The organism is Stenotrophomonas sp. YJH_SMC_17, assembly GCF_059371655.1.
Genome location: NZ_JCAFUU010000009.1, coordinates 1 through 56231, shown reverse-complemented (window position 1 = coordinate 56231; position 56231 = coordinate 1). Strand labels below are relative to the sequence as shown.

The window sequence follows — 56231 nt, the reverse complement described above, 5'->3', positions numbered from 1 at the left end:
TGTGGCAGGCTGCCGCGCCGGCCTCGTCACTGGGCTTCACCCTTGTTGGCCTGGTCGTTCTGCTGCCGGTCATCCTCGGCTATACCGCGTGGTCGTACCGCGTATTCCGCGGGAAAGTGCACGCTGACGCGGGATACCACTGAGCCTCCCACGCGGGAACTGCGGCTGGCCGTTCCCGCGTTGTTGTTTGTGAAAACTGCATTCACTGCATTGGACGTGATAGCGTGCGCTCCTTTCCGGCAGCCAAGGGGGTAGCCGGCAACGTCCTGGACGGACGCACGGCTGCAGGAAGGGGGAGCCGCGCGTCGCCTTGAATGGCCCGTGCCTATCGTTCCCGTAGTGAAACACCTCCGCTAGATGATTGAATTTTCCGTCGTCGACTGGGCCGCCTGGGCGCCCGGCCTGACCGAGCGCAGCCAATGGCTTCGCTGGGCCGATGCGCCGTTCCTGCCCGTGGGCGAGGGCGCGCCAGCGCTCAGCGAAGTCCCGGCGATGCAGCGTCGCCGCATCGAACGGCTGGGCCGGATGGCGATCCAGGCCGCATGCTGGTGCGAGGACGCGCAGGGTGCCGACAGCCAGGTGCCGCTGGTTTTCGCCAGCCGCCATGGCGATGTGCCCCGCTCGATGGAGCTGCTGGCATCGCTGGCAGCCGGAGAACCCCTGTCGCCCACGACCTTCGGGTTGTCGGTGCACAACGCCATTGCCGCCCTGTACTCGATTGCCCGCGGTCATCGCGGCAATTACCTGGCGCTGGCCGCGGGCCAGGCCACGGCGGAAGCCGCCTGCCTGGAAGCGGCCGGCCTGCTGGCCGATGGCGCCCGTGAGGTGCGCGTGGTGGTGTACGAGTCGCCCCTGCCGGGCATATACGCGCCGTTCGCCGACGAACCCGACGTGTTCTTCGCATGGTGCTGGCGTCTCACCCAGCCCCGTGAGGACTGCCAGACCCTGTCATTGCGCTGGGGACCGGCGGGTGCCGCCCGAGGCGTGCCGGGCGATCTGCCGCACGCACTGGACCTGCATCGTTTCCTGTTGTCGGGGATGCCGGCGCTTGAGCATGTAACGCAGGGACAACGCTGGTCCTGGGGCCGCCGTGGCTGAGGGGCTGCAACGCCTCGATCACGCCTGGCGGGTACTCGCTACGGCCCTGTGTTTCCTCGCCTTTGGCGCGGGCGGACTGATGCTGGGAACGGTGGTGATGCCGTTGCTGCTGCTGATGCGCGATCCGCTGGCGCGCCGCCGCCGTGCCCGGCGTCTGGTCCAGCTCGCCTTTGCCGGGCAGCTGCGGTTGATGCGCAGCCTGGGCGTGATGACCTGCGAGATCGAAGGGCGCGAACGCCTGCAGCGCGACGGCCTGCTGGTGCTGGCCAACCATCCGACGCTCATCGATGTGGTCTGCCTCGTGTCACTGCTGCCCAACGCGGAGTGCGTGGTCAAGCGCGCGGTGGCCAGCAACCCGTTCATGCGTGGTGTGGTGCGGGCCGCCGGCTACATTGCCAACGACGATGGGCCCGGCCTGGTCGATGACTGCGTGAAGGCGGTCCGTGCGGGGGGCAGTCTGGTCATTTTTCCGGAGGGCACCCGCAGCGTGCCCGGGCAGCCACTGCGGCTGCAGCGCGGCGCCGCCAACATTGCCGTCCGCGGTCGTCTGGACATCACACCGGTGCGGATCACCTGTACGCCGCCGACCCTGGCAAAAGGGCAGAAGTGGTATCGTATTCCCTCGCGTTGCTTTCACGTTCGGCTGCAGATCGGCGAAGATATCCCGATCTCGTCATTTCTGGTCGAAGACGACTCGCCAGGAGGGAATGCCCTGGCGGCACGTCGCGTCACCGAGCACCTTTCCCGTTACTTCGACCTGTCTGGAGACCCCACCCGTGCAAGCACTTGAGCACGAGATCAAGGTATTGATCATTTCCTCGCTTTCATTGGAGGACATCACGCCGGAGGATATCGACCCGGTTGCGCCGCTGTTCGTCGAGGGCCTTGGCCTGGATTCGATCGATGCGCTGGAACTGGGCCTGGCCCTGCAGAAGAAGTACGGTGTGAGCCTGTCATCCGACTCGGAAGAGACCCGCCGCCATTTCTCCAGCGTGCGCGCGCTTGGCGAGTTCGTCGCCGCCCATCGGTCGTAACCGGTGCCAGGAACTGCCATGACCAAGAATGAACTGTTCGATCGCATCGTTTCCATCCTCACCGACAGCTTCGAGATCGAACCGGCCCGGATCACGCCGCAGGCTCGCCTGTACGACGATCTGGACATCGACAGCATCGATGCGGTCGATCTGATCGTCCAGCTCAAGCCGCTGCTGGGGCGCAACCTGCAGCCGGAAGCATTCAAGGCCGTGCGTACGGTGCAGGACATCGTCGATGTGACGCATGGCCTGCTGCCGGACCAGGCGGCCGCCTGACCGCAGCGCGGGCGTCGCTCCCATGGCACGCGCACGCACGGTGGCGGTGGCTGCGATCTCGTTGGCCTATCCGCTGCTGGTCTATCTGGCGATGGGCCGTTTCGAGCCGCGCTGGTCGTCGCTGCTGCTGTTCGCGCTGGCCCTGCTGCGGGCGCTCGGCACGCGCCAACCGGTGTGGTGGGGCGCGGCAGCGGGTGCCGGCCTGCTCGCGGTGCTGGCCACGGTGCTCAACCAGGCGCTGCCATTGAAGCTGTATCCGGCGCTTGTCAATGCCGTAATGCTGGTCGTGTTCGCCGGCAGCCTTCGATTCGGCCCACCGGTGGTCGAGCGCCTGGCCCGCTTGCAGGAGCCGGACCTGCCGGCGTCGGCGGTGCCTTATACCCGTCGCGTCACCCAAGTGTGGTGCGGCTTCTTCGTGTTCAACGGCAGCCTGGCCCTGCTGACCGCGCTGTATGCGTCGGACCGGGTCTGGATGCTCTACAACGGTTTGCTGGCGTACGTGTTGATGGGAATCCTGTTTGCGGGTGAATGGCTGGTGCGGCAACGGGTCAGGGCGGTGCACACGCATGGCTGAGTGGATTGCCCTGGATCGGCTGCTGCTGGATGCGCGGCCGCAACGCCCGGTCGGCGTCTGCGACGGTGTGCTGCTCGACCACGCCGGGTTCCACCGGCGCGTGTTGGCGTGGCGCGCGGCCTTTGCTGCTGCCGAGGGGCGCGACTGGGCCCTGTACTTCGACGATGCCGTTGCCTTCGCCGCGGCGCTGTACGGTGCCTGGCATGCCGGCAAGCGGGTGTTCCTGGCGGCCGACAACCTGCCGGCCACGCTGCAGGCCCTGCAGCCACGGGTGAGTGGCTTTGCGGGCGATGTCTCCGCCGACTACCGCCCGCTTGCGGCGGCGGATGCAATGGCGGACGGTGCGTTGCGGATGCTGGACGAGCGCACCTGCGAACTGTGTGTGTTCACCTCCGGCAGCACCGGCCAACCCAGCGCCATCAGCAAGCGCCTGGACCAGCTGGCGCGCGAGGTTGAAGCGCTGCAGGCTGCGTTCGGCGAACGGCTGGAAGGTGCGGAGGTGCATGGCACGGTTTCGCACCAGCACATCTACGGCCTGTTGTTCCGGGTGCTGTGGCCGCTGGCCGCTGGTCGCCTGATTCATCCGCGCCGCTTCTTCCATGAGGATCTGGTGGCGGCGCTGTCCGGTACCGATACGGTGCTGGTGGCAACCCCGGCCCATCTCAAGCGCCTGCCGGAACAGTTGGATTGGGCCAGCCTGCATGGCCGCTTGCGCGCGGTGTTTTCCTCCGGCGGTCCGCTGCCTGAAGACGCGGCGCGGCAGGTGCGGCAGTGGTTGGGCGTGGCTCCCACCGAGGTGTACGGCAGCAGCGAGACCGGTGGCATCGCTTGGCGTCGCTGGGAAACCGACCTGCCGCCGTGGCAGCCGCTGCCCGGCGTGCAGTGGCGGGTCGATGAGGGATGCCTGGCGGTGGCGTCGCCGCACCTGGAGAGCGCCGGCTGGTGGCGCACCCAGGACCGCGTCGAAGCGCTGGCCGACGGTTGTTTCCGCCTGCTGGGCCGAACCGATCGCATCGTCAAGGTCGAAGAGCGGCGCGTTTCGCTGGATGCGCTGGAACGCGCGCTGCGCGACGATGCCGAAGTGGAGGATGCACGCGTGCTGGTGCTGCCGGGCCAGCGCGAGCAGCTTGCAGCGGTGGTGGTGCCGGCAGATTCCGCGCTGCTGGACGGCGGTGAGGCGGCGCGGCGTGCACTCGGCCAGCGCCTGGGCGCGCGGCTGGCCCACAGCCATGACGCAGTGACCCGTCCACGTCGCTGGCGACTGGTCCAGTCGCTGCCGCTCAATGCGCAGGGCAAGGTCACCCAGGCGGCGCTGGTGGCATTGTTCCAGCCGCTGATGCCGGTACCGCTGTGGGATCACCGCGATACGTCCAGCGCGACATTGCGCATGACCCTCGACCCGTCGCTGCGGCCGTTCCAGGGCCACTTCCCGCAGGCCGCGATCCTGCCCGGTGTGGCCCAGCTGGACTGGGCGGTGCGTTTCGGCCGCCAGGCCTTCGCGATGCCCGCAGGTTTCCTGCGGATGGACGCGCTGAAGTTCCAGCATGTGGCGCGGCCGGGTGACGTGCTGACGCTGCAGCTGGACTGGGATGCCGCGCGCGGCGTGCTGGGTTTCCGCTATACCTCCAGCCATGGGATGCACTCCAGTGGAAAAGTGGTGTTCGCCGATGCGGATTGATCCCTCCATTGCCGGTGCCGCGTTCGCGCCATTGGTGGTGATTCCTGTCTACGACCACGAACATGCGATCGCAGCGGTGGTCGACGGCGTGCTGGGCTGTGGCCTTCCGTGCCTGCTGGTGGACGACGGTTCACATCACGCGTGTGCGGCCGTGCTGCGTTCGCTGGCACAGCGCCCGGGTGTCGACCTGCTGCGCCTGGACGTCAACCAGGGCAAGGGCGGGGCGATGCTGGCCGGGTTTGCCGAGGCCCACGCGCGTGGCTACAGCCACGTGCTGCAGATCGATGCCGACGGCCAGCACGATACCGGCGACCTGCCGCGCTTCATCGAGGCATCGCGTGCCCATCCGGATGCGGTGATCTGTGGTATCCCGGCCTACGATGCCAGCGTACCGAAGGCACGCCTGTATGGGCGCTACGCCACCCACATCTGGGTCTGGATCAATACGCTGTCGCTGCACCTGCGCGACACCATGTGCGGCTTCCGCGTGTACCCGCTGCCACCGGTTCTGCGCCTGATCGGCGAAGAGACCATCGGCCGGCGCATGGATTTCGATACCGAGGTGATCGTGCGCCTGTACTGGCGACAGGTTCCGGTCGAGCACCTGGCCACACGCGTGACCTATCCATCCGATGGCGTGTCGCACTTTGACATGTGGCGCGACAACGTGCGCATCACCCGCATGCACGCACGCCTGTTCTTCGGCATGCTCCGGCGCGCACCGCGCCTGCTGTGCCGCCGCCTGCAGGGGCAGCGCTGAAATGGCGACCGCGCAGGGTGCCCCGCACTGGGCCGATATCGGTGAATCCACCTCGGTGGCCGGCGTGCTGGTCCTGTACTGGGTGCACCGCTGGTTCGGGCGCTGGCCATTCCGCATGTGCGTGTGGCCGGTGGTGGCCTGCCATTGGCTGGGCAACCGCGTTGGCCGCGAGGCCTCGATGCAGTATCTGCAGCGGCTGCAGGCCCACAGCGGCGTGCTGGGCCGCGCGCCAACCCGCCGCGACAGCCTGCGCCACTTCTTTTCGTTTGCCGACACGATGCTGGACAAGATCCTCGGCATCGGCGGGCGCTATCCGCCCGAACGCATCCACCTGCATCGCACCCCGGTGCTGGAGAAGATCGCGCAGCGCGAAGGCGGGCTGATCCTCACCGCGCACATCGGTTGCCTGGAACTGTGCCAGGTGCTGGCCGAGCGGGTCCCCGGCCTGCGCATCACCGTGCTGGTGCATACCGCGCATGCGCAGCGCTTCAACCGCCTGCTGCGCCGGCTGGATCCGCTGGCGGCGGTGGAGCTTGTGCAGGTCACCGAGATGGGGCCTGCCACGGCGATGATGCTGGCCGACAAGGTGGCCGCAGGCGGTTTCGTGGCCATTGTCGGCGACCGTACGCCGGTCGGCGGCGGGCGCAGCATCAGTGCCGAATTCCTCGGGCAGCGTGCACCATTCCCGATTGGGGGCTATGTGCTGGCCGCTGCACTGGGCTGCTCGGTCTACACCATGTCCTGCCTGCATGAGGGCGAAGGTTACCGGATCGTGTTCGAGCCGTTCGCCGATCGCATCGTGCTGCCACGCGGTTCGCGTGATGCCGCGCTGTCCGGGCAGGTGCAGCGCTATGCGGGTTGGCTGGAACGCCAGGTCATCCAGTCGCCGCTGGACTGGTTCAATTTCTTTCCCTTCTGGGATCAGGCTTCGCATGACGACTGACGCCGTATCCGTGTGCCGCTTTGGCGATGCACCGTTGACCATCGAAGATGTGGTTGCCCTGGGCCAGCGGCGGCGCCAAGCCGCACTGAGCGAGGCTCCCGCGTTCCGCGCGCACATCCAGCGCGGTGCCGATTTCCTCGACCGCCTGCTGCGCGACGAGGGTGTGATCTATGGCGTGACCACCGGCTATGGCGACTCGTGCACGGTGAACATTCCGCCGGCGCTGGTGGCCGAGCTTCCGCACCATCTGTACACCTACCATGGCTGCGGCCTGGGCCGTTACCTGGACCCGGTCGAGACCCGCGCGGTGCTGGCCGCTCGCCTGGCGTCGCTGGTGCGTGGCATGTCCGGTGTCAGCGTGCCGTTGCTGGAGGGGCTGGCCATGCTGCTGCAGCACGACGTGCTGCCGATGATTCCGGCCGAAGGCTCGGTCGGTGCCAGTGGCGACCTGACCCCGCTGTCCTACGTGGCCGCGGTGCTGTGCGGCGAACGCGAGGTGCTGCACGAGGACCGCGTGCAACCAGCGGCCGAAGTGCTGGCGAAGATCGGCATGGCGCCGTTGAAGCTGCGGCCAAAGGAGGGCCTGGCGATCATGAACGGCACCGCGGTGATGACCGGCCTGGCCTGTCTGGCCTGGCAGCGCGCCGACTACCTGGCACGCATGGCCACGCGCCTGACCGCGTTCAACGTGCTGGCCAGTGACGGCAATGCGCACCACTTCGATGAAGACCTGTTCGCGGCCAAGCCGCACCCGGGCCAGATGCGCATTGCCGCACGCCTGCGCGGCGACCTGCACAGCGAGCGTCCACCGCGCAATGAACAGCGCCTGCAGGACCGCTATTCGCTGCGTTGCGCGCCGCATGTGATCGGCGTGCTGGAAGACAGCCTGCCGTTCCTGCGCCAACTGATCGAAACCGAATTGAACAGCGCCAACGACAATCCGCTGATCGATGGCGATGGCGAGCGCATCCTGCACGGTGGCCACTTCTACGGAGGCCACATCGCGCTGGCGATGGACACCCTGAAGAACACGGTGGCCAACGTTGCCGATCTGCTCGATCGGCAGCTGGCGCTGGTGGTGGATGCCCGCTACAGCCATGGCCTGCCGGCCAATCTGTCGGCCGCTACCGGCCCGCGTGCGGCCATCAACCATGGCCTGAAGGCGCTGCAGATCAGCGTGTCGGCATGGACCGCCGAAGCGCTGAAGCAGACCCTGCCGGCGTCGGTCTTCTCGCGCTCCACCGAATGCCACAACCAGGACAAGGTCAGCATGGGCACCATCGCCGCACGCGACTGCCTGCGCGTGATCGAGCTGACGGAACAGGTGGTGGCGGCCATGCTGATCGCCGCCCGCCAGGGCTTGGCGCTGCGCGAGCGGGTTGGCCTGAACGCGCAGCTGCATGGCTGTCTGGCCGACATGTACGCCGACCTGGGGCAGCGCATCGCCCTGGTCGAAGAGGACCGCGCGCTGGATCGCGAACTGCGGGAACTGCTGGTGGAGATCCGCACGCAACGCTGGGAGCTGTATGCCGGTGAATGAATCAATCGAACGGGTGGCCGAAGTTGCACTGGCCCCGGCCTTCCATGACTGCGACCCGATGAACGTGGTCTGGCATGGCCATTACTTCAAGTACTTCGAGATCGCGCGTTGTGCGCTGCTGGGTCGCTACAACTACGACTACCCGCAGATGCTGGAATCGGGTTATCTGTGGCCGGTGGTCGATGCACGGGTGAAGTACGTGCGCCCGCTGCTGTTCAACCAGGCCCTGCGCGTGCGCGCGAAGATCGTCGAGTGGGAGAACCGGTTGAAGATCGAGTACGAAATCCTCGACGCGCACAGTGGCCAGGTGCTGACCCGTGCGATGACCATCCAGGTCGCGGTGGACGCGATCAGCAGGGAAATGCAGTACCAGTGCCCGCCGGTGCTGTGGGAACGCCTGGGAGTGCCTGCGCCATGAACGCCCTGATCACGGTTTCGCGCGCGCTGCTGTGCGCGCTGCTGCTGGCCGCCGCACCGCTGGTGCAGGCGGCCGACCCCGCCACCGATGCGATCACCCAGGCGGTGGCGCGGCCGGACGTGCTGCGTGGCCAGTTCACCCAGGAAAAGCAGGTCAGCGGCTTCAAGAACCCGCTGCGCTCGCAGGGTCGCTTCGTGGTCGCGCGCCAGCACGGCGTGATCTGGACCACGCTCAAGCCGTTCCCCTCCGAAGTGGTGGTCACCGCCGACCGCATCCTCAGCCGTCAGCGCGATGGCAGCACCCGCGTCGAACTCGACGCACGGCAACAGCCGGCGATGCGTTCGGTGAACGCGATCATGTTCGCGCTGATGAGGGGTGACGTGCAGGCGCTGTCCAGCCAGTTCAGCGTTGCCGCCAGTCGCGAAGGGCAGGGCTGGCGGCTGCGGCTGACGCCGAAGTCGGCGATGCTGGCCAAGGCGTTCGAGTCGCTGACGCTTCAGGGGGACCGTTACGTGCGCCAGGTCGAGATCGTCGAAGCCAACAAGGACCGCACGCAGATCCGGTTCAGTGAACTGAGCGAGGCGCCGGCGACGCTCAACGCTGACGAGGCACGCCGCTTTGACTGAGGCCATGGCGTCGAACCTGCCGGAGCGCTTGCGGCGCTGGTGGCATTGGCTGGGCATCGCCTGGCTGGTGCTGCTGCTGGCGCTGGGCGTTCAGCAGTGGCACCTGTGGAGCCAGCAATCGCGGATCGATACCGACATCCTGGCGCTGCTGCCGCAGGACGCGCACGACCGCCTGTTGAGCGATGTCACCCGTCGCATCGCCGATGGCAGCTCGCGGCAGGTGGTGGTGCTGCTCGGCAGCAGCGACGGCGCTGCCGCCAAGCGCGCCCAGGCGGCTTTCGCCGGTGCCATGGCCCAGGACGCAGACCACGCGTTGCTGGTGCCCAGTGGTTCCATCGAGGGCTGGTTCGACGAGGCGCGCGCGTTCTACGCACCGTACCGCGACCGCCTGCTGACGCCGGCCCAGCGCGACCAGCTGCAGAACGCTGAACCCGGTGTGCTGGCCGAGCAGGCGTTGGCTGCGCTGTACGGCCCGATGGGGGCCCCACGCCTGACCGAGTGGCGGCAGGACCCGCTGTCGCTGTGGCCGCAGTGGTGGCAGCAGCAGGCACAGGGTTCCGGGCTGCGCCTGGGCGACGATGGCCTGCTTGACGCCGAAGGCAAGCATTGGGCGGTCCTGCAGTTCGATACTCCGGGTTCTGCGTTCAGGCTCGATGGCGAGCGCCACCTGGATGGCCTGCTGGAGCGTGCCGGGCAGGCGGCGAGGGGGGCCGCCCCCGATCTGGAGATCCTGCATGCGGGCGTACCGCTGCATGCCGAAGCGGCCGCGGTGCAGGCCAACCGGGAGATCAACACCATCGGCTGGGGCTCGCTGGCGGCCGTGCTGCTGCTGGTGTGGCTCGCGTTCCGTTCGCTGCGGCCGATCCTGCTGGTGGCCACGTCGCTGCTGATCGGCTGTGGCGTGGCGCTGGCGGTGACCGTGCTGGTGTTCGGCAACGTGCACGTGTTGACCCTGGTGTTCGGTGCATCGCTGGTGGGCGTGGCCGAGGACTATGGCATCCACTGGTTCGCATCGCGCCAGGCCGAACCTGCTGACCGCCGCTGGAAACTGCTGAGGCACCTGCTGCCCGGCCTGTGGCTGGCCCTGCTGACCAGCGCACTGGCGTACCTGGCGCTTGGCCTGGCGCCGTTCCCGGGACTGCGCCAGATGGCGCTGTTCTCGGTGGTCGGCCTGGCCGCCGCCTTCCTCACGGTGATCTTCTGGTTCCCGTGGCTCGATGGCGGCGAGATCCGCCGGACCCGCTTCTCGCAGTGGCTGGGCAACACGCTGGAGCGCTTCCCGCGCCTGCATGGACGTGGCCCGGTGACGATCTTCGTGGTGGCCGCGCTGGCGCTGTCCGCGGTCGGCATCGCACGCCTTCAGAGCGACGACGACCTGCGCAGCCTGCAGTCCTCGCCGCCGGCGCTGATGGCCCAGCAGATCCGCCTGAGCCAGTTGCTGGGCATGCCCAGCCCGGCACAGTTCTACCTGGTGCAGGGCCGTGATGCAGCCCAGGTGTTGCAGCGCGAAGAGGCATTGACGTCGCGCCTGCGCGCACTGGCCAATGACAAGCGCATCGGCGGATACCGTGCGATCAGTGACTGGTTGCCGTCGCCGGCGCGCCAGCAGGCGGATGCCGCACTGACCGCGAAGGTGGAACCGGGCGTGCTGTCGGCGGTGTCGGAGGCGGTCGGTGAACCGCTGCCGCGCCCGGCATTTGCCGCATCGCCGCTGACCGCCGAGGCGTTCCTGGCGTCGCCGGCATCGCAGCCGTTCCGTCACCTGTGGGTGGGCGAGGTGGGTGGGCAGATGATCAGCGTGGTGATGGTCGATGATCTGTCGCGCGCCGACGCGCTGGCGACCCTGCGTGGGGCCGCCGAAGGCCTGCCCGGCGTGCGCTGGGTCGACCGCACCGCCGACTTCTCACACCTGCTCGGCCACTACCGCAAGCTGATGGGTGGGCTGCTGCTGGTCGGCATCGCGCTGGTGTTCGGCGCGCTGTGGCTGCGCTACCGCCGCCAGGCCTGGCGCGTGTTCGCGCCGACCCTGATCGCCGGTGCGCTGACCCTGGGCCTGCTGGGCCTGTTCGGCCAGCCGCTGCAGCTGTTCAACGTGCTGGCGCTGATGCTGCTGCTGGGCATGGGCATCGACTACGGCATCTTCCTGATCGAGCACCGCGGCGACGCCAGTGCCTGGTTGGCGGTGTGCGTGGGCGCGGCCAGTACCTGGCTGTCGTTCGGCCTGCTGGGGCTGTCGCAGACCCCGGCGCTGCGGGCCTTCGGCCTGACCCTGCTGTTCGGCATCGGTCTGGTCTGGCTGATCTCGCCGTTGTTCAGGCCACCACCCCATGCATTACCGCCGTCCTGAATCGCAGCGCGCGCAGGCATCCACGCCGCTGGCGTGGCAACCGGTTCCAGAACATCATCTACCCCCTCACCCCGTAGCCGGCAGGGCGTTACATGAACCATTCCATCCACAGCGGTTGCCCCGTACGTGTGCCGGAGGCCACGTGCCAGCGCTGATCGTGCGCCGCACTGCGGCTCTGCTGCTGTGCGTGCTGCTGTCCGCCTGCGCTGGGCGCATGTCGAGACCGCAGGTGGAGCTGCCGCCGCTGCGCCTGGCCCCTTCCAGCCTGCCGGCGCCCGTGGCGCTGCAGCAGCAGCTGCATTTTCGCTTCGGGCGCCACGAACGTGATCTCGACGCCCTGCTGGAAGCCGATGCGCAGCAGGTGCAACTGGCGGTGCAGGCCATGGGCCAGACCGGCGTACGCCTGCGCTGGGATGGTCAACAGCTGACCCAGCAGCGTGCGTCGTGGCTGCCGCCCCAGGTCCGGGCGGAGCGGGTGCTGGATGACCTGCAGTTCGCGTTGTGGCCGACGGCCGCGATCGCTGCCGTGCTGCCGGCCGATTGGCAGGTGGCTGACGACGGGCACCTGCGCACCTTGTCGCGTGCGGGCGTGGCGTGGCTGCAGCTGCAGCGCCTGGAGGATGGCAGCCTGCAGCTGGACAATCGTGCGGAAGGCTACGCGCTGCGCATCGAATCGATCGATATGGCGGGACAGGAATGATGGACACGGCCGTCTTCCTCAATGATCTGGGCATCGTCTGCGCGCTGGGTGATGGCCGCGCGGCGGTTGCGGAGACGATGTTCGCCGAGGTGCCAGGCGGGCTCCGCAACAACGACAGCCTGTTGCCGGGGCGCACCCTGGCGCTGGGCGAAGTGTGCACGCCGTTGCCGTCGCTGGAGGAACTGCCGCTGGGCCTGCGCGGCCGCAACAACGCGCTGCTGGCGGTCGCACTGGCGCAGATCGCGCCTGCAGTGGGCGCGGCGATCGCCCGTTATGGCGCCGAGCGCGTGGCCGTGGTGCTGGGAACCAGTACATCGGGTATTGGCGAAGGCGAACGGGCCATGTGCACCCATGCCACGGAGGGGCGTTGGCCGGCGGATTACGATTACGCGCAGCAGGAAATGGGCACCGCCGCGCAGTTCGTGCGTCTGCGCAGCGGTGCGCAGGGCCCGGCATGGACCTTGTCCACGGCGTGTTCATCCAGTGCCAAGGCACTGATGTCGGCGGCGCGCCTGCTGCGCGCCGGGGTGGTCGACGCAGTGATCGCCGGCGGCGCGGATTCGCTTTGCCGCTTCACCGTGGCCGGTTTCAGTGCGCTCGAGTCGGTGTCCGACCTGCGCTGCAATCCGTTCTCGCAGCATCGGTCCGGCATCAATATCGGGGAAGGCGCGGCGTTGTTCCTGCTCACCCGCGACACCGGCCCGGTGGCGCTGGCGGGATGGGGGGAATCCTCCGACGCCCACCACATGTCCGCACCCGACCCGCACGCCCAGGGCGCCATCGACGCCCTGCAGCAGGCGCTGCAGAGGGCGGGCTGGTCGGCCGCGGATGTCGACTACGTGAATCTGCATGGCACCGCGACCAGCCACAACGATGCCATGGAAAGCCTGGCGGTTTCGGCGGTGCTCGGCACCGGTGTTCCGGCCAGTTCGACCAAGCCGATCACCGGGCACGCGCTTGGCGCCTCGGGCGCGATCGAGGCGGCATTGTGCTGGATCCTGCTGGCCGAGAATCCACTGCAGCAGCTCCCACCGCACTGGTGGGACGGCGCGCTGGACGAGGCACTGCCGGAACTGGCACTGGTGGCGCCGGGTACACGGCTGGAGCAGCCGCTGCAGCGGATCCTGAGCAGCTCGTTTGCCTTTGGCGGCAGCAATGCCGTGCTGGCACTGGAGCGTCGATGAACCCTCTCTACGCAATTGAAGACGTGGTGCCGCATCGCCAGGAGATGTGCCTGTTGCAACGGGTGCTGCACTGGGACCAGGACAGCATCGAGGCCGAACTGGTGGTGCCCGGGGCAGGTCTGTTCATCGAGAACGGTGAAATGCCGGCCTGGATCGGCATCGAGTATATGGCGCAGGCCATTGCGGCCTGGTCGGGGTGTCGCGCGCGCGCGGCTGGCGCGGGGCCGCAGCTGGGCTTCCTGCTTGGCAGTCGGCGCTACAGCAGCCTGCGCAGTGGTTTCCCGAGCGGAACCCGCCTGCGCGTGCAGGCGCGTCGCGAGCTGCTGGGCGACAATGGGCTGGGGATGTTCGCCTGCCGCATCCTGGCGGGCGAAGAAGAGTGGGCGATTGCCAACGTGTCGGTGTACGAACCGACCGACGCGAAGGCTTATCTGGAGAGTGGACAGGCATGACTGGGAATCGATGCGTGCTGGTGACGGGTGCCAGCCGGGGGATCGGCCGCGCCATCGCGCTGCGCGTTGCGCGGGATGGATTCGACGTGGTGGTGCATTGCCGCAGCCGCGTGGAGGAAGCCCAGGCGGTGGTTGCCGAGATCCAGGCGCTGGGCAGGCAGGCACGCGTGCTCACCTTCGACGTATCTGACCGTGAGGCCGCGCGGGCCGCGCTGGAAGCCGACGTGGATGCGCACGGGGCCTGCTACGGCGTGGTCTGCAACGCGGGTATCGCCCGCGACGGTGCGTTCCCGGCGTTGTCGCCGGAGGATTGGGACCAGGTCATCCACACCAATCTGGATGGCTTCTACAACGTGCTGCATCCGTTGATCATGCCGATGGTGCGGCGGCGCAAGCCTGGCCGCATCGTCACCCTGTCATCGGTGTCCGGTATCGCCGGCAACCGTGGCCAGGTGAACTACAGCGCAGCCAAGGCCGGCATCATCGGGGCGACCAAGGCCCTGGCACTGGAACTGGCCAGCCGCCAGATCACGGTCAACTGCGTGGCACCGGGGCTGATCGAGACGGAGATGCTCAACGATGAAGTGGTGGAGCACGCGCTGAAACTGATTCCTGCCGGCCGCGTCGGTCGTCCGGAAGAAGTAGCGGCGACGGTGTCCTTCCTGCTGTCCGAGCCTGCCGGCTACATCACCCGCCAGGTGATTTCGGTGAACGGAGGCATGCTCTGATGACCGCCGATCACCGCGTGGTGGTGACCGGTGCAGCGGCCATCAGTCCCCTTGGCCACGATTGGCCGACCATCCATTCGCACCTGCGCAGCGGCCGCAACGCCGTGCGCGTGATGCCCGAGTGGGATGTCTACGCCGGGCTGAACACCAAGCTGGCCGCACCGGCGCAGCCGTTCGAGCTGCCGCCGACCTACAACCGCAAAAGCACCCGTTCGATGGGCAAGGTGGCGATCATGTCGGTGCGTGCCACCGAGATCGCCCTGCACGAAGCGGGGCTGCATGACCATCCGGTGCTGCGCAGCGGCCGCACCGGGGTGGCCTATGGCTCGTCCTCCGGCAGCCATGAGGCCATCGGCGAACTTGGCCGCATGCTCAACGAGTTCACCACCGAAGGCATCAGCGCCACCACCTACCTGAAGATGATGAGCCACACTGCGCCGGTCAACATCGGCGTGTTCTTCGGTCTGTCCGGGCGCATCTACACCACATCCAGTGCCTGTACGTCCGGCAGCCAGGGTATTGGCGCGGCGTACGAGGCGATCCGCAGTGGCAAGCAGACGGTGATGGTGGCCGGTGGCGCCGAGCAGCTGGACGCCGCCGCCGCCGCCGTGTTCGACACCCTGTTCGCGACCAGCGTGCGGAATGACGCACCGCAGTCGACGCCACGTCCCTTCGATGCTGGCCGTGATGGACTGGTGCTGGGTGAGGGGGCCTGCACCCTGATCCTGGAGGAAATGGGCCACGCACAGGCCCGTGGCGCAACGATCCTTGCCGAGGTGGTGGGTTACGGCACCAACAGTGACGGCCAGCATGTCACCCAGCCCAGTGCCGGCACCATGGCCCAGGCCATGCGTTTGGCGCTGGAAGACGCCGGACTGGACGCGGCGCAGATCGACTACGTCAACGCGCATGGGACCGCGACCGATCACGGCGACATCGCCGAAACCCAGGCCACGGCGCAGGTGTTCGGCCCGCGGATGCCGATCAGCTCGCTGAAGAGCTACGTCGGCCATATGCTGGGCGCCTGCGGAGCATTCGAAGCCTGGGTGAGCATCGAGATGATGCGTGCCGGCTGGTTTGCCCCGACCCTGAACCTGGTGGAGGTGGATCCGCGCTGCGGGCAGCTGGACTTCATCACCGGCCAGGGCCGCGAACTCCAGGCCGAGTACGTGATGAGCAACAACTTCGCGTTCGGTGGCATCAACACGTCCCTGCTGTTCCGCCGCTGGCGCAGTTGACCTTGCCGCCGGCAGAGCGTGCGCGAGGCTGAACGCCGCCGCCACATTGCTGAACCTCGCCGCGGAAACGCCGCCGATCACGCCGTCATCGTCGGCCGACGGCTTTCCCCGGTGTCGGCTTTCCGACACAATCATGGCTCTTCCCGGGTTATCGTCCCGCGGACATGCACGCCTACGTCTATAAAAGCCAACTCAAGCCGGACACTTACGTCTACGTTCCCCGACGCGAAGATTTCAGCGCGCTGCCTGCGCCGCTGCTCAAATCGCTGGGGACGCTCACTTTCGTCCTGGACGTGGCCCTGGATGCCCAGCGCCGCCTGGCCCAGGCCGACCCGGACAAAGTTCGCAGTGAAATGAACGAGCGCGGGTTCTACCTGCAGGTGCCGCCGTCGGTGGCCAGCCTGATGCCGCGCCACTATGACTGACGCCTCCCGTCCGCGGGCCCTGTCGATCGCCTTTGCCGTGGGCGCTGTACTGGCGCTGGGCGCCGCCGTGGGCGGTGTTCCGGGCGCCATCCTTGCTGCCCTGGCGCAGCCAGCGTTCGCGCTGGGGGTGTCGTGGTGGCGCCGCAGCCGCGCGCTGCTGCCGCTGAAGGTGGTCGCCCGCCAGGACCTGCCGGCACTGCTGGCACTGTGGGCCGCCGCGCCGCTGCTGTTGGCGCTGCTGCTGGCCTGGCCGCTGGCCGCGCTGCGTGACAGTGGCAGCCTGGCGGCGGTGCTGGGCCTGAGCGTGCTGGTCAGTGCCGGCCTGCTCGCCGCTTGGCGCACCTGGCCGTTGTGGAACGACGTTGAACGCCTCGATGGCAGCCTGGCCCAGCATTGGCACGCGCTGGCCGGGCGTGACCTGACCGCCTGGCGTGGCCTCGCTGTGGCCGCGCTGGTGGTCGCGCTGGCGGCGCTGGTGGTGCTGCCGGCCTGGCCGGGCCTGCTGCCGGAAAGTGCGCGCTGGCCGGCCGTGCTTGCGGTGCTGGTGCTGTCGCCGGTACTGCACCTGCTGTTGCAGCGGGTCGCGCCTGCGCCGCTGGTCTCGCTTCGTAGCGGCCCGCTGGCCACGACCAGCAACGACCACGAACCGCTGTTTGCCGCGGCGGCCGAAACCGCGCCGTTGGAGGCGATGGCGCCACAGGAACTGACTCCGGCACTGTATGAAGCCGCCCGTCAGGGTCGCATCGACCGCGGTCTGCAGCTGCTGCAGGCCGGTGCCGATCCGTATGCGTTGCCCGACCCGAACTGGCGTGACCAGCGCAGCCTGGCGGTGCTGGCCGCGGTGCTGCCGGACCTGCGCCTGCTGCGCGAACTGATCGCCCGCGGCGTTGACGTGAACGCGCCGCACCGCGGCATGACGCCGTTGCTGGCCGCCACGCGTGACAGCTGGCATGGCCGCCCGGAAGCGGTGATGACCCTGCTCGCCAACGGTGCCGATTCGCGTGCTACCGACAGCGATGGCAATACGCCGCTGCACCATGCCGCGCGCAGTTCCGACCCGGGTGTGGCCGCGCTGCTGCGTGATGCCGCCGCCGAAGTCGACGCGCTGAACCGCGATGGCTGGTCGCCGCTGGCGGTAGCCTGCCAGGTGGGCAACTGGCGCCTGGCCCGCTTCCTGCTGGAACGCGGTGCGCGCAGCGAACCGGCCGAGGGTACCCCGGTGCTGCTGGCCGCCGCCGCCACCGAAGATGACGATCCGGCGGGCGTGCAGCTGCTGCTCAAGCACAAGGCGCGCGCCGACGCGCGTGATCGCCAGCGCCGCAGCGCGCTGCATGAGGCGGCGCTGGCCGGACATGTGGAAATCATCGGCGTGCTGCTCGCCGCCGGCGCCAATCTGGAAGCGCGCGATGCGCTCGGTCGCACGCCTTGGCTGGAAGCCGCGCGTGCCGGTCGCGCAGCGGTGGTCGAACACCTGCTGCCGCACAAGCCGGACCTGGTTGCCGTGGACGGCGAGGGTCGCAACGCGGTGCAGTTGGCGGCGATGGCCGACGATGTCTCACCGTTGCTGATCAAGCGCCTGGTGGAACTGGGCATCGCTGCCGATGCCACCGATCCGGCCGGCCGTCGCGCGGTGGACTATGCCGCCGAAGCAGGTCGCTGGGCGATCGTTGCGCTGCTGGACCCTTCCTACCCGTTGCCGGCGGCGGTCAGTGACGGCCTGGCCGAGCGTGGCGAAACCGCCAGTGCCAGCGGCCTGCTGCCGGACCGCCCGCCGCTGACCCTGCTGCGCGAAGCGCTGGGCTTCGGCAATACCGAAGGCATGGCCGCGCTGGCCAAGCTGTGCCAGCCGGAAGAACTGGGCGGCCTGCTGCTCGACCCGGAGCTGGCGCTGGAGCCGCGCGCGGTTGATTGGCTGCTGGCCCACGGCGCCGATCCCTACGTGCGTGACGCCTGCTCGGACACGCCGATGTTCGCCCTGCTGTCGCGCGGCGTTGATGCGGTGCCGGCGCTGCAGGTGATGTTGCAGCGTGGCTTGTCGCCGGCGGGTCGGGGTGGCCTTGCGCGCTTCCTCGCTGCCTGCGCGCAACATGATCAGGCCGCCCGTGGCCTGGAACAGCTGGCGCTGGAACTGCTGGAACGTGGCGCTGATCCGTTCGCAGCTTCGCCGGCCGGCGATCCGCCGCTGTCGCTGGCGGTGCGCCTGGGCTGGCTGCGCCTGCAGCAGGCCCTGCTGAAGGCCGGTGTTGATCGCGAAGCGCGTGACAGCCACGGCATGACCGCATTGCACCTGGCCACCGCATTGGCCCGCGAAGCCGCGCTGAAGCTGCTGGTGCAGCACGGTGCCTCGCCGGAAGCCCGTGCCGCCGATGGCCAGACGCCGCTGGGCGTGGCGCTGTCGATTGGCCGCCGCGACCTGGCCGACTGGCTGGACTGGCGGGTGTGGCCGTTGCCGCGCCGCACCCTGCGCGAGGCCGATCTGCCGGCCGCTGCAATGGCCGGTGACGTCGATGCAGTGCGCCGCCTGATCGATCTGGGCTTCGCCGTTGATGCGGTCGATGCGCAGGGCTGCACCGCGCTGCTGCGCGCCGCCGGTGGTGGCCATCTGGCGGTGACCGACCTGCTGCTGGCGCGCGGCGCTGATCCGCAGCACGCGGCGGCCAGTGGTGCTACGCCGCTGTCGGCGGCGGTCAGCATGCGCCAGGTGGATATCGTCTCGGCCCTGCTCGACGCCGGCGCCAAGCTGGAACACCGCCTGCCAGGCGGCGTGACCGTGCTGATGCTGGCCTCGGCGCTGGGCCTGCCGGATATCGTCGCGCGCCTGCTCACCGCCGGTGCCGACGTGCACGCCGGTGACGCGCAGCAGCTGGGCCCACTGCACTGTGCCGCGCTGTATGGCTTCAGTGCCCGCGACCGTTCGCGCCTGCTGGCCCTGCTCGACACCCTGCTGCTGGCCGGTGCCGAACCGGACCAGGCCGCCGCTGGTTCGGTCACGCCGCTGCTGCTGCTGCTGGGCGCACGCGCCGAGCCGGGCACCGCCTGCGACGAGCAGGTGGTGATGGCCGCGGTGGAACGCCTGCTGGACGAAGACGTCAGCCTGGACGTGCGAGATCCGCGCGGCTTCGGCCCGCTGCACCTGGCCGCGTTGCATGGCTTGCCCCTGCTGGTGCAGCGACTGCTGCGGGCCGGTGCCGATCCGGAAGTACGCGACAGCCTCAACCGCAGCCCACGCGAGATCGCGGTGATGCGCGGCTTCATCGACGTGGCCGGCGAGTTCGAACCGCGCGTGCCGGGTGTCTCGTCGATGGCGCGGTTCCTGCGCGACAACGGCTGATTTCTGGAAGAGGGTAGTGCCGGCCGCCATCGATCGGGTGGGGCCGATCCTGCCCACGGTGGGTGCCGACCGTGGGTCGGCACGCCTACGTGTCGTCGCTTTCCGCGTCGGCCTCGAACAGGTGCATCAGGTCGTTGCGTGCATCACGCGAGGTCTGGATCACCGCCGCCTCGTCGTCGTACACCAGGTACTGGTCGCGCAGCAGCTGCTCATCATGCTCGCGGAAACGCTGCACGTGGCGTTCGGCCACGCTCGGCGCCACGCCCAGTGCAGTCAGCACGCGCCCGCTCATCTCCAGGCTGGTGCCGAACACTTCGCGGAACGGCTCGGCCGACATGTCCATCAATCGCCACGCATGCTGGCGGTTGCGCGCACGCGCCAGCACCGTCGCGTCCGGGTACAGCCGGCGCACCATGCGCACCGCGCGCAGGTTGGTTTCCGGGTCGTCCACGGTGATCACGAACACATCGATGTGCTCGCCGCCGGCCGCGCGCAGCATCTCCGGCCGGGTCGGGTCGCCGTAGTAGAGCTGGTTGCCGAAGCGGCGCAGGTCGGCCACGGTATCCGGGTTCGCCTCCAGCGCCACGAACGGCACCTTCTGCGCGGTCAGCAGGCGCGCAATCACCTGGCCGAAGCGGCCCATGCCGGCGATCAGTACCTTCGGCCGGTTGTCCGGTGCCACCTTGTCGGCGTTGGCCGGCTCGCGTGGAGCGGCTTTCTCCTGACCGAGCAGTTTCAGCAGCGCGATCATCAGCAGCGGCGTGATCGCCATCGACAGGCCGACGATCGCCACCAGCCGGTCGTGGTTGGCGTTACCCAGCAGGTGCGCGCGCTGTGCTTCGTTGAACACCACGAAGGCGAATTCGCCGCCCAGCCACAGCACGCTGCCCAGCAGAAGCGACTGCCGCGAACTGAGCCGGGCAATGCGACCGATCACGTACAGCAGGCCGAACTTGACCACCAGCAGGATCGCCACGCCGGCCGCGATCAGCCACGGTTCGGCGGCAATGCGATCCAGGTCGATGCCCATGCCCACCGCGATGAAGAACAGGCCCAGCAGCAGGCCCTTGAACGGCTCGATCTGCGCTTCCAGTTCGTGCCGGAACTCCGAATCCGACAGCAGCACACCGGCCAGGAACGCACCCAGGCTGGGGCTGAGGCCGGCCTCCTGCATGAACCAGGCGGTGCCGAGTACCACCAGCAGTGCTGTGGCGGTGAACACTTCCGGGCTGCGGGTGCGCGCGATGATGCTGAACACCTTGCGCAGCACCGGTCGCCCGCACAGGATGACCAGCGCCAGAGCGCCCAGCGCCACCATTGCATCCTCGAGGCGCAGGGTCTCGTTCTTCACCCCGCCCAGCAGCGGAATGGCCGCCAGCAGTGGAATCGCGATCAGGTCCTGGAACAGCAGGATGGCAAAGCCCAACCGGCCGTGGTCACTGTTGATCGCCTTGTGCTCGGACAGCAGCTGCAGGCCGACCGCCGTGGACGACAGTGCCAGCGCCACGCCCACCACCAGCGCGCTCTTCCACTGGAAGTGGTCGAGCAGCAGCAGGCCGCCCAGCACCAGCCCGGACAGCGCCACCTGCGCCGCACCGGCGCCGAACACCGAGCGCCGCATCACCTTCAGGCGTGCCGGCGACAGCTCCAGGCCAATCACGAACAGCAGCATCACCACGCCGATCTCGGCGGCGCCGAGGATGCGGTCGGCGTCCTGCACGAATCCCAGCCCGTCCGGGCCCAGCACCACGCCGGCCGCCAGATAGCCCAGTACCGCGCCGAAGCCGAACTTCTTGAACACCGGCACGGCGATGACCGCCGCCAGCAGCAGCACCAGGGCCAGTTCCAGACCACCGCTATGCATGGGAATACCTGGTCATCGGGGGAGCCCGCTGTGCGTCCGTTCGGGTGGAGAAAGCGTGGCGAACACCACCGCGCCATTATGCGCGCCGGTCTGTGTACGCACGAGAACAACCTGCGCGGCAGGGCGCTGCCGCGGCGGGACCGGGTTGACCTGCATGGTCCACGGGTCCAGACTGCCCGCCGCTGGCGGCGCGTCCGCCAGCACACGCATCCCGGAGTCCCCAACCCATGTCCAGCGACAGTAGAAGTCGACCTCGTTCGACGCCAGCGATGGCCACCGCCTGACATCGGGACGGTTTGCCTGCGTTGGCGTTGCGCGAGGTCGCACCCCCACAAGGCAAACCCGATGAACCAGAAGCAATTGCTGCGCCCGGTGGCCGATGCCGCCGCCCTGGCCGCGCCGCTGGCGAACTACAACACCGCCGATGCGGTGGAATTCCTCAACACGCTGGAACTGGGCCGCGCCGCGGAAACGCTGGCTGCGCTGCCGTTGCCGCGTGCGGTGAAGATGCTGGAAGCGCCGGAGCTGCACCGCAGCGGCGAGCTGGTGGCCGCATTGCCGCCGGCCCGCGCCGCCGCACTGCTCGGGCTGATGGCCGATGACCGGGCCACCGACATCGTCCACGAACTGGACGAAGAAGAACGCGCACGGCTGATCCCGCTGCTCGGTACCGATGCCCGCCAGGCCATCCAGAAGCTGCTCAGCTACCCGCCGAACACCGCCGGTGCGCTGATGACCACCGAGTACGTGGCCGTGCCCGCCAGCTGGACCGTTGCGCAGACCCTGCAGCACATCCGCCAGGTCGAGCGAACCCGCGAGACGGTGTACGCGATCTATGTGCTGGACCCGACCAGCCAGCAGCTGCAGCAGGTGGTGACCATGCGCCGGCTGATCACCGGCCTGCCGGAGGAGTCGATCCTGGACGTGGCCCAGGTCAACCCACCGGTGACGGTGGACGCGCTGATGGACCAGGAAGAAGTGGCCCGGCTGATCCGTCGCCACGACCTGCTGGCGATCCCGGTGGTCGATGCGCAGCAGCAGATGCTTGGCATCGTCACCGTCGATGACGTACTGGATGCGCTGATCGAGGAATCCACCGAGGACGCGCACAAGTTCGGCGGCATGGAAGCGCTGGACAAGCCGTACATGCAGATCGGCTTCTTCGAGATGCTGCGCAAGCGCGCCGGCTGGCTGAGCGTGCTGTTCCTGGGTGAGATGCTGACCGCCAGCGCGATGCAGCACTACGAGGACGAACTGGCACGCGCGGTGGTGCTGACCCTGTTCATTCCGCTGATCATGAGTTCAGGCGGCAACTCCGGTTCACAGGCCACCTCGCTGCTGATCCGCAGCCTGGCGCTGCGCGAACTGCGCCTGCGCGACTGGTGGAAGGTGGCCATCCGCGAGATTCCGACCGGCATGGTGCTGGGTGCCATCCTCGGCTGCCTGGCGATCGTGCGCATCGTGATCTGGCAGCTGGGCGGCCTGCATGACTACGGCGAGCACTGGATCCTGCTGGCGATCACCATTGGCGCGGCACTGGTCGGCATCGTCACCTTCGGCTCGCTGTCCGGCTCGATGCTGCCGTTCATCCTCAAGCGCCTCGGCTTCGACCCCGCCAGCGCCTCGGCCCCGTTCGTCGCTACGCTGGTGGACGTGACCGGGCTGGTGATCTACTTCAGCATCGCCGCGATGATCCTGCACGGCACTCTGCTGTAACTGCTCTGGTAGGTGCCCACCTTGGCGGGCACGCGCCACGGTCACTCGGGGGTCAGATCCCTTTCCCGAGGAAAGGGATCTGACCCCATCGCCCTGGAATTTGGTTACCGTAGGCGCATGAGCACCTACCACCTGCAGTCTGTGTTCCGTCCGCAGTCGGTCGCGGTGATCGGCGGAAGCCCGCGTGAGCGTTCGGCCGGCCGCGCGGTGATGCGCAACCTGCGCGGCACCGGCTTCCCGGGCAAGGTGGCGTGGATCAACCCGCGGCATGCCGAGATCGATGGCATCCGCACGATCAAGCGGTTGAAGGATCTGGACTGGGTACCGGACCTGGTGGTCATCACCGCACCGGCGGCGATCGTGCCGCAGGTGGTGCGCACCGCCGCCGAACGCGGCGTGCAGGCCGCGATCATCCTTACCGCGCACCTGGGCGAAGGCCCGGGCTCGTTGTCTGCACAGGTCGAGGCGGTGGCGCGCAAGCATGGCCTGCGCATCCTCGGCCCGCACTGCCTGGGCGTGATCGCACCGCATGCACGGCTCAACGCGAGCATCGCCGCGCACTTCCCGCAGGCTGGCGACCTCGCGCTGATCTCCGAATCCTCGGCCATTGCCGCCGCGCTGGTGGAGTGGGGTGTAGCGCGCTCGGTCGGCTTCTCCGCCGTGGTGTCGCTGGGCGACACGATGGACGTCGACTTTGGCGACCTGCTCGACTACTTCGCCACCGACTACCGCACCCGCGCCATCCTGCTGTATGTCGAGCAGATCAAGGACGCGCGCAAGTTCATGTCGGCCGCCCGTGCCGCCGCGCGCGCCAAACCGGTGGTGGTGGTGAAGTCCGGCCGCGCCGAGCGCGTGCAGCCGGGCAGCCGCGATACCCATGTGCAGGCACTGGCCCGCGCCGACGACGTGTACGGCGCCGCGTTCAACCGTGCCGGACTGCTGCGCGTGGGTGCGCTGGATGAACTGTTCACCGCTGCCGAATCGCTGGGGCGGTTGGGCACCTTCCCGGGCCGCCGCCTGGCGATTCTCAGCAACGGCGGCGGCGTCGGTCGCCTTGCCGTGGACCAGCTGATCGCATTGCGTGGCACGCTGGCCAACCTGTCCGACAGCACGGTCGAAAAGCTCGACGCCGTACTGCCGCAGGGCTGGTCGCGCAGCAATCCGGTCGACATCGTGGTCGACGCCGATGGTGAGCGCTATGCCGCCGCCATCGAAGCGCTGCTGGCCGACAACGAGAACGACGCGGTGATGGTGGTCAACGTGCCCACCGCCTTCACCTCGTCCGCAGACGCTGCGCAGGCGCTGACCCGCACGCTCGGCCTGCGCCCGCGCCATCACCGCGACAAGCCGGTGTTCGCAGTCTGGCTGGGCAACGATGACCAGGCCACCGCCACGCTCAACGCAGCACGGGTGCCGACCTATCCGACCGAGGCTGAAGCGGTGCGCGGCTTCCAGCATCTGGTGCGCTACCGCGAGGCGCAGAACGCGCTGATGGAGACGCCTCCCAGCCTGCCGCAGGACTTCAGTGTCGACGCGGCGGCCGCACGCACGCTGGTCGATGCCGCGCTGGCCAACGGCCAGCAGTGGCTGGACCCGCTGGCCACGCATGAGCTGCTGAAGGCCTACGGCATTCCGTCGGCGCCGGTGATGCACGCGCGCGATGCGCACGAGGCGATGGACCTGGCGCAGCCGCTGTTGGAGCGTGGCGCCAGCGTGGCGCTGAAGATCCTGTCACCGGACATTCCGCACAAGTCGGAAGTCGATGGCGTGCGCCTGAACCTGACGACGCTGCCGGCAGTGCAGAGCGCCGCCAACGCAATCCTCTCGCGTGCGCGCCAGCTACGGCCGGACGCGCGCATCGATGGCCTGCTGGTGCAGCCGACCATCATCCGACCGAAGGCACGTGAGCTGATCGTCGGCATTGCCGATGACGCGACCTTCGGCCCGGTCATTGTGGTCGGTCGCGGCGGCACGGCCGTGGAAGTGATCAACGACAAGGCACTGGCATTGCCACCGCTGGATCTGCGCCTGGCCCATGAGCTGATCGGGCAGACCCGTGCCTCGCGCATCCTCAAGGCCTACGGCGATGTGCCTGCAGCCGACGAACGCGCACTGGCCCTGGCGCTGGTGAAGCTGGCACAACTGGCCGCAGACATTCCCGAAGTGCGCACGCTGGACATCAACCCGCTGTTGGTCGACAGCAAGGGCATTCTTGCCCTCGACGCACGCGTGGCGGTGGCGCCGTCGCGCATCCTGCACAAGGGCCGTGGCCATCCGCGCTTCTCGGTGTTCCCGTATCCCAAGGAGTGGGAGCGGACCATCGAACTGTCCGATGGCGGACGCGCGTTCGTGCGCCCCGTGCGTCCGGAAGACGATGCACTGTTCCGTGCGTTCTTCGCCCGTGTCAGCGACGAGGACCTGCGGCTGCGCTTCTTCCAGTCGGTGAAGCACTTCAGCCACGAATTCATCGCGCGTCTGACCCAGCTGGACTATGCGCGCTCGATCGCACTGGTGGCGATCGAACCGCGCAGTGGCGAGATGCTCGGTGCGGTACGCCTGCACGCCGATGCCGATTACCACCGCGGCGAGTACGGCATCCTGATCCGCTCGGACCTGAAGGGCCACGGCATCGGCTGGCGGTTGATGGCGATCATGATCGAGTACGCCAAGTGGCTGGGCCTGGACGTGGTCGAAGGCCAGGTGCTGCGCGAGAACAGCACCATGCTGGCGATGTGCCAGAGCCTGGGGTTCAGGATGAAACTCGACCCGGACGACCCGACGGTGATGATGGTGACCCTGCCGGTGCAGCAGGTTGAGGTGCCCCAAACGCCTTTGTAGAGCCGAGCCCACGCTCGGCTGCCCCTGCGCCTGAGCCGAGCATGGGCTCGGCTCTACAGCATCAGCGCACCGGCTCCACCACCACTGCGGTGCCATAGCACAGCACCTCGGTCAGCCCGGTCATTACATCGGTGGCGTCGTAGCGCATGCCGATGATCGCGTTGGCGCCCAACTGTCGCGCGTGCTTGACCATGTCGCGGCAGGTTTCCTCGCGCGCCTGTTCGCACAGTTCGGTGTAGATGGTGATGTTGCCGCCGAACAGGGTCTGGATGCCGCCGAGGAAATTGCCGACGATCGAGCGCGAGCGCACGGTGATGCCGCGTACCACGCCGAGGTTGCGCACCACGCGATGGCCGGGCAGCTCGAAGGCGGTGGTGACCAGCGCATCGTCGAAACGCAGCGCGGGCGGGGACGTGGGGCTGCTGTTGTAGGGGTCTGCCATGGTCGCGCCCGTGTCGTAGAGTCGAGCTTGCTCGACTCTACAGTGCAATCACCCGTTGCGGCATGGTGCCGTCACCCCGCCGGCGCGACAATAGCCCCATGACCGACCGTATCCCCCTGTTGCTGCTGCCTGGCCTGCTCAACGATGCCGAGCTGTGGCGCGCGCAGTTGGCAGACCTGGCCGACATTGCCGATTGCACCGTGGGTGACCAGACCCGTGGCGAGACCCTGCAGGCAGTGGCCGAGGATGTGCTGGCACAGGCACCGGAGCGCTTTGCGCTGGCCGGCTTCTCGCTGGGTGGCTTCGTCGCCCAGCAGATCCTGCGCATCGCTCCGGAGCGCGTAGTGCAGTTGGCGCTGGTTGACACCTCGATCCACGCCGACTCACCGGAGCGCGCCGAGCAGCGCCGCAGCCAACGCGCCAGCGTGCGCCTGCCGGGCAGGTTCCACGGCTTCGGCGATGCGCTGATGCGCAGCTACATCGACGCCTCGCGGCTGGACGACTACGTGCTGGTGCAGCGCGTGCGCGACATGACCGCCCGCCTGGGGGCGGAGGTATTCCTGCGCCAGAGTGCGCTGGAGCGGCGCGACGGCCATGACGTGCTGGCGGGCTACCGCGATCCGCTGCTGATCGTGTGCGGTGCCAACGACCGCATCACGCCGCTGGCGGTGAGCGAGGAAATGCATGCGTTGGTGCCGCATTCGCAGCTGGTGGTGGTGCCCGATTGCGGGCACCTGGCGCCGATGGAGAAGCCTGAAGAAGTCAGTGCAGCGATGCGTGGGTGGTTGCTGCAGGGCACGGAGTGAACGGTAGGTGCCGACCTGGGTCGGCACGCTGTTTCAACGATCAATCACAGGTCAGTGCCGACGCAGGTCGGCACCTACCGATTCGGTTCCGCAACCGCGGTCGCCATCAATCCCAGGCCGGCGCAATGCCTTCCGGATTGGCCAGGCGGTGCCCCCGATCCAGCTTGGCGATCTGCGCCATGTCCTCGTCGGTCAGCCGGATCGCGGCCGCGTCCAGGTTGCTGGCCAGGTTCTCGCGCTTGGTCGAAGACGGAATGACCGAGTAACCCTGCTGCAGGGCCCAGGCCAGTGCGATCTGCGCGGGCGTCGCCTGGTGGCGGCCGGCAATGGCCTGGATCACCGGGTCCTTGATCACCTCGCCATACGCCAGGCTCATGTAGGCGGTGATGTGGATGCCGTTGTCCTGCAGGAACTTCACCAGCAGGCGGTTCTGCAGGTACGGATGGATCTCGATCTGGTTGGTGGCGATCGCATCGGCGCCGAGGATGTCGATCGCCTTGCGGGTCTGGGCGATGGTGAAGTTGGAGATACCGATCGCCCTGGTCAGCCCCTGCGCCTTGGCTTCGGCCAGCGCCGGCAGGTACTCCTCCATCGGCACGTCGACCTTGTCGTTCGGCGAGGGCCAATGGATCAGTGCCAGGTCGACGCGGTCGGTGCGCAGCTTTTCGAGGCTGGTACGCAGGCTGGCCAGCAGCGCATCGTGCTTGAACTCGGAGATCCACACCTTGGTGGTGAGGTACAGATCATCACGCGGCACGCCGGACTCGGCGATGGCCTGGCCGACTTCGGCTTCGTTGCCGTAGATCTGCGCGGTATCGACGGCGCGGTAGCCGACATCCAGTGCATTGCGCACCGAGTCGATCACGGTCTGGTCTTTCAGGCGGAAGGTACCAAGGCCAAAGGCGGGAACAGTCATGGAAAGCTCCAAGGGGGGAGGGAGTTGCAAGGGAAAGAGGGTAGGACAGGTGCCGTATGCATGCCGGCAACGCTGCATTGCATGGATCAGTGCGCGGCCACGGCGATGCCGTCGGCACGATCCTCGATGCCATCACGACGGTCCAGGCGGCCGCTGAGCACGGTCAGCGCATAGGCGCCCAGTACCACCAGCGCGCCGAGCCACGGCGTGTGCATCAGGCCGACGTGCTCCACCACCAGGCCGCCCAGCGAGGCGCCCAGCGCGATGCCGATGTTGAAGGCGGCAATGTTCAGGCCCGAGGCCACGTCGGTGGCCTGCGGTGCATAGCGCTGCGCCTGCTTGACCACATAGACCTGCAGGCCGGGCACGTTGCCGAATGCCACGGCGCCCAGCGCCAGCACGGTCAGCAGCATCAGCCAGGCGTTCCAGGCGGTGAAGGTGAGCGCGAACAGCACGATGGCCAGCAGCGCGAAGATACGCTTGAGCGCGGGCACCGGGCCCATGCGGTCGGCCAGGCGCCCGCCCCACAGGTTGCCGATCGCCACCGATACGCCGTACACCAGCAGCACCAGGCTGACCGCGTTGGCCGAGAAACCGGTGACGTCCTGCAGGATGGGCGCCAGGTAGGTGAACGCCAGGAAGGTGCCGCCATAACCCAGCGTGGTCATCGCATAGACCAGCAACAGGCGCGGCTGGGCGAGCACCGCCATCTGCTGGCGGAAGCTGGACGGGGCGCTCTGCGGCACGCTGCGCGGCACGAACAGCAGCGCGCCCAGCAGTGCGATCACACCGAGCCCGGCCACGGCCAGGAAGGTGGCGCGCCAGCCCAGGTGCTGGCCGATGAAGGTGCCCAGCGGCACGCCAGTCACCAGCGCTACGGTCAGGCCGGTGAACATGATGGCGATGGCACTGGCTGCCTTCTCCTTCGGCACCACCGCGGTGGCGATGATCGAGCCGATCGAGAAGAACACGCCATGTGCCAGGCCGGTGAGGATGCGCGCGGCGATCAGCGACGTGTAGCCCGGCGCCAGGAAGGCGATGACGTTGCCGACGGTGAACAGCACCATCAGCGCCACCAGCAGGGTCTTGCGCGGCACGCGGCCGGTCAGCGCGGTCAGCACCGGCGCGCCGATCGCTACACCCAGCGCGTACAGCGACACCAGCAGCCCGGCCGAGGGCAGGCTGACCTGCAGGTCGGCGGCGATGGTCGGAATCAGGCCGACGATGACGAACTCGGTGGTGCCGATGGCGAAGGCACCGAGGGTCAGGGCCAGCAGGGCAAGGGGAATGCCACGGATCATGGCAGGCTCCAGAGGGAAGGAAGGCGCGCAGTGTGCGCGGTCCACCTTTGCCTAAAAACCCATCTTCACGCCAATCACTCTTGCCGCGTGGTCAATAATGGCGGCATGAAAACCACCCTCGATGAAATGCAGGCGTTCCTGACGGTGATCGACAGCGGTTCGATCAGCGCCGCGGCCGAGCAGCTGGGGCAGACGCCCTCCGGCGTCAGCCGTGCGCTGGGGCGGCTGGAGGACAAGCTGGGCACCACCCTGCTGACCCGCACCACGCGCCGCCTGCACCTGACCGCCGAGGGCGAAGCTTACCTGCGCCATGCCCGGGCGATCATCGACGCGGTGGAATCGGCCGAGGAACAGATGGCCGCCCGCCGCGAGCGCCCGGCCGGACGCCTGCGCGTGGATGCGGCGATGCCGTTCGTGCTGCATGTGATCGCGCCGCTGGTCGCCGGCTATCGTGCGCGCTATCCGGAAGTGCAGCTGGAGTTGAACAGCTCCGAGCGCTACATCGACCTGCTGGAACGGCGCACCGACCTGGCGATCCGGATCGGGCCGCTGGCCGATTCCACCCTGCATGCGCGGCCGTTGGGCCGCTGCCGGCTGCGTCTGGTGGCCAGCCCGGCCTATCTGGCCGCACATGGCGAACCGGCCAGCGTGGCGGCGCTGGGCCAGCACACGCTGCTCAGCTTCAACGAACCGGAATCATTGAATCACTGGCCACTGCCGGGCGATGCCGATGGCCTGCTGCGGGTGCACCCGGACATCGCGGTGTCCAGCGGCGAGACGCTGCGCCGGCTGGCAGTGGAAGGCGTGGGCATCACCTGCCTGTCCGACTTTGTGACCGACCGCGACCGCGCCGCCGGCACGCTGGTGCCGGTGCTGTCTGCGCAGACGCTGGACGTGTACCAGCCGATCCATGCGGTGTACTACCGCAACACCGCCGTTTCGGCGCGGATCAGTTCGTTCCTGGACTACCTGGGTGAAGCAATGGCGCAGAGCGATTACCTGCGTTGATGTGCGCCCAGCGCAGGCTCGGCTCTACAGAGCCCGGAACGATTGACGGCCCGGTGTAGAGCCGAGCCCGCGCTCGGCTGCCTGCAAAGGATCAGGCTGCGCGCGCCAGCGCATCCTTCGCTGCGGCGGCGGTCGACAGATCGAACACATCCACCGCATCGATCAGCCGGTTCGCCTGCTGTTCCAGGCTGCGCGCGGCGGCACTGGCCTCCTCCACCAACGCGGCATTCTGCTGGGTGGTGCCATCCATCTGGATCACCGTCTGGCTGACCTGCTCGATGCCAGCGCTCTGTTCCTGCGAGGCCGCGGAAATCTCGGCCATGATGTCGGTCACGCGCTGCACCGACGCCACGATCTCGGCCATGGTGTCGCCCGCCTCGCGCACGCGCTGCGCGCCATGGCCGACCTGTTCCACCGAGGCCTCGATCAGTGCCTTGATCTCCTTGGCGGCGGCGGCCGAGCGCTGCGCCAGCGTGCGCACTTCGCTGGCCACCACCGCAAAGCCGCGACCCTGCTCGCCCGCGCGTGCGGCTTCCACTGCGGCGTTCAACGCCAGGATGTTGGTCTGGAAGGCGATGCCGTCGATCACGCTGATGATCTCGGCGATCTGCCGCGACGAGGTCTCGATCGCACCCATCGTCGCCACCACCTGGCCGACCACGCTGCCGCCGTGCGAGGCGACCGTATGCGCGCCGATCGCGAGCTGGTTGGCCTGGCGTGCGTGTTCGGCGTTCTGGCGCACGGTGGAGGTCAGTTCCTCCATCGAGGCAGCGGTTTCTTCCAGGTTGGCGGCCTGCTGTTCGGTGCGGCGCGACAGGTCATTGTTGCCGGCGGCGATCTCTGCGGCGGCGGTGTGGATGTTGCCGGAGGCGTGCTTGATGTCGGTGACGATGGTCGCCAGCTGCGCGGCGGTGGTGTTGGCGTCACCGGCGATGCGCGCGAACACGCCCTGGAAATCACCGTGCATGCGCGCGCCCAGACGGCCGTCGGCAATCGCGCGCAGCATGCTGGAAACCTCGCCCAGGTTCAGCTCGGTGGCCTGCATCAGGCGGTTCAGGCCGTCGACCATCGCGCGGAAGTCATGCTCGAAGCGCGCGCTGTCGCCACGCTGGCTGAAGTCGCCGGCGGCGGCGGCTTCGGCCAGGCGGCGGATCTCGCCGTTGATCATGCCGAGATTGGCCTTGGCGGTATCCAACGCATTGGTGATCACGGCCTTTTCGCCGGGCAGGCGTTCCATGTCCTGGCTGAGGTCACCGACGGCGTAACGCCCCATGATCGCGATCGCGCGCATCTTCACCTGGATGTGCGCATCCACCAGCGTGTTGCTGTCGGCCACCATGGTGCCGAAGGCGCCGGGGAAGGCGCTGGCGTCCATGCGGTGGCTGATGGTGCCGGCCTCATGCGCCTGCGCCATCGCGGCCTGTGCATCCAGCACGCCGCGCAGTGTCGACTGCACCGCCTGCATGGCCTGCGCGAGGCGACCGATCTCGTCGCGGCTGCGCACCTGCACCACATGCTGCAGATCACCGGCGGCCACCGCACGGGCGGCGGCTTCCACTGCCAGCACCGGCTGCACCACGGCACGCCGCAACCACCAGGCCAGGCCCATCAGCAGCAGCACCGCGGCCAGCACGGTCAGCGCCGCGCACAGCAACAACGTCTGCCGTGCCTGCTGAGAACGCGCGGCCACCGCCGCTTCGGCCACCTGCGTGGCGTGCGTGCTCAGCGCATCCAGTGCCGTCGCCACCGGGCGATCCTTGCCGCGCACGAGGTTGTCGCCGGCGGCGGGGTCGTAGCCGGCCTCTGCAAATGCCTGCAGGGCAGCGTGATAGTCCTTCTGCAACTGCGCGTGCAGGCCGATGAAGGCCTTTGCGAGTTCACGCGTGCGCGCGTCCGGGCTGGTCACCAGGCCCTTGGCCAGCTGCTCGACCAGACGGCCCTCGCTGTCGAAGGCATCCAGATGGCGCTGGCGCAGGGCATCGTCGTGGCCGCGCAGCAGCACGTTCTTCCATTCCTGCACCTGGCCGCGGAACTCGCGCTGCAGGCGTTCTGCATCGCGGCTGTGCGCAACTTCGGGCGGAACCTCGGTGGACAGTTTCAACCAGGCGGTGGCCAGGCCGGCGAGGGCGCACAACAGGACCACGGCCAAGCCAACGGAGACCGCACCAAGCAGCTTGGACTGCAGGCGCGGTGCACGGACAGACGCATTCATGTGGAAGGACTCTCGGGAAGGGGCGATTCGGTATCGACCCGCGCCACTCTGCTCTGAAGTGCGACGTGAATCACATTCCCGTTTCATTTAGCGATGTGAAGGAAACATTTAATAGGACATATGTGTCCATATGGAACGAAAGCAGACCCTCGACAGGTGATTTAAATGTAACTATGGTAGTTACATGAAATCAGCGAACCCCCTCTCCGATGCGCTGCACGTGATGGCCCACCTGGTTGGCCAGCCGGGCCCGCGCACCTCCGAACAGCTGGCCGCGTGCCTACCGACCCATCCGGTGGTGATCCGCCGCCTGCTGGCGCAGATGCACAAGGCCGGGTTGGTGAACAGCACGCGTGGCCATGGCGGTGGCAGCCAGCTGGCACGCGATGCCGCCACGATCACCCTGCACGACATCTATCTGGCCGTCGGGGCGCCTGCGCTGGTGCAGGTCGGCACGCGGAATGCCGGCCAGGGCTGCCCCATCCAGCAGCTGGTCAACAACGCCCTGCTGGAGGGCGCGCGCGAGGCGCAGCGGGTGCTGGAAGCGCGCCTGCAGGCGACCACGCTGGACCAGCTCGGCGCCGACTTCGCCCGTCATCTCGCCCATCACCGCTCGCTGGAAGGTCACCATGAATCCTGATGTGCTCATCGTCGGCGGCAGCTATGCCGGCATCGCCGCCGGACTGATCCTGGCCCGTGCCCGCCGCCCGGTCACGGTCATCGACGCCGGATTGCCGCGCAACCGCTTCGCCAGCCATTCGCATGGCGTGCTGGGGCTGGATGGCACCAGTGGCGCCGAGCTGCTGAAGACCGCGCGCCAGCAACTGCTGGACTACCCCAGCGTACGCTGGCTGCACGCCGAGGCCGTGCAGGCATCCGCCACCGCCGCAGGCGTCGAAGTGCACACCGCTGACGGCCAGGTGCTGGCTGCTCGCAAGCTGCTGCTGGCCAGTGGTATCACCGACCAGCTGCCGGAGCTGCCGGGGCTGGCCGAGCGCTGGGGCAACACCGTGCTGCATTGTCCCTACTGCCATGGCTACGAAGTGGGTGGTGGCGCAATCGGTCTGCTTGGTGGGCACCCGATGTCCGCCAGCAAGGCGCCGCTGTTCGCCGATTGGGGAAATGTCACCTTCTTCAGCCAGGGCCTGCCGATCACCGATGAGGAGCGGGCCGCCATGCAGCAGCGCGGCGTGCAGATCGAGACCGCGCCGGTGGTGGGCGTGCAGGGCGAACAGCCGACCTGGCTGGAAGTGGAGTTGGCTGATGGCCGCCGCATCGCGCAACGCGCGCTGTTCGTGCCGGCCACGCAGACGATGGCGACGCCGCTGGTGCAGCAGCTGGGCTGCACCCTGGTGGAAAGCCCGCTGGGCGTGCTGATCGAGGTCGATGCGATGAAGCAGACCTCGCTGCCGAACGTGTACGCTGCCGGCGATGCAACCACGGTTGGCAACATCACCCTGGCTGCTGCCGAGGGCGTGCGTGCGGGCATCGGCGTGCACCACGCGCTGGTGACTGAAGACAGCGTGGCGCGCTGAACGTGTTCCGGTGGGTGCCGGCCTTGGCCGGCACCGTTCCATTACCCTTTCACGCACAGCACCTGCCGCAGCGTGTGCACCACGTCCACCAGGTCCAGCTGGGCGGCCATGACATCATCGATCGACTTGTACGCCGCCGGTGACTCGTCCAGCACGCCGCTGTCCTTGCGGCACTCAACGTGTGCGGTGGCCTCGCGATGCTGGGCCAGCGTGATCTGCTGGCGTGCCGTGCCGCGGCTCATCACCCGGCCGGCACCGTGGCTGCAGCTGTGGAAGCTGTCCGCGTTGCCCTTGCCGCGCACGATGTAGCTGCGCGTGCCCATGCTGCCGGGAATGATGCCCAGTTCGCCCTCGCGCGCGCTGACGGCGCCCTTGCGTGTCACCAGCAGCTCCTGGCCGTGATGCGTTTCCCTCTGCACGTAGTTGTGGTGGCAGTTCACCGCCACCGCGGCCAGCTGGAACTTTGGCAAGCGGTGGCGCATCTCGGCCAGCACCCGCGACATCATCGCCTCGCGGTTCTGCCGGGCGTAGTCCTGCGCCCACGACACCGCCTGAACGTAGTCGTCGAACAGCGGCTCGCCCTCCATGAAGAACGCCAGGTCCTTGTCCGGCAGGTGGAAGCCGAGCACACGCCGTGCCAGCTCCTCGCGCGCCTTCTCGATGAAGTACGTGCCGATCAGGTTGCCGGTGCCGCGCGAGCCGCTGTGCAGCATCACCCACACCGTGTCCGTCTCGTCCAGGCACAGCTCGATGAAGTGATTGCCGCCGCCCAGCGTGCCCAGCTGACGGTCCAGCTTGTCGGTGCGGATCCTGCGGTGCCTGTCCTTGATCTTCTCCAGGCCGGCGGCCAGTCCGGACTGCACCAGCCGGGTGTGGATGCTGTCGGGCATGCGGTGATGCTCGCCACCGCGCCCATTGCCGACCGGGATGCTGCGCTCGATGCTGTTGCGCAGTTGTCGCAGGTCATCGGGTAGGTCGTTGGCGCGCAGCGTGGTACGTACCGCCGCCATGCCGCAGCCGATGTCGACGCCGACCGCGGCCGGGATGATCGCACCACGGGTCGGGATCACCGAACCCACGGTCGCGCCCTTGCCCAGGTGCACGTCCGGCATCACCGCCACCCACGGCCCGACGAACGGGATCGCGGCGATGTTGCGCAGCTGCTCGTGGGCCTGTGCTTCCAGCGGCACACCGTTGACCCAGCCCTTGATCGGCGTGGTGCCCTCGGCGTGCAGCCATTGATAGTTGTGTTGAGTGTCCATTGTCCTGTTGAAGTCCTTGATGGGCCGGCGGCGCGTCCCTGCGCCGCCGCTACCCCCTACCTGATCGTCACCAGCTGCTTCAGCACGCCATCCAGGCCGCCGAACACGGTGAGCTTGTCGATCTTCTCGGTGACCTTCTCCAGCGCCTCCAGCTCCTTCAAGCGCATCAGCACCGGGTTGTCCTCGATCAGCTTTGCGGTGTTGAGCTGCGAACGCGTTGCGTTGGCCTCCTCGCGGCGACGGATCACGCTGGCCTGGGCCTGCTTCTCGGCCAGCACCACGCCGTTGAGGATCTCCTTCATCTCGCCCGGCAGGATCACGTCCTTGATGCCGACGCCGAGCAGGCGTACACCGTGGCCCTCGATCGCGCCCTGCACGTGGGCGGCAATCTCGCCGTCCAGCGCGGCCTTGTCACCCAGCAGTTCGTCCAGGCTGCGAGCGGCGATCGCCTGGCGCAGGCCGAACTGCAGCTGCCGATAGATGAACTCATCGGCATTGCTGAGCGTGCGGTGTGCACGCACCGGGTCGACCACCTGCACGGTCGCGGCCAGGTTCACCCGCAGGGTCACCTTGTCGCGGCTCAGCAGTTCCTGGCCGGACACGTCCAGAGACCGTGCACGCAGCTCCACACGCTCCACCGACACGTTGCCGTTGAAGTTCCAGAACGCGTGCAGACCGGCATCCAGCGTCTGCCGCAGCGTACCGTCGATGAACAGCAGGCCGACCGACTCGCTCGGCACGGTGCTGATCACCGCCACACGCGGCAGCACGCCCAGCTGGCCCAGGCGCTGCTGCACGTCCAGCGGGATGCGCGGCTCGTCACCCAGCGCCATCACCCGTACCTGAGTGTCGACCGAACCGCGCCAGTACAGACGGCGGCTGCCCGGCGGCAGCACCTCGTCGATGCGGCCGTTGCGCAGCAACAGGCCGACTTCGCCGGCGCCGACGTTGGCCAGTACGAAGTGCGCGTCCAGCTGTGCGTCCAGCGCTTCGATCAGGCTGTCCTGGTCGCTGCCGGTGTAGGCCGCGCCCTTCGATGCGTTGTGGAGGTCCACGTGCGGCCGGCCGCCGAACGGCGACAGGCGGTGCACGCCCGGCAGCAGGATCTGCTGGAAACGACGGTTGCGATACACCAGGCCGCGCTCGCCGTCGCCGATCACGACCTTGATGGTCCAGAACATGGGAGTCTCTCCTTGTATGGCTCTGGTGGTTCGACCCGATGCGGATGAATCACCATGACCCGGGTCGATCAGGTCGTGGCGAGGCCGCCTGCACACCACGTGCAGGCGGCGGAAGAGGGCGGCCATCGGCGGACGGTCCGCGCGCGGAGCCTTCGGTGCGTCATCACCCTTGCGGCCATCGCTGCCGGCAGACAGCACCGGAGCAGAGTGGGGCAGGTAGTGGTGACAGGCCGAGGCCCGGCGTGCGGTCCGTTGCCTTCCACGTTCCTGCCCGAAGGCAATGACGATGGACGGCGACGATGGCCGCTGGGGCTTGCGCCCCGGGTGTTGCTTCAAGTCATGACGTGACAGGTCATGTGGTTTGGAGTGGGAATCGAACCCACGACAGACGGATTACGGATCCGTTGCTCTGACCAAGCTGAGCTATCCAGTTGGGGACCGCGCGGAATCGAACCGCGTACCGGCGAACCGGTGCCTGCCTCCAGCAGGCGATCCAGGCGATGGCATGTCCGCGACCTCCGGCATACGCCACGGCAACGCCGCGCGCACCAGCCCGTGGTTGAAAGGGGACCGTTGGAGAATCGAGGGTGCAGGCCACCGACATTATCGCGAGCGATAATGTTTGGGTGCGATGCAGATAATGTCCAGGTGTTGCCATGCACGCGGAGAAAATCCTCCGGTGGGGCGGAAAAACCTGGGTCAGTGTGCGGCGGGCTGCCGCGCGGGGTGCAGTTCTGGCATCGCGGGTCCTTGTGTCGACGCAAACGAAAACGCCCCCGGGACGTGCGTTCCGAGGGCGTCGTCAAGCCTCGGAGATCGGGGTGGCCGATCTCCGCAGGGCGGGTATCAGGCCGTTGTCAGCTGGACTTCCTTGCCGAACGCGCGCGCCAGCCCGTCCATGCGCAGGCATGGCAGCAGTTTGGCGATGGCGACGGAATACGCGTTCAAGGGAAGTTTCCAGTGGTTGTTGAAACGAGGTGCGCACGATAAACCACGATTTAGTCGTGCGCAACCATTTTGTTCAATTATTTTCTTCGCTGTTGTGCAATGCCGGCCAGCGGCCGGCACTGCAGGTCAGGCTTCCGTGCTGGCGGCATCCAGCTGCGCGACGTCCTGCACGCTCAACGACAGGTTGGCCGCCGCCAGCAGATCGTGCAGCTGTTCAACGCTGGTGGCGCTGACGATCGGCGCAGTGATCGACGGCCGCGCGATCTGCCACGCCAGCGCGATCTGTGCGGCGCTGGCGCCGTGCTTGCTGGCCACGTCATCCAGCGCCTGCAGGATGCGCAGGCCGCGCGGGTTCAGATAGCGCTTCACCACGTTCTCGCCACGCGCCGGGCTCTTGGCTGCATCGGCCGGCGTGCGGTACTTGCCGCTGAGAAAGCCACTGGCCAGCGCGTAGTAGCCGATTACGCCGATCTGCTCGCGCTGCACCAGCGGTTCCAGTTCCTTCTCGTAGCCGGCGCGGTCATACAGGTTGTACTCCGGCTGCAGGGTTTCGTAACGCGGCAGCTTGTAGTCGGTGGAGACCTTCAGCGCATCAGCCAGGCGCGTGGCGCTGTAGTTGGAAGCACCGATGGCGCGCACCTTGCCGGCTTCGATCAGGCGGCCGAATGCAGCCAACGTGGCTTCCAGCGGCGTCGACTCATCGTCCTCGTGGGCCTGGTAGAGATCGATCACGTCGGTCTGCAGGCGGCGCAACGAATCCTCGACCGCCGCAGTGATGTTGTCCGGGGTCAGCCCGGGGCGCTCGGCCCACTTGGCCACCTTGGTCGCCAGCACTACCTTGTCGCGCTTGCCGCTGCGCGCGAACCATTTGCCGATCAGCGTTTCCGATTCGCCCCCGGCATTGCCGGGCACCCAGGCCGAGTACACGTCGGCGGTATCGACCAGGTTGAAGCCGGCATCGACGAAGGCATCGAGCAGGGCGAAGCTGGCCTTTTCATCGGCGCTCCAGCCGAACACGTTGCCACCGAAGGCGAGCGGACGGACATGCAGGCCGGAACGGCCCAGTTCGCGGGTTGCCGTCATGGGCACGGACTCCTTGGGGGAAGTGCTCCAGAATAGAACGCGATGTGTGACCGTGCTGCGGCGGCGACCACAAAACAGTGTTCCGCGATGCGCACGTCGCTAACGTTTTGTGAACACCTTGGACGCTGCGACTGCTAGTCTCGCCGCATCTTCCGTTGGAGTCGTCCCGATGATGCCTGCTTCGTCCCTGCGTGGCTGCCGCCTGCTGCTTGCTTCGGCCCTGCTTGCTGCTGTTCCCGCGTTCGCCGCACCGGCCACGGTGGCGCCGGCGAAGATCCAGGTCTCGCCGGCCATCGAGGCGGCGGTGAAGGCGCCCACCCGCGATGCCAACAACATCAAGCGCGATGGCTTCCGTCATCCGGCGCAGACGCTGTCGTTCTTCAAGGTGGCTCCGGAAAAGACCGTCATCGAGATCACCCCCGGCAACGGCTGGTACTCGGAGATCCTGGCGCCGCTGCTGCATGACAAGGGTCATTACGTCGCCGCCGTGGTCGACCCGATGGCCGTGCCCGAAGGCCGCGGCCGTGACTACCAGCAGCGCAGCCGCGACAGCCTGGAGAAGAAATACGCCGGCGCCCCGGCACAGTTCAGCAAGACCGCCGTGGTCGCCTACGATCCGGCCAAGCCGGTGTTCGGCCCGGCCAATTCAGCCGACGTGGTGCTGACCTTCCGCAACGTGCACAACTGGCGCAAGGCCGGCCAGGCGCAGGGCATGTTCCAGGGCTTCTTCAACGTGCTCAAGCCGGGCGGTGTGCTGGGCGTGGTCGAGCATCGCGCCAAGGCCGATGTGGCCGACGACGATGACACCGGCTACGTCGGCCAGCAGCAGGTGATCGCGATGGCCGAGGCCGCCGGCTTCAGGCTGGATGCGCGCAGCGAGGTCAATGCCAACGCGCGTGACACCAAGGACCACCCCAATGGCGTGTGGACGCTGCCGCCGACCAACCAGCACGACAAGGCCGACGACGCGAAGTACCAGGCGATCGGCGAGAGCGATCGCATGACCTTGCGCTTCATCAAGCCGTAAACCGGGACGCCGTATTGCCAGCGCGGATTGCCCTGTAGAGCCGAGCCGATGCTCGGCTCATCGCGCGCAGCGCGACGGAGCACAACAGCAGCCGAGCGTGGGCAATGCCGGCCGTCCTGACCGGCACCCTTCGGACCGTCGCACGCGACGTTGGCGGCGGCTCCTGCCGCTGCCTCCGGTTCTACAGTTGCCTGGCGCGAGGCGTGGGACAATGCCTCATCCGCCGCCCGCCGTGCCCGCAATGCTGATCGCCTTCAACAAGCCCTTCAACGTGCTCTGCCAGTTCACCGACCGCAGCATGCCGCCGCGGCCGACCCTGGCCGGGTTCGGCCTGCCGCCGCGTGTTTACGCCGCTGGCCGGCTCGACCATGACAGCGAGGGCCTGCTGCTGCTGACCGACAACGGTACGCTGGCGCACAGGTTGACCGATCCCAGGCACAAGGCCGACAAGACCTACTGGGTGCAGGTCGAAGGCACGCCCAGCGATGAGCAGCTGCAACAGCTGCGCGACGGCGTGGTGCTCAACGACGGGCCGACGCTGCCGGCGAAGATCGAGCGCCTCGATCCGGCGCCGTCGCTGTGGACGCGCGATCCGCCGGTACGCTTCCGCAAGACCGTGCCCGATAGCTGGCTGGCGATCACCATCCGCGAGGGCCGCAACCGCCAGGTGCGACGGATGACAGCGGCGGTGAACCTGCCGACGCTGCGCCTGGTGCGCGTGTCGATGGGGCCGTACCGGCTGGACGATCTGCAGCCGGGACAGTGGCGGCAGATTGGCTGAAACAGAAAGGGCCGGAGGCCTTGTGGCGTCCGGCCCTCACAGGCTGTTGGGGTCAGAGCCCTTCCTGCGGAAGGGATCCGACCCACCCGGCAACTCAGGCGTCGCTGCCGATATCGCTGTGTTCGTCCACGACCGTGGCGTTGCGGCGGTCGCGCGCACTGATGCGATGCGCCTGGCCGTCAACCAGCTGGCCATTGGCGGCCTTCTTCTTCTGCTGCTTGCGGTACAGCGCATAGCCCAGCAGGCCGACACCGACGGCAGCAGCGGCGATGGTCACGGCCGGGTTGCGGCGTGCGAACTTGGTGGCGACCTTGCCGCCGGTCTTCACTGCGCCGATGGCGGCGCCGGTCTTGATCCAGTCCGCGTTGCGCAGGCTGCCACCGGCGCTCTTCAGGCCATCGCCGGCGGTGTGGGCCAGTTCCAGGGCGCGCTCCAGAGCGCGGTCGGTGATTACGGTGAGCTTGCTCATGCGGGGGTCCTTTGCCTCGGGTCGAAGTCCAGTGTCGCGTGTTGCCCGTAAACGGTATGTCAGCCGGGGCTACGCAGGGTGTGACTCTACTGCAGCCATTCAGGATCAGGCAGGGTGGGGGCGGAGCCCATTGCGATGCAACGGGACCCGACCCCGCCCCTCAGGTGCCGCGGGGCTTGGCGCGATGCGTGGCTGTCGCGGTCCACGGGTCATCCGGCCATGGATGCCGCGGGTAGCGCCCCTTCATTTCCTTCTTCACCTCGGCATAGGTGTTCTCCCAGAAATTGCGCAGGTCCTGGGTGACCTGCAACGGACGGCCGCCGGGGGAGAGCAGGTGCAGGGTCAGAGGTACGCGGCCATCGGCGATGCGTGGCGTATCGGCCAGGCCGAACAGCTCCTGCAGCTTCACCGCCAGCACCGGTGGCAACGGCGCGCCACTTTCGCTGTCCAACGCGTAGGTGATCGGCCGTTCCAAGCCTGAAGGTACGGTGATGCGGGTGGGCGCATGACGCTCGACCAGCTGCCGCTGCGACCACTCCAGCGGCGACTTCAGCGCTTCGCCGAAGCTGGACTCCTCCAACGCATCCAGGCGGCTCTTGCCGGCGAACGCAGGTTGCAGCCACTGCGCGCGCGTGGCCAGCAGAGCGTCGTCGCTGCAATCGGGCAGGTCCAGCTCCGGCATCCAGTGCCGCAGTGACTCGACGCGAGCCTGCCATTGGCGCAGGCCTTCGGTCCACGGCAGCGCCTGCAGGCCGAGCTCGGCCACCGCATCGGTCAGCGCCTGCGCGGCGTGCTGCGGATCGACCCGGCCGGCCGAGCGGCTGTCCAGCACGATGCGGTCGAAACGGGTCTCGCGCAGCGCTACCAGGGCGTGGCGTTCACCGTCCCAACGCACCACATCTTCGGTGACGAAGCGCTCCGGCCACGCCTTGCGCAGAGCACCTTCGTCCACCGGTGCGGCGCGCAGCAGCAATGCATCGCGTGCTTCGAAGCGCAGTTCACTGGCGACCAGCCACGGCTCGCCGCGCAGGTCGCTCAGTTCGTGCAGGCGTGCGCTGCGGCCATTGGCCAGCAGGTAGCGCAATGGATCGTGGGGGTGCTGGAAGCCGATCCGATCAGGGAATGCATGTGCGAGCAGGTCACCGAGCTGGTGTGCCTCGACGCTGGCGGGCGGCGAGGCGTCACAGCGCAGGCGTCGGCGCCACTGCTTGGCGGCGGCATCGATGGCAGCCAGCCCGCTGCGATTGGCGTCGCCGGGTGCACGCCCATTACGGAACGCCGCCAGTGCCCGCCAGCGCGCAGCCAAGGCGTCACCGCCCTGGCGCAGCGGATCGCGCGCTTCAAGGAGCGCGGCCAGATCCGCCGCCAGTGCCTGCGCGTGTGCATCCGGCGCGGCCAGCAGCATCGCCGCCATGCGCGGGTGCGTACCCAGCGCCAGCACGCGCCGGCCGAGCGCGGTGATCGCGCCCGAGTCCGACAGCGCACCCAGGCGTTGCAGCAGCTCGCGCGCCGCGCCCATCGGGCCGGTCGGCGGCGGGTCGAGGAAGCGCAGGTCGCTGCTGCCCCAGGCAGCCAGTTCCAGTGCCAGTCCGGCTAGTTCCACCTGGTCGATCTCGGCGCGGCGCTGCGGTTCCAGCCGCTGCGACTGCGGCCACAGGCGCCAGGCTACGCCTTCGGCCACGCGTCCGGCACGGCCGGCACGCTGGTCGGCCGAGGCCTGCGCGATGGCCACCACGTCCAGCCGGGTGAAGCCGCTGTTGGGGTCGTAGCGCGGTTCGCGCGCCTGGCCGCTGTCGATCACCACGCGCACGCCGGGCAGGGTCACCGAGGACTCGGCCACGTTGGTGGCCAGCACCACGCGGCGGCGGCAATCGCTGGCTGCCTGCAGCACGCGTGCCTGCTGTTCCACCGGCAGCTCACCATGCAGGGCCAGCACTTCGATGCTGCTGTCCAGCGCGTCCTGCAATCCCGCCTGCACGCGCGCGATCTCGCGTTGGCCGGGCAGGAACACCAGCAGGTCGCCGGGGTGTTCGGCCAGCGCCTGCTGCACCGCGCGGCGTACCTGCAGCTCCAGCGACTCATCGCGGCGCGCCGGGAAATGGCTGATCGCCACCGGGTAGCTGCGGCCCTCGCTGCTCAGTCGCGGCGCATCGAGGAAGCGTGCCAAGCGCTCGCCATCCAGCGTGGCGGACATCACCACCAGACGCAGGTCATCGCGCAGCTGTGCCTGCACGTCCAGCGCCAGCGCCAGGCCGAGGTCACCGCTGAGATGGCGCTCGTGGAATTCGTCGAACAGGATCGCGCCGACCTCTTCCAGCATCGGGTCGTCCTGCAGCATGCGGGTCAGGATGCCTTCGGTGACCACCTCGATCCGCGTGCGCGACGAAACCTTGTTCTCGAAACGGATGCGGTAGCCGACGGTGCCGCCCACCTCTTCGCCCAGCTGCCGCGCCATGAACAGCGCCGCGCTGCGTGCGGCCACCCGGCGCGGCTCCAGCAGGATGATCTTCCGGCCCTGCAGCCACGGTGCATCGAGCAGCGCCAGCGGCACCTGGGTGGTCTTGCCGGCGCCGGGCGGGGCTTCCAGCACCAGCCGCGGCTGCGCGGCCAGGTGCTGCTGGATCTGGGGCAGCAACGGGGAAATCGGGAAGAGCGGGGCGTTCATGTGCAAAGGATAAGGGGCCACGGCGGGCGCAGGTACAATGCGCGGGCACTTTTCCCACGCGATGACCATGCACCTGATCGATATCGGCGCCAACCTGACCCACGATTCCTTCGACCGCGACCGTGACGCCGTGCTGGACCGCGCGCGCCAGGCCGGCGTGGCGCAGATGGTCATCACCGGCGCCAGCCGCGAGCACTCGCCGCTGGCCCTGCAGCTGGCGCAGCAGCATCCGGGCTTCCTGTATGCCACCGCCGGCGTGCACCCGCATCATGCGGTGGAATACACCGACGAATGCGATGCCGAGATGCGCGCGCTGCACGCTCACCGGGAAGTGGTGGCGGTGGGTGAGTGCGGGCTGGACTACTTCCGTGATTTCTCGCCGCGCCCGGCCCAGCACCGCGCGTTCGAGCGCCAGCTGCAGCTGGCCGCGGAGAATGGAAAGCCGCTGTTCCTGCACCAGCGCGATGCGCATGCCGATTTCATGGCACAGATGAAGAACGTCGAAGGTCGTATCGGCCCGGCGGTGGTGCATTGCTTCACAGGTGAGCGCGACGAACTGTTCGACTACCTGGACCAGGACTGGTACATCGGCATCACCGGCTGGCTGTGTGATGAGCGCCGTGGCGCGCACCTGCGAGAACTGGTGAAGAACATCCCCGCCGATCGACTGATGATCGAGACCGACGCGCCGTACCTGCTGCCGCGCACGCTGAAACCGATGCCGAAGGACCGCCGCAACGAACCGATGTTCCTGTCGCACATCGTGGAAGAGCTGGCACGTGATCGTGGCGAGGACGTTGCGGTGACCGCGGCCAATGCCACGGCGGCCGCGCGCACGTTCTTCCGCCTGCCCGACGTGGGTTGATCCGTAGAGCCGAGCCCATGCTCGGCTCATCGCACGCAGCGCGACGGATACCGGGAGAGCAGCCGAGCATGGGCTCGGCTCTACGAAGCGCTGTCCGGTAGCGCCGGGCCGTGCCCGGCGAGCGAAGCGGCAAGATCCGTCAGCCCTTCCCGATACGTCGGAAACCGCGGTGCCCACCCCAGTGCTTCACGCGTGCCCCGGCTGTTGATGCGCTTGTTGCTCGCGTAGAAGCGCCGCAGCGCCGGGCTCAGTGCCGGGTCATCCCAGGCCACGGCCGGTGGCATCGCAAACCCACCCAGCTGTGCGGCGAAGGCCAGCACGTGCTGCGGCGGTGCCGGCTCGTCGTCGCTGGGCAGGTACAACCCTTGCGCCGTGGGTCGCTGCAGCGCGGCGATGATGACCGCGGCAAGATCCTGCACATGCAGGCGGTTGAACACCAGGCCGGGGCGAACCACATGGCGTGCGCGGCCCTGCGACAGCTGCAGCAGCGCATTGCGCCCCGGCCCATAGAGACCCGGAAGGCGGAACACCGCCGAGGCGATGCCGCGTTGCCGGGCCAGTGCACGCCACTGGGCTTCCGCGAGCAGGCGCTGCACACCGACGGCCCCGGTGGCATCTGCGGCGCTGGTTTCGTCGATCCAACCGCCAGCGCGGTCGTCATACACCGATGTGGACGACAGATAGCCGACCCAGCGCAGGGCCGGGCTGGCCAACAGCGCGGGCAGCAGCCGCCGCAAGGCAGGGTCGCCCTCGGCATCGGGCGGCACGCTGCACAGCACGGCCTCGGCGTGTGCGATCTCCTCGAGCAGATCGGGCGAAGGCGCGGTGTCGGCCTGCAACCGATACCGACGAAGACCGTCATCGGGCGCCGCTGCCGGATCGCGCACCGTCCCAGTAACCTGCACGCCGCGCGCCCGCAGCTGCGCGGCCAACACGCGGCCACTCCAGCCCAGGCCGAGGATCAGCACCCGCGCCGGCAGTGCGCCAGCCTGCAGCGCGAGGCTCACGCGACGCGCTGGGCCTGGTAGGCCTGCAGGCTGCTGTAGGCGACCTGCAGCAACAGGCCTTCCTGGTCGGCCTTGCGCGCACGCGCCAGCATGTCGCCGACGATCTGCTCGGCTTCCACCTGCTGACCGGCCTCCAGATCGCGCAGCATCGACGCCTTCAGCGCAGATCCGGCCTGGGTCAAGGTGCCGCGCGCGGTGTCCTGCGCGCTGTCAGGAATCGGTTCACCGGCGGCTTCGGCCACGGCCAGGCATTCGTCGTACAGGCCGCGCACGATGGCTTGGCCATCATCGGTGGCGACAATGGTGCCGATGTCCGCACGCAGCAGGCAGGTGGCTGCGGCCAGCGCGGTCAGGAAGGTGTACTTGATCCATTGCTCCTGGCCGATGCGCTCGCTGGCAAGGTGATCAAGATTGGCCTGTGAGCAGGCGGCAGCGAAGGCGCGCACGCGCGGGGAAATCGCGCCGCCATCGCGCTCGCCGAAGGTGAGCTTGGCCGGCTTGCCCAGGTGCAGCACGGCGCCGTCGGCGGCCTTGGTGGCGCTGATGAAGCACAGGCCGCCCAGCACCGCCTCGCGGCCGAAGCGCGCATCCAGCGCGTTGTAGTGATGCAGGCCGTTGAGGATGGGCAGCACTGTGGTGTTCTCACCCACGGCCGGGGCGATCGCATCGATCGAACTGTCCAGGTCGTAGGCCTTGCAGCTGAGAATGACCAGATCGAACGGTTTCTGCGCGGCGAGCGCGGGCAGTGCCTCGGCGGTCACGTGCTGCACCGGGAAGCAGGCATCGCCGATCGGGCTGCGGATGACCAGGCCATCGCGGTCCAGCTGCGCTGCGCGGGCGGGGCGCACGAGGAAGGTCACGTCCACGCCGGCCTGGGCCAGGCGACCACCGAAGTAACCGCCGGTACCGCCGGCGCCGAGGATCAGGATGCGCATTGCACGTTCACCGTTTCTGGGGGAATCAGAACTGCGATTGTGCCGGAGATTGCAGCGGGCGGCTGAGCCCCTCGTGGTGGTTCGCGGAAAGCACTGTTCATCGGGGTTCGCCGGGCGCGGCCACCACGGGAACCGGATCAAGAGCGGAAGCAGGTCGCTCGCTGCGCTCGCTCGAGTGGAGCGGTGCTCAGGGCAGCTACTCGCTGAAGTCTTCGGTGTATCCCAATAGAAGCGTGGTTCGGGTGGCCAGCGTCGCAGCCAGTTGTGACCAGGCATTGTCCGTTCCTGCGGCATAGACGCGCTGCAGGTCCGCCACCAACGCGTTCGCCTCTGCTGGCGATGGCGAGCGGTTGCGCTGGAAGCCGAGCCACGATGCGCCGAGTCCGAACAGGCGGTAGTCGTAGCGCTTCTGCAGGTGCCGTATCAGGGCATGGTTCTGGAAGATGTCCCAGTCCGCGCTGAAGTAGCCGTTGGGCAGGGCGGCAATCAGCAGGTCGTCGCGGTCCACCGGCACCTGCTGTACGCAGACGGCTTCGTCGACGATGAGGTCGGGTGCGGCATTGGCCGTGACCAGCGCCTCGATGTCTGCGTCATTGCACAGCAAGGTACCCGGCAGGGTGGTCCATTCCAGCCGATGAGAGGAATGTTCGAGCTGCGCGACGACATGCGCCAGCAACCGCTCACGTGCCGCCAACGCATCTTCGGGGGTCGCCGGCTCTTCGTCCTCATAAAGTGCGATGCGCTCGTCGTCGGACGCGTGCATGCTGGTGTAACGGCACTGACCGACATCGTCGAGCGTGCACAGATAGCGATGGCGGGGATTGGCCACATGCAGCGACGCCAGGCAATCCAGCACCTCATCCAACGTGGGCGAATCGCCCAGCACCACATGGCTGAAGGCATCGATGGGACCGTCCGACACGGCCTTGTCCAACGGAATGGAAGTGATCTTCATCGCCACAGCCTAGCCGCAATCCCGAACGAAAAGAGCCGAGCATCGGCTTGGGACGCTTCATCCACGCGTGGCGTGGATCCATCGTGCCGGCCAAGGTCGACACCTACCGACGGAAGGAAACTATCAGGGGTGGGACGGTGTGGGGATGCAGGACCGTTGGCGCCATGGATGGCGCCATTGAGCCCCCACGGACGGGTTTACGGCGTGTCCTGCATCCCCACACCGTCCCGCCCAACTCATGCTGCTTCCGCCTTGGCTGTCGGCGGCCAGCGGCCGGCACTACTCAGCGGGTGCAGGGCCGCAGGCCCTGCACGCAAAACTCAGCTGCGCATGCCGACACCGCGGCGCAGCAGCCACAGCGCCAGCGCCGTCAGCACCACCACAAAGCCGATCATCAGGCCGTACGCCACCGGCAGCGGCACATCGCTGCTGCCCAGCAGGCCATAGCGGAACGCATTGACCATGTAGAAGATCGGGTTCGCATGCGTGGCCGCTTCGGCCCAGCCCGGCAGCAGCTTCACCGAATAGAACACGCCGCCCAGGTAGGTCAGCGGGGTCAGGATGAAGGTCGGCACGATCGCCACGTCGTCGAATTTCTTCGCATACACCGCGTTGATGAAACCGGCCAGCGAGAAGATCGTCGCGCCCAGGATCACCGTGGTCAGCATCACCAGCGGATGCGGAATGCGCACCGGGGTGAAGAACATCGCGATGATCAGCACGATCACGCCCACCATCAGGCCGCGCAGCACGGCGCCGGCCACGTAGCCCCACAGGATCACCCAGTTCGGCATCGGGCTGACCAGCAGCTCTTCCACGTGGCGGCCGAACTTGGCACCGAAGAACGAGGAACTGATGTTGCCGTAGCTGTTCTGGATCACGCTCATCATCACCAGCCCCGGTACGATGAACTGCATGTAGCTGTAGCCGCCCATGTCACCCACGCGCGACCCGATCAGGTTGCCGAAGATCAGGAAGTACAGGGTCATGGTGATCGCCGGCGGTACCAGGGTCTGGCCCCAGATGCGCATGATGCGGGCGACTTCGCGGCGCACGATGGTCATCAGCGCGACGCGGTTGCGCTGGCCGTCGGTCAGCTCGGTGGTGCTCATGCGGAAGTCTCCAGGTTGCCGGTGAGGCGCACGAACAGCTCCTCCAGGCGGTTGCTCTTGGTACGCATCGAACGCACGCGGATGCCAGCCTCGTTCAGCGTGGCGAACACGCCGTTGAGATCCATCGCGCGCGGCATGTCGATGTCCAGCGTATGCGGGTCGGGGGCGGTCAGGGTCGCGCCTTCGATCACCGGCAGCTGCGCCGGCAGCTCACCGTCGATATCCAGCAGGAAGCCTTCCACGTCCAGCTTGGCCAGCAGCGCGCGCATCGGGCCCTGCTCGACGATCTGGCCGTGGTTGATGATCGCCAGGTGGCGGCACAGGTACTCGGCTTCTTCCAGGTAGTGCGTGGTGAGGATGATCGTGGTGCCGGCGGCATTGATCTCCTTCAGCACGCGCCACATGTCGCGGCGGATCTCGATGTCCACGCCGGCGGTCGGTTCGTCCAGGATCAGCAGGCGCGGGCGGGTCATCATCGCGCGGGCGATCATCAGCCGGCGCTTCATGCCGCCGGACAGCGTGCGGCTCATCACCTGGGCCTTTTCCCACAGGTGCGCGCGCTTGAGTTCCTCTTCGGCGCGCTGCTCGGCTTCCTCGCGCGGCACGCCGTAGAAACCGGCGTAGTTCACCAGGATGTCGAACGGCTTCTCGAACAGGTTGAAGTTGATCTCCTGCGGCACCAGCCCGATCAGGCGCATGGTGGCGCTGCGGTTGCGCACCAGGTCGCTGCCGAACACCTCCACCTGGCCCTCGCTGAGGTTGACCAGGGAGCTGATGATGCCGATCAGGGTCGACTTGCCGGCGCCGTTGGGGCCGAGCAGGGCGAAGAAGTCGCCCGGGGCCACTTCCAGGGACACGCCCTTGAGGGCCTGGGTGCCGTTGTCGTAGGTCTTGCGCAGGTCGCGCACGCGCAGGGCGGGCGCCGTATCGTTCTGGGATGCCAAGCTCGAAGCCTTCGCGCCCATGGGCTGGCGCTGGAGAGGGGGCGGGGAGGGGCTATTATAGAAGACCCCGAGGGCTTGCCCCGGCTACACACTGTCCCGAAAAGTCGTGCCTGTTCAATTCCCCCTCAAGCTGGTCGGCTGCCGCATGCTGGCCCCGACCGTCGGCCACTACCAGTTCGTGCGTGACGATGGACAGCCGCTGGATTTCCAGCCCGGCCAGTTCATCCAGGTCCATTTCAGCTACGCCGACGGCACCGAAACCAAGCGCAGCTACTCGCTGGCGACCATCCACGACCACGCGCTGGGCCCAGGCGAGGCGGTGGACATCGCGGTCAGTTTCGTGCCCGGTGGCGCCGCCACGGCCCTGTTCGAGGCACTGGAGCAGGGCAGCCAGGTCAGCGCGTCCGGCCCGTACGGCCGATTCTGCCTGAACCCAGGCGACCACAACGCCCGCTACCTGCTGATCGCCACCGGCACCGGCGTCACCCCGTACCGCTCGATGCTGCCGCTGCTGGAAACGGCCATGGCCGAGCGCGGCGTACAGATCGTGCTGCTGCAGGGCGCGCGCAGCCCGGGCGAGCTGCTGTACAGCGGAGATTTCTACAGCTTCGCCGAAAAGCACCCGAACTTCCGTTATGTTCCATGCCTGTCGCGGGAACTGCCGGCCGATGCTCACCCGGACGTGCAGCATGGCTACGTGCAGCAGGCGTTGGCCGCCTTCACGCCGGACCCGGCCACCGACATCGCCTACCTGTGCGGCAACCCGGACATGGTCGATGCCTGCGCCGAGCTGCTCAAGGCGGCTGGCCTGGGCAACCCGCAGATCCGCCGCGAGAAGTACGTCAGCAGCAAGTAGGCCAGGGTGGTGCCGGCCGCTGGCCGGCAACCTCCTGATGAACCGGAGGCGGCCTCATGCCGCCCCCGTAGCCTGCCTCAGTATGCGATCCAGGCATCCCGCCACGCAGAACCGGTGCCCGGACGGTAGGCCTCGGCATTGATGTTGCACCAGGCGCCTTCCGGGAACGGGCGGCATGCGTACAGCTTGCCGTCGGTGCCCTTCACGACGGTCTGGCCGGGGATGTAGCTGCCGAGACCGGCCGGGTACACGAAGTCGTAGTCGCCGGGCGGCGGATCGACCGGATCCGGATCCGGCACCCGGGTATCGAGCTGGAACAGGTGGCCCGGTGTCAGGTACACGCGGTTCTCGGTAGCCGATGCCACCGGCGTGATCACGCCATTCTTCAACACACCCACGCGGGCATGCTGTGCGCTGGCGTTGACCTTGCGGGCCAGCGCCAGCGGCCACTGGTTCGCAGCGGTCTGACCTGCGGCCAAGGTGATCTCCGGGCGTTCCAAGTCGTTGCCCTGGTCGTTGAAGACGCGCAGGGTCACGGTGGTGCCCACGTCCAGCGCACCGCGAGCCGTGACCGGGCCTGCATCCTGCCACTGCGGCGGTGGGGTCACGCCACCGCCCCCCTCGAAGCGCACGTCCGCGCAGGTATAGAACGCTTCACCGGAATCCGAGCGCTGCCAGGTGTTGTAGATGACGTGTTGGCCGCTACGCTTGGGCAGCGGGCAATCCAGCTTGTAGACGTCGCCGGAAACCGGCACGTTGCCCAGCGTGCAGAACGCTTCCAGGTCGGCCCAGCGCAACGGGCTGCCCGGCTGCCAACCGTCGCGGGTGACGTAGAACTTCCACTCGCGGGTGGCATGCGGGGCCGGCGCCTTGAACTCGAAGGTGTAACGCCCATGCGAATCGGCGCGGATCGGCGAGGTCGGCCAGTCACTGCGGTTCAGATCGAGGCCGCGGTACTTGCTGTTGCCGCCGCTGCACAACTCTCCATCTGGAACCACCGCTTGATGGTTGCCGTTGGCGTTGGCCTGGTTGACGCCGGCCCAGTCATAGAACGGCTGCGCACCCCCGACGTGTTTGGCGGCGGCGCAGGCCGGATTGGTCGGGTTTTCAGGATTTCCCTGGTAGCAGGAATAGACGCGGCTGGAGGGCTTGGACAGGGTGCCGTGGGCGAACGCGCTGCCTGAAGCGGCTACGCCGGCGATCACGGACAGCGCGAGGACGGCCCGCTGGGAAAGATGCATTGAGATTTCCTTTGGGTGGTGGAACCCCGCGAAGTCTCGGCATCCCGGCTGCCGGTATCCATCGGATTACTTTGAAAAACGCGTTGCGTTGTGTGGCGTGGGAGTGACTTCACACTCGCCTGCCAGCGCATCTCACACTTTGCAGGGAACGGTGCTCTGCCACCGTTCCTTGCACCCGGTCTCAGTACGCGATCCAGGCATCCCGCCAGGCAGCGCCGGTGCCAGGACGGTAGGCCTCTGCATTGACGTTGCACCAGGCGCCTTCCGGGAAGGGACGGCAGGCGTACAGCTTGCCGTCGGTGCCCTTCACCACGGTCTGGCCGGGCGTATAGCTGCCAAGACCGGCCGGGTACACATGGTCGAAATCACCGCCCGGCGACGGCGTGCCCGGGCCCGGCACCTTGGTGTCGAGCTGGAAGCGGTTGCCGTCCTTCAGGTACACACGGTTGGCGGTGGCCGATGCGGTGGGCGTGATCACGCCGTTGCTGAGCACACCCAGCCGCGCATGCTGTGCATCGGCATTGACCTTGCGTGCCAGCACCAGCGGCCACTGTGCCGGGGCTGTCTGGCCGCTGGCCAGGGTGGCCTCCACGCGCTCGACATCGTTGCCGTTGGCGTTGAACACGCGCAGCGCCAGCGTCGTGCCGACCGGCAGCTCACCGCGCGCAGTGACCGGGCCGGCATCCTGCCATTGCGGCGCTGGCGTGGTGCCGCCGCCCTGGAAGCGCACGTCCATGCAGGTGTAGAACGCTTCGGTCGAATCCGAGCGCTGCCAGGTGTTGTAGATCACGTGCTGGCCGCTGCGCTGCGGCAACGTGCACTGCAGCTTGTAGGTGCCATCGGCCGACAGCGGCGTATTGCCCAGCGTGCAGAATTCCTGCAGGTCGGCCCAGCGCAAGGGGCTGCCCGGCTGCCAGCCTTCGCGGGTGACGAAGAAGCGCCAGTCGCGCGTGGCATGCGGCGCGGTGGCCTTGAACACGAAGGTGAATCTGCCATTGGCATCAGGCTGGATCGGCGTGGTCTGCCAGTCGCTGCGGTCCACGTCCAGGCCGCGGAAGGTCGGGTTGTTGCCGCTGCACAGCTTGCCATCGGGCACCACCGCCTGGTGGTTGCCATTGGCGTTGGCCTGGTTGATGCCATTCCAGTCGTAGAACGCCTGCGAGCCGCCGATCGCCTTGGCGGCGGCACAGGCCGGGTTGGTCGGGTTCTCGGGATTGCCCTGGAAGCAGGCATAGACACGGCTGACCGGCGTGGTCATGGTGCCGTGGGCGGCTGCAGTGCCGGCCAGGCCGAGGCCTGCTGCGGCGAACGCGGTGGTCAGCAGCAACGGTGTGGTTCGGAATGACATGGCGCATCCTTGTGGTCGTCGAAAGGGAACGGTGACCGCAGGCGTTGCGCTGCGCGGCGGACTTGCGGCGGCACCACCGCGAGTATCGAGTCGTGGTGCGGGCGGCGGAACCCTGGAAATGCCGATCCGTGACTGTGCATGTGAAGCCTTTCCCGCAGGCTTCACGCGGTGCTGAACGGATGCGCCAGCGGTCACGCGATCGGCGTGCCATCGATCACGTCATGGAGGTGGCGCTACGTGGCGTTGATGCCGACCCGATCTGCCTGGCATGAGAAGCAGCCATGCGCTGCGTTGTGCAGCTGGACGAAGGCCACCGCTGGATCGGCGAAGATCGTGTCCAGCTGGGTGGCAACCTCGGAGCCGGCGCAGACCTGCGCACTGCGCATCAGCGCTGCGCGGTCGTAGGCACGCAACGAAATCATGCGGCGCTGCACATAAGGCGGCACTTCCCCGGCGGGCAGTACGCAACGGGTCACGCCGCGCTGCACGAAGATCGGGCCGGAGGCGCGATAGGGCGAGTGCAACGGCAGGTGCACATGGGACAGCAGGAGCAGTTCGCTGCCGCAGGGAGCATCGCTCAGGCTGATCCGGCAAGGGTGTCCTCCCGAATCGCCTGCCCAGCGGCGCTGGATTCCCAGTGCCGCCAGCGCGTTGTCACTCATCTCGAACAGGGGCAGGAAGGGGCGGTGGTCGATGCCACCGAGGTACCACGCGTGCATGGGCGTCTCCTGGGTTGTGCGCGGATTCTGCGCATGCGCCGGTCGTCCTGCTCGCCGTTTTCAGACCCGGCATCCCCCTCAAGCCGGGGAACACCACGGGAATCGCGCTGCAAGGCGCTAAGATGCGCGCGCCGCCCCGGCCGACGAGCGCTGCATGTCCCTGGATTTCCGCACCATCACCGTGCTTGGCTTCCTGCTCTGCATCGGCATTGCCGTGGGGTTCTCGCTGCTGCTGGTCGTGCTGCGCGGTCAGCCGGTGCTGCGCCAGTGGACCGCCAGCCTGTGGCTGCTGACCCTGGGCGTGACCCTGCTGGCGCTGCGCCCCTATCTGCCACTGGTGCCGGCCGTGCTGGCCGGCAATGCAGCGATGGCCGGCTGCGCGCTGATGATGCTGCGCGGCGTGGCGCTGCACCTGGAGCAGCCGTTGCCGCCGTGGCGGCCGTTGTTGATGGCGGCCGCTTTCATGGCCTGCATCTTCGCCTTCCTGGTGCTGTGGCCGAACCTTGGCATGCGCCTGCAGGTATTCAGCGTGTTCGCGCTGGTTGTCGATGGCTGGATTGCATGGCTGCTGCTGCGCCATGCCCCGGCCCAGCAACGCACCAGTTGCCGGTTGGCCGCGGCGGTGTTCCTGGCCGAAGCCACCCTGTATGCCGTGCGCCTGTTCCTGCCGGTGGCCCCGGATGCCGGCGAGGACATCATGCGCACCGGTTCGCCGATGTTCGCCACCTATATCGCCGGAGTGATGCTGGAACTGGCGCGCTGCTTCGCGATGGTGCTGCTGCTGGTCGAGCGGATGCTGGTCGACCTGCGGCATGCGGCGCGCACCGACGGCCTGACCGGCCTGCTCAACCGCGGTGCCGTGCTGGCCGATGGCCAGGTGCGTCTGCAGAACCTGCGTCGACAAGGGCGGCCACTGGCGCTGCTGCTGGTGGATGTCGATCACTTCAAGCAGATCAATGACCGCTGGGGCCATCTGGCCGGTGACGAGGTACTGCGCCATTTCGCAGCGGTGCTGCAGCGCTGTGCACCGGGCCACGACGCCCTGCTGGGCCGTTACGGCGGTGAGGAGTTCGTGCTGGTGCTGGCCGGCAGCAGGCAGGACGACGCAATGGCAGGGGCCGAAGCGATCCGTGCCGCTCTGCAGCGGTGCCCGGCGCGTCTGGCCACCGGACCGGTGACGGTCACCGCCAGCATCGGCCTCGCCATGGACGAAGGCCAAGGCGACCTGTCCGCGCTGCTGGCTGCGGCCGATGCGGCGCTGTACCGGGCCAAGGCCGAGGGCCGCGATCGCCTGGCCTGCGCCGTAGCGGCCGGGAATCCGCCTCTGCCCATCGCCGCCGACGCGCTGCCCGTGTAAGTTGGGTCACATCTTCCGCGGCAGCCCGTCGTGGTCGGCAGGAACGTCCTCCAGGGGAAACACGCACGATGCAAAGACACCACCTCGCGCTGGCCGGAATGCTGGCCAGCCTGATGCTTGCCGGTTGCAGCCAAACGTCGTCTGTCGACGCGAAGGGCAGCACCGACGCGCCCAACCGCCGCTTCGGCACGATCGGCTTCCAGCCCTGCACCTTGTCCACCGTCGGCGCCAGCGCCAACGTGGAAGCCCAGTGCGCCACCCTGCAGGTGCCGGAGGATCGCGCCCATCCCGAAGGCCGCAGCATCGGCCTGCGCATCGCCTGGCTGGAATCCGGCGACGGCAGCAGCCAGCCCGATCCGGTGTTCTTCCTGGCCGGCGGCCCCGGCCAGGCCGCCAGCGAGGTGGCCGTCATCGTCGATAGCGCCCTGCGCCAGGTGCGCAAGCAACGCGACGTGTTCCTGATCGACCAGCGCGGCACCGGCGGCTCCAACCCGCTCAGCTGCCTGGGCGCCGACGGCAAGGAATTGCAGCTGGACGAAAACGAGGCGCCCTCCGAGGCCTCGCTGCGCGACTATGCCCAGCGATGCGCGGCTTCCCTGCAGGGGCGTGCGGACGCACGTTTCTACACCACCAGCGAAGCCATTGCTGATCTGGACGCAGTCCGCCAGGCCTTGGGTGTTGACCGGATCAATCTGATCGGTGCGTCCTACGGCACCCGCGTGGCCCAGCGCTATGCGGGTACCTATCCACAGCACACCCGCAGCATTGTCATCGATGGCGTGGTGCCGAATGAGCTGGTGGTGGGCGGCGATTTCGCCAGGACGTTCGAAAACGCGATCGCCCTGCAGTCGGCGCAGTGCCGCAAGGACGCTGCATGCAGCAAGCGCTTCCCGACCGATACCCGTGCGCAGCTGCGCAGCGTGGTCGAGACCCTGCGCCGTGCGCCGGTTTCGGTCGAGTATCGCGATCCCGGCACCTACGACACCCGGGAAGATGTGCTGACACCGGACAGCGTGGTGGGCCTGGCTTTTGCGTTTTCCTACGTGCCCCAGTACGCCTCATTGCTGCCGCTGGTCCTTGATGAAGCCGCGCACGGCCGCTACGCGCCGCTCGCCTCGCTGGCGCGTGGTGCGAACCGCAGCATGGACTTCCAGATCAACCGCGGCATGCATTGGTCGGTGATCTGCAGCGAGGATGCGCCGCGCTACCGTGCGCCGGCCGAGGATCCCGAGCGCCTGTTCGGCAACGACGTGGCAAGTTCCTTCTTCGCCGCCTGCCCGGCATGGCCGCACCGGCCGGCACCAGCCGCCAATGCCGTGCCGCTGCGCAGTGACGTACCGGCGCTGCTGCTCTCCGGTGAACTGGACCCGGTCACCCCGCCGCGCTACGCCGAGCAGGTACTGAAGGGCCTGCCCAACGGCCGAGCGCTGGTTGCCCGCGGGCAGGGCCACGGCACGCTCAACGCCGGCTGCATGCCGCGCCTGCT

The 56231-nt window shown here is 67.9% G+C and carries 50 protein-coding genes and 1 tRNA gene (1 of these 51 running past the window's edge); 32 read left to right on the top strand and 19 right to left on the bottom strand.

Annotation, left to right across the window (positions count from 1 at the left end; genetic code table 11):
- From cydB to AC5P8Z_RS18045, 20 genes are all read left to right on the top strand, one after another.
- Positions 1-143: the 3' portion of a cytochrome d ubiquinol oxidase subunit II gene (gene cydB, locus AC5P8Z_RS18140; protein WP_495229674.1), read on the top strand. 871 nt of this gene lie to the left of the window's left edge; 143 of the gene's 1014 nt are visible here — the last part of the coding sequence; its start codon lies off the left edge, out of view; the stop codon is at positions 141-143.
- Positions 144-357: 214 nt separating this feature from the next.
- Positions 358-1098 carry a beta-ketoacyl synthase chain length factor gene (locus tag AC5P8Z_RS18135; protein ID WP_495229673.1) on the top strand — a complete coding sequence of 247 codons (741 nt, stop codon included), beginning with the start codon at positions 358-360 and terminating at the stop codon, positions 1096-1098.
- The gene (locus AC5P8Z_RS18130) at positions 1091-1888 is read left to right on the top strand and encodes a lysophospholipid acyltransferase family protein (protein ID WP_495229672.1); all 798 of its coding nucleotides are present in this window, start codon (positions 1091-1093) and stop codon (positions 1886-1888) included. Before AC5P8Z_RS18135 ends, AC5P8Z_RS18130 begins: the two co-directional genes overlap by 8 nt.
- Positions 1875-2132: a phosphopantetheine-binding protein gene (locus AC5P8Z_RS18125; RefSeq protein ID WP_046983475.1), complete on the top strand. Its 258-nt coding sequence runs from the start codon at positions 1875-1877 to the stop codon at positions 2130-2132. The genes AC5P8Z_RS18130 and AC5P8Z_RS18125 overlap by 14 nt, the downstream gene beginning before the upstream one ends.
- 18 nt (positions 2133-2150) lie before the next feature.
- Entirely contained in the window at positions 2151-2408 is a 258-nt protein-coding gene (locus AC5P8Z_RS18120; RefSeq protein WP_135275541.1) for an acyl carrier protein, read from the top strand.
- Positions 2409-2430: 22 nt separating this feature from the next.
- Positions 2431-2982, top strand: a complete 552-nt coding sequence (locus tag AC5P8Z_RS18115; protein ID WP_046983477.1) for a COG4648 family protein — start codon at positions 2431-2433, stop codon at positions 2980-2982.
- Complete coding sequence (locus AC5P8Z_RS18110) at positions 2975-4660, top strand: ApeI family dehydratase (protein WP_495229671.1); 1686 nt, start codon at positions 2975-2977, stop codon at positions 4658-4660. The genes AC5P8Z_RS18115 and AC5P8Z_RS18110 overlap by 8 nt, the downstream gene beginning before the upstream one ends.
- A complete protein-coding gene (locus tag AC5P8Z_RS18105) occupies positions 4650-5420 on the top strand; it encodes a glycosyltransferase family 2 protein (protein ID WP_295567546.1) in 771 nt (256 codons plus the stop codon). Before AC5P8Z_RS18110 ends, AC5P8Z_RS18105 begins: the two co-directional genes overlap by 11 nt.
- 1 nt (position 5421) lies before the next feature.
- Positions 5422-6363 carry a lysophospholipid acyltransferase family protein gene (locus AC5P8Z_RS18100; RefSeq protein WP_286070350.1) on the top strand — a complete coding sequence of 314 codons (942 nt, stop codon included), beginning with the start codon at positions 5422-5424 and terminating at the stop codon, positions 6361-6363.
- Entirely contained in the window at positions 6353-7903 is a 1551-nt protein-coding gene (locus AC5P8Z_RS18095; RefSeq protein WP_286070349.1) for an HAL/PAL/TAL family ammonia-lyase, read from the top strand. The genes AC5P8Z_RS18100 and AC5P8Z_RS18095 overlap by 11 nt, the downstream gene beginning before the upstream one ends.
- On the top strand, positions 7890-8321 hold the full coding sequence (locus AC5P8Z_RS18090; protein ID WP_286070348.1) for an acyl-CoA thioesterase: 432 nt from the start codon (positions 7890-7892) through the stop codon (positions 8319-8321). Before AC5P8Z_RS18095 ends, AC5P8Z_RS18090 begins: the two co-directional genes overlap by 14 nt.
- The gene (locus tag AC5P8Z_RS18085; RefSeq protein WP_286070347.1) at positions 8318-8947 is read left to right on the top strand and encodes an outer membrane lipoprotein carrier protein LolA; all 630 of its coding nucleotides are present in this window, start codon (positions 8318-8320) and stop codon (positions 8945-8947) included. Before AC5P8Z_RS18090 ends, AC5P8Z_RS18085 begins: the two co-directional genes overlap by 4 nt.
- 4 nt (positions 8948-8951) lie before the next feature.
- Positions 8952-11294: an MMPL family transporter gene (locus tag AC5P8Z_RS18080; RefSeq protein WP_495229670.1), complete on the top strand. Its 2343-nt coding sequence runs from the start codon at positions 8952-8954 to the stop codon at positions 11292-11294.
- Positions 11295-11508: 214 nt separating this feature from the next.
- Positions 11509-11994, top strand: a complete 486-nt coding sequence (locus AC5P8Z_RS18075) for a DUF3261 domain-containing protein (RefSeq protein WP_343229524.1) — start codon at positions 11509-11511, stop codon at positions 11992-11994.
- The gene (locus tag AC5P8Z_RS18070) at positions 11991-13178 is read left to right on the top strand and encodes a beta-ketoacyl-ACP synthase (RefSeq protein ID WP_495229669.1); all 1188 of its coding nucleotides are present in this window, start codon (positions 11991-11993) and stop codon (positions 13176-13178) included. Before AC5P8Z_RS18075 ends, AC5P8Z_RS18070 begins: the two co-directional genes overlap by 4 nt.
- Entirely contained in the window at positions 13175-13630 is a 456-nt protein-coding gene (locus AC5P8Z_RS18065; protein ID WP_295567535.1) for a hotdog family protein, read from the top strand. The genes AC5P8Z_RS18070 and AC5P8Z_RS18065 overlap by 4 nt, the downstream gene beginning before the upstream one ends.
- Positions 13627-14358: a 3-oxoacyl-ACP reductase FabG gene (fabG, locus tag AC5P8Z_RS18060; RefSeq protein WP_286070342.1), complete on the top strand. Its 732-nt coding sequence runs from the start codon at positions 13627-13629 to the stop codon at positions 14356-14358. The genes AC5P8Z_RS18065 and fabG overlap by 4 nt, the downstream gene beginning before the upstream one ends.
- Positions 14358-15596, top strand: coding sequence for a beta-ketoacyl-ACP synthase (locus AC5P8Z_RS18055; RefSeq protein ID WP_286070341.1), 1239 nt, complete (start codon positions 14358-14360; stop codon positions 15594-15596). The genes fabG and AC5P8Z_RS18055 overlap by 1 nt, the downstream gene beginning before the upstream one ends.
- A gap of 164 nt (positions 15597-15760) precedes the next feature.
- Positions 15761-16021 carry a YcgL domain-containing protein gene (locus AC5P8Z_RS18050; protein ID WP_197581819.1) on the top strand — a complete coding sequence of 87 codons (261 nt, stop codon included), beginning with the start codon at positions 15761-15763 and terminating at the stop codon, positions 16019-16021.
- Positions 16014-19352 (top strand): ankyrin repeat domain-containing protein, encoded by a 3339-nt coding sequence (locus AC5P8Z_RS18045; RefSeq protein WP_495229668.1) that lies wholly within the window; start codon positions 16014-16016, stop codon positions 19350-19352. Before AC5P8Z_RS18050 ends, AC5P8Z_RS18045 begins: the two co-directional genes overlap by 8 nt.
- Positions 19353-19437: 85 nt before the next feature.
- Here AC5P8Z_RS18045 and AC5P8Z_RS18040 read toward each other — a convergent pair whose 3' ends face one another.
- Entirely contained in the window at positions 19438-21216 is a 1779-nt protein-coding gene (locus tag AC5P8Z_RS18040; RefSeq protein WP_286070339.1) for a monovalent cation:proton antiporter-2 (CPA2) family protein, read from the bottom strand.
- Between the two features lie 345 nt (positions 21217-21561).
- Here AC5P8Z_RS18040 and mgtE point away from each other — a divergent pair, with 345 nt between their 5' ends.
- A complete protein-coding gene (gene mgtE, locus AC5P8Z_RS18035; RefSeq protein ID WP_286070338.1) occupies positions 21562-22932 on the top strand; it encodes a magnesium transporter in 1371 nt (456 codons plus the stop codon).
- A 117-nt stretch (positions 22933-23049) separates the two neighbouring features.
- Positions 23050-25770 (top strand): bifunctional acetate--CoA ligase family protein/GNAT family N-acetyltransferase, encoded by a 2721-nt coding sequence (locus tag AC5P8Z_RS18030; protein ID WP_495229667.1) that lies wholly within the window; start codon positions 23050-23052, stop codon positions 25768-25770.
- Between the two features lie 61 nt (positions 25771-25831).
- Here the strand turns inward: AC5P8Z_RS18030 and AC5P8Z_RS18025 are convergent, their stop codons facing one another.
- Positions 25832-26212, bottom strand: coding sequence for a YbjQ family protein (locus AC5P8Z_RS18025; RefSeq protein WP_495229666.1), 381 nt, complete (start codon positions 26210-26212; stop codon positions 25832-25834).
- Positions 26213-26310: 98 nt separating this feature from the next.
- On the opposite strand from AC5P8Z_RS18025, the gene AC5P8Z_RS18020 reads away from it, so the two are divergent.
- Positions 26311-27018, top strand: coding sequence for an alpha/beta fold hydrolase (locus tag AC5P8Z_RS18020; protein ID WP_495229665.1), 708 nt, complete (start codon positions 26311-26313; stop codon positions 27016-27018).
- 106 nt (positions 27019-27124) lie between these two features.
- Here AC5P8Z_RS18020 and dkgB read toward each other — a convergent pair whose 3' ends face one another.
- Together dkgB and AC5P8Z_RS18010 are read right to left on the bottom strand one after the other, a co-directional pair.
- Positions 27125-27934, bottom strand: a complete 810-nt coding sequence (gene dkgB, locus AC5P8Z_RS18015) for a 2,5-didehydrogluconate reductase DkgB (protein ID WP_295567519.1) — start codon at positions 27932-27934, stop codon at positions 27125-27127.
- A gap of 86 nt (positions 27935-28020) precedes the next feature.
- Entirely contained in the window at positions 28021-29235 is a 1215-nt protein-coding gene (locus tag AC5P8Z_RS18010; protein ID WP_286070335.1) for an MFS transporter, read from the bottom strand.
- Positions 29236-29340: 105 nt separating this feature from the next.
- On the opposite strand from AC5P8Z_RS18010, the gene AC5P8Z_RS18005 reads away from it, so the two are divergent.
- Positions 29341-30243 carry a LysR family transcriptional regulator gene (locus tag AC5P8Z_RS18005; protein ID WP_286070334.1) on the top strand — a complete coding sequence of 301 codons (903 nt, stop codon included), beginning with the start codon at positions 29341-29343 and terminating at the stop codon, positions 30241-30243.
- A 91-nt stretch (positions 30244-30334) separates the two neighbouring features.
- Here the strand turns inward: AC5P8Z_RS18005 and AC5P8Z_RS18000 are convergent, their stop codons facing one another.
- Entirely contained in the window at positions 30335-32455 is a 2121-nt protein-coding gene (locus AC5P8Z_RS18000; RefSeq protein ID WP_495229664.1) for a methyl-accepting chemotaxis protein, read from the bottom strand.
- 184 nt (positions 32456-32639) lie between these two features.
- Here AC5P8Z_RS18000 and AC5P8Z_RS17995 point away from each other — a divergent pair, with 184 nt between their 5' ends.
- Complete coding sequence (locus AC5P8Z_RS17995) at positions 32640-33095, top strand: Rrf2 family transcriptional regulator (protein ID WP_286070332.1); 456 nt, start codon at positions 32640-32642, stop codon at positions 33093-33095.
- Entirely contained in the window at positions 33085-33990 is a 906-nt protein-coding gene (locus AC5P8Z_RS17990) for an NAD(P)/FAD-dependent oxidoreductase (RefSeq protein WP_286070331.1), read from the top strand. Before AC5P8Z_RS17995 ends, AC5P8Z_RS17990 begins: the two co-directional genes overlap by 11 nt.
- Positions 33991-34031: 41 nt before the next feature.
- Here AC5P8Z_RS17990 and AC5P8Z_RS17985 read toward each other — a convergent pair whose 3' ends face one another.
- The 4 genes from AC5P8Z_RS17985 to AC5P8Z_RS17970 all read right to left on the bottom strand — a co-directional run bounded on the left by AC5P8Z_RS17985 (position 34032) and on the right by AC5P8Z_RS17970 (position 38464).
- Entirely contained in the window at positions 34032-35252 is a 1221-nt protein-coding gene (locus AC5P8Z_RS17985) for an RtcB family protein (protein WP_286070330.1), read from the bottom strand.
- 56 nt (positions 35253-35308) lie between these two features.
- On the bottom strand, positions 35309-36433 hold the full coding sequence (locus tag AC5P8Z_RS17980) for a slipin family protein (protein WP_495229663.1): 1125 nt from the start codon (positions 36431-36433) through the stop codon (positions 35309-35311).
- A gap of 357 nt (positions 36434-36790) precedes the next feature.
- A tRNA-Thr gene (locus AC5P8Z_RS17975) sits at positions 36791-36864 on the bottom strand.
- Between the two features lie 643 nt (positions 36865-37507).
- Entirely contained in the window at positions 37508-38464 is a 957-nt protein-coding gene (locus AC5P8Z_RS17970) for an aldo/keto reductase (protein WP_495229662.1), read from the bottom strand.
- 169 nt (positions 38465-38633) lie between these two features.
- On the opposite strand from AC5P8Z_RS17970, the gene AC5P8Z_RS17965 reads away from it, so the two are divergent.
- Positions 38634-39491, top strand: coding sequence for a class I SAM-dependent methyltransferase (locus tag AC5P8Z_RS17965; RefSeq protein ID WP_495229661.1), 858 nt, complete (start codon positions 38634-38636; stop codon positions 39489-39491).
- Between the two features lie 241 nt (positions 39492-39732).
- Positions 39733-40272: a pseudouridine synthase gene (locus AC5P8Z_RS17960; protein WP_286072073.1), complete on the top strand. Its 540-nt coding sequence runs from the start codon at positions 39733-39735 to the stop codon at positions 40270-40272.
- Between the two features lie 94 nt (positions 40273-40366).
- On the opposite strand, the gene AC5P8Z_RS17955 is transcribed toward AC5P8Z_RS17960, so the two are convergent.
- Positions 40367-40741, bottom strand: coding sequence for a hypothetical protein (locus AC5P8Z_RS17955; protein WP_495229660.1), 375 nt, complete (start codon positions 40739-40741; stop codon positions 40367-40369).
- A gap of 160 nt (positions 40742-40901) precedes the next feature.
- Positions 40902-43406, bottom strand: a complete 2505-nt coding sequence (hrpB, locus tag AC5P8Z_RS17950) for an ATP-dependent helicase HrpB (protein WP_495229659.1) — start codon at positions 43404-43406, stop codon at positions 40902-40904.
- Between the two features lie 67 nt (positions 43407-43473).
- On the opposite strand from hrpB, the gene AC5P8Z_RS17945 reads away from it, so the two are divergent.
- On the top strand, positions 43474-44271 hold the full coding sequence (locus AC5P8Z_RS17945) for a TatD family hydrolase (protein ID WP_495229658.1): 798 nt from the start codon (positions 43474-43476) through the stop codon (positions 44269-44271).
- 80 nt (positions 44272-44351) lie between these two features.
- Here AC5P8Z_RS17945 and AC5P8Z_RS17940 read toward each other — a convergent pair whose 3' ends face one another.
- From AC5P8Z_RS17940 to AC5P8Z_RS17920, 5 genes are all read right to left on the bottom strand, one after another.
- Entirely contained in the window at positions 44352-45278 is a 927-nt protein-coding gene (locus tag AC5P8Z_RS17940) for an NAD-dependent epimerase/dehydratase family protein (protein WP_495229657.1), read from the bottom strand.
- Positions 45275-46213 (bottom strand): 2-dehydropantoate 2-reductase, encoded by a 939-nt coding sequence (gene panE, locus AC5P8Z_RS17935; protein WP_495229656.1) that lies wholly within the window; start codon positions 46211-46213, stop codon positions 45275-45277. The genes AC5P8Z_RS17940 and panE overlap by 4 nt, the downstream gene beginning before the upstream one ends.
- A gap of 196 nt (positions 46214-46409) precedes the next feature.
- On the bottom strand, positions 46410-47168 hold the full coding sequence (locus AC5P8Z_RS17930) for a hypothetical protein (RefSeq protein ID WP_286070321.1): 759 nt from the start codon (positions 47166-47168) through the stop codon (positions 46410-46412).
- Between the two features lie 320 nt (positions 47169-47488).
- Positions 47489-48280, bottom strand: a complete 792-nt coding sequence (locus AC5P8Z_RS17925) for an ABC transporter permease (RefSeq protein WP_286070320.1) — start codon at positions 48278-48280, stop codon at positions 47489-47491.
- Positions 48277-49245: an ABC transporter ATP-binding protein gene (locus tag AC5P8Z_RS17920; RefSeq protein ID WP_495229655.1), complete on the bottom strand. Its 969-nt coding sequence runs from the start codon at positions 49243-49245 to the stop codon at positions 48277-48279. Before AC5P8Z_RS17920 ends, AC5P8Z_RS17925 begins: the two co-directional genes overlap by 4 nt.
- An 85-nt stretch (positions 49246-49330) precedes the next feature.
- Here AC5P8Z_RS17920 and AC5P8Z_RS17915 point away from each other — a divergent pair, with 85 nt between their 5' ends.
- On the top strand, positions 49331-50080 hold the full coding sequence (locus tag AC5P8Z_RS17915; RefSeq protein WP_286070319.1) for a ferredoxin--NADP reductase: 750 nt from the start codon (positions 49331-49333) through the stop codon (positions 50078-50080).
- Between the two features lie 77 nt (positions 50081-50157).
- Here the strand turns inward: AC5P8Z_RS17915 and AC5P8Z_RS17910 are convergent, their stop codons facing one another.
- The 3 genes from AC5P8Z_RS17910 to AC5P8Z_RS17900 all read right to left on the bottom strand — a co-directional run bounded on the left by AC5P8Z_RS17910 (position 50158) and on the right by AC5P8Z_RS17900 (position 53388).
- Positions 50158-51321, bottom strand: coding sequence for a lytic polysaccharide monooxygenase (locus AC5P8Z_RS17910; protein ID WP_286070318.1), 1164 nt, complete (start codon positions 51319-51321; stop codon positions 50158-50160).
- Between the two features lie 181 nt (positions 51322-51502).
- Positions 51503-52669 (bottom strand): lytic polysaccharide monooxygenase, encoded by a 1167-nt coding sequence (locus AC5P8Z_RS17905; RefSeq protein ID WP_495229654.1) that lies wholly within the window; start codon positions 52667-52669, stop codon positions 51503-51505.
- Between the two features lie 233 nt (positions 52670-52902).
- A complete protein-coding gene (locus AC5P8Z_RS17900) occupies positions 52903-53388 on the bottom strand; it encodes a DUF1203 domain-containing protein (RefSeq protein ID WP_058979107.1) in 486 nt (161 codons plus the stop codon).
- Between the two features lie 154 nt (positions 53389-53542).
- Here AC5P8Z_RS17900 and AC5P8Z_RS17895 point away from each other — a divergent pair, with 154 nt between their 5' ends.
- Both AC5P8Z_RS17895 and AC5P8Z_RS17890 read left to right on the top strand, forming a co-directional pair.
- A complete protein-coding gene (locus AC5P8Z_RS17895) occupies positions 53543-54745 on the top strand; it encodes a GGDEF domain-containing protein (protein ID WP_495229653.1) in 1203 nt (400 codons plus the stop codon).
- A gap of 68 nt (positions 54746-54813) precedes the next feature.
- Positions 54814-56231: alpha/beta hydrolase (locus AC5P8Z_RS17890; protein ID WP_495229652.1), on the top strand; the 1418-nt coding region annotated here is incomplete at its 3' end.

Coding starts and splice junctions, on each gene's coding strand:
- AC5P8Z_RS18045 (WP_495229668.1), top strand. CDS start 16,014: ATGACTGACGCCTCCCGTCCGCGGGCCCTGTCGATCGCCTTTGCCGTG.
- AC5P8Z_RS18000 (WP_495229664.1), bottom strand. CDS start 32,455: ATGAATGCGTCTGTCCGTGCACCGCGCCTGCAGTCCAAGCTGCTTGGT.
- mgtE (WP_286070338.1), top strand. CDS start 21,562: ATGAACCAGAAGCAATTGCTGCGCCCGGTGGCCGATGCCGCCGCCCTG.
- dkgB (WP_295567519.1), bottom strand. CDS start 27,934: ATGACTGTTCCCGCCTTTGGCCTTGGTACCTTCCGCCTGAAAGACCAG.
- AC5P8Z_RS18040 (WP_286070339.1), bottom strand. CDS start 21,216: ATGCATAGCGGTGGTCTGGAACTGGCCCTGGTGCTGCTGCTGGCGGCG.
- AC5P8Z_RS17965 (WP_495229661.1), top strand. CDS start 38,634: ATGATGCCTGCTTCGTCCCTGCGTGGCTGCCGCCTGCTGCTTGCTTCG.
- AC5P8Z_RS17895 (WP_495229653.1), top strand. CDS start 53,543: ATGTCCCTGGATTTCCGCACCATCACCGTGCTTGGCTTCCTGCTCTGC.
- AC5P8Z_RS17925 (WP_286070320.1), bottom strand. CDS start 48,280: ATGAGCACCACCGAGCTGACCGACGGCCAGCGCAACCGCGTCGCGCTG.
- hrpB (WP_495229659.1), bottom strand. CDS start 43,406: ATGAACGCCCCGCTCTTCCCGATTTCCCCGTTGCTGCCCCAGATCCAG.
- AC5P8Z_RS17995 (WP_286070332.1), top strand. CDS start 32,640: ATGAAATCAGCGAACCCCCTCTCCGATGCGCTGCACGTGATGGCCCAC.
- AC5P8Z_RS18005 (WP_286070334.1), top strand. CDS start 29,341: ATGAAAACCACCCTCGATGAAATGCAGGCGTTCCTGACGGTGATCGAC.
- AC5P8Z_RS17910 (WP_286070318.1), bottom strand. CDS start 51,321: ATGCATCTTTCCCAGCGGGCCGTCCTCGCGCTGTCCGTGATCGCCGGC.
- AC5P8Z_RS18110 (WP_495229671.1), top strand. CDS start 2,975: ATGGCTGAGTGGATTGCCCTGGATCGGCTGCTGCTGGATGCGCGGCCG.
- AC5P8Z_RS18100 (WP_286070350.1), top strand. CDS start 5,422: ATGGCGACCGCGCAGGGTGCCCCGCACTGGGCCGATATCGGTGAATCC.
- AC5P8Z_RS17945 (WP_495229658.1), top strand. CDS start 43,474: ATGCACCTGATCGATATCGGCGCCAACCTGACCCACGATTCCTTCGAC.
- AC5P8Z_RS18055 (WP_286070341.1), top strand. CDS start 14,358: ATGACCGCCGATCACCGCGTGGTGGTGACCGGTGCAGCGGCCATCAGT.
- AC5P8Z_RS18070 (WP_495229669.1), top strand. CDS start 11,991: ATGATGGACACGGCCGTCTTCCTCAATGATCTGGGCATCGTCTGCGCG.
- AC5P8Z_RS18095 (WP_286070349.1), top strand. CDS start 6,353: ATGACGACTGACGCCGTATCCGTGTGCCGCTTTGGCGATGCACCGTTG.
- AC5P8Z_RS17930 (WP_286070321.1), bottom strand. CDS start 47,168: ATGAAGATCACTTCCATTCCGTTGGACAAGGCCGTGTCGGACGGTCCC.
- AC5P8Z_RS18085 (WP_286070347.1), top strand. CDS start 8,318: ATGAACGCCCTGATCACGGTTTCGCGCGCGCTGCTGTGCGCGCTGCTG.
- AC5P8Z_RS18120 (WP_135275541.1), top strand. CDS start 2,151: ATGACCAAGAATGAACTGTTCGATCGCATCGTTTCCATCCTCACCGAC.
- AC5P8Z_RS18115 (WP_046983477.1), top strand. CDS start 2,431: ATGGCACGCGCACGCACGGTGGCGGTGGCTGCGATCTCGTTGGCCTAT.
- AC5P8Z_RS17985 (WP_286070330.1), bottom strand. CDS start 35,252: ATGGACACTCAACACAACTATCAATGGCTGCACGCCGAGGGCACCACG.
- AC5P8Z_RS18065 (WP_295567535.1), top strand. CDS start 13,175: ATGAACCCTCTCTACGCAATTGAAGACGTGGTGCCGCATCGCCAGGAG.
- AC5P8Z_RS18135 (WP_495229673.1), top strand. CDS start 358: ATGATTGAATTTTCCGTCGTCGACTGGGCCGCCTGGGCGCCCGGCCTG.
- AC5P8Z_RS18080 (WP_495229670.1), top strand. CDS start 8,952: ATGGCGTCGAACCTGCCGGAGCGCTTGCGGCGCTGGTGGCATTGGCTG.
- AC5P8Z_RS18075 (WP_343229524.1), top strand. CDS start 11,509: ATGTCGAGACCGCAGGTGGAGCTGCCGCCGCTGCGCCTGGCCCCTTCC.
- AC5P8Z_RS17955 (WP_495229660.1), bottom strand. CDS start 40,741: ATGAGCAAGCTCACCGTAATCACCGACCGCGCTCTGGAGCGCGCCCTG.
- AC5P8Z_RS18010 (WP_286070335.1), bottom strand. CDS start 29,235: ATGATCCGTGGCATTCCCCTTGCCCTGCTGGCCCTGACCCTCGGTGCC.
- AC5P8Z_RS17980 (WP_495229663.1), bottom strand. CDS start 36,433: ATGTTCTGGACCATCAAGGTCGTGATCGGCGACGGCGAGCGCGGCCTG.
- AC5P8Z_RS18030 (WP_495229667.1), top strand. CDS start 23,050: ATGAGCACCTACCACCTGCAGTCTGTGTTCCGTCCGCAGTCGGTCGCG.
- AC5P8Z_RS17900 (WP_058979107.1), bottom strand. CDS start 53,388: ATGCACGCGTGGTACCTCGGTGGCATCGACCACCGCCCCTTCCTGCCC.
- AC5P8Z_RS18025 (WP_495229666.1), bottom strand. CDS start 26,212: ATGGCAGACCCCTACAACAGCAGCCCCACGTCCCCGCCCGCGCTGCGT.
- AC5P8Z_RS17920 (WP_495229655.1), bottom strand. CDS start 49,245: ATGGGCGCGAAGGCTTCGAGCTTGGCATCCCAGAACGATACGGCGCCC.
- AC5P8Z_RS18105 (WP_295567546.1), top strand. CDS start 4,650: ATGCGGATTGATCCCTCCATTGCCGGTGCCGCGTTCGCGCCATTGGTG.
- AC5P8Z_RS18090 (WP_286070348.1), top strand. CDS start 7,890: ATGCCGGTGAATGAATCAATCGAACGGGTGGCCGAAGTTGCACTGGCC.
- AC5P8Z_RS17905 (WP_495229654.1), bottom strand. CDS start 52,669: ATGTCATTCCGAACCACACCGTTGCTGCTGACCACCGCGTTCGCCGCA.
- AC5P8Z_RS17970 (WP_495229662.1), bottom strand. CDS start 38,464: ATGACGGCAACCCGCGAACTGGGCCGTTCCGGCCTGCATGTCCGTCCG.
- panE (WP_495229656.1), bottom strand. CDS start 46,213: ATGCGCATCCTGATCCTCGGCGCCGGCGGTACCGGCGGTTACTTCGGT.
- AC5P8Z_RS18020 (WP_495229665.1), top strand. CDS start 26,311: ATGACCGACCGTATCCCCCTGTTGCTGCTGCCTGGCCTGCTCAACGAT.
- AC5P8Z_RS17960 (WP_286072073.1), top strand. CDS start 39,733: ATGCTGATCGCCTTCAACAAGCCCTTCAACGTGCTCTGCCAGTTCACC.
- AC5P8Z_RS17990 (WP_286070331.1), top strand. CDS start 33,085: ATGAATCCTGATGTGCTCATCGTCGGCGGCAGCTATGCCGGCATCGCC.
- AC5P8Z_RS18050 (WP_197581819.1), top strand. CDS start 15,761: ATGCACGCCTACGTCTATAAAAGCCAACTCAAGCCGGACACTTACGTC.
- fabG (WP_286070342.1), top strand. CDS start 13,627: ATGACTGGGAATCGATGCGTGCTGGTGACGGGTGCCAGCCGGGGGATC.